Source organism: Methylobacterium nonmethylotrophicum (assembly GCF_004745635.1).
Taxonomy (GTDB): domain Bacteria; phylum Pseudomonadota; class Alphaproteobacteria; order Rhizobiales; family Beijerinckiaceae; genus Methylobacterium; species Methylobacterium nonmethylotrophicum.
Map to the genome: position 1 here is coordinate 56,935 of NZ_SRLB01000021.1, position 55,871 is coordinate 112,805.

Genomic DNA, 55,871 nt, shown 5'->3' on the forward strand with positions numbered 1-55,871 from the left:
CCTTCGAGGCTCACTGGCGTGGGCACCTCAGGATGAGGCCGCGCGCGGGGAGAATGTGACCCAGTCAATACTGACAAATCGAACGATCGCCGACACGGCGACCGGACGACAACAATACGGGAGGAGAACCATGCTCAAGACCAGCACCCGCCTCGCCGCCCGCCTGCTCGCGGGCGCCGCCCTGCTCCTCGCCGCCGGCATCGCCCGTGCCGAGGTGACGACCGTCAAGCTCGGGGTGCTCACCGATCTCAGCGGCTTCGCGGCCGATTCCACCGGCGAGGGCTCGGTGGTGGCGGCGCGGCTGGCGGTGGAGGACTTCCGCAAGGAGCGGCCGGCGATCAGGGTCGAGGTGATCCAGTCCGACCACCAGAACAAGCCCGATATCGGCTCGGCCACCGCCCGGCGCTGGATCGCCGAGGGGCAGGTCGACGCGATCCTCGACGTGCCGTTCTCCTCCGTCGCCCTCGCGGTGCAGGAGGTGGTGCGCGACTCGAAGGCCGCCTTCATCGCCTCCGGCCCCGGCACCTCGGACCTGACCGGGCCGAAATGCTCGGCCAACACCGTGCACTGGACCTACGACACCTGGGCGCTCGCCCACGGCACCGCGCTCGCCCTGGTGCGGGCCGGCAAGACCAGGTGGTTCTTTCTCACCGCCGACTACGCCTTCGGCCACGCGCTGGAGGCGGACGCGGCGAGCGTCGTGAAGCAGGAGGGCGGCACGGTGGTGGGCGGCGTGCGCCACCCGACCGCGGCGGCGGATTTCTCCTCGTTCCTGCTCCAGGCGCAAGCGAGCCGCGCCCAGGTGATCGCGCTCGCCAACGCGGTCGGGGACACGGTCAACTCGGTCAAGCAGGCGGCGGAGTTCGGCATCACCGGCGGCGGGCAGGACCTCGCGGCGCTCCTGATGCAGCTCTCCGACGTGCACGCGATCGGCCTCAAGGACGCGCAGGGACTCTACCTGACGGAGGGCTTCTACTGGGACGCCAATCCGGGCACCCGCGCCTTCGCCGACCGCTTCGCCGCCCAGATGAAGGGCCGCCGGCCGACCGCCAACCAGGCCGGCGTCTATGCCGGGGCCCTGGCCTATCTGCGCGCCACGGCCGCCGCCGGCAGCACCGACGGGCGCACGGTCGTCCGGCAGATGAAGGCGGGGCCGACGAACGACCCGCTCTTCGGCGAGGGCAGCGTCCGCCAGGACGGACGGCACGTCCACCCGATGTACCTGTTCCAGGTGAAGACCCCGGCCGAGTCGAAGGGCCCGTTCGACTATTACAAGCTGGTCCAGACGATCCCGGCCGCCGAGGCGTTCCGGCCGCTCGCCGACGGGCGCTGCCCGCTGGTGAAGGCGCCGTGACCCTCCCCCGCCGCGTCCGGATCGTCGAGGTCGGGCCCCGGGACGGGCTGCAGAACGTGCCCGTCACCGTCCCGACCGACGTGAAGGTCGGGCTGATCGAGCGCCTGCTGGCCGCCGGCCTGACCGCGATCGAGGTCGGCAGCTTCGTGTCGCCGGCCTGGGTGCCGCAGATGGCCGACACCGCCGCGGTCCTGGCCCGGCTGCCGCCGAACCCGGCCGGGCGCTACGCCGTGCTGGTGCCGAACCTCAAGGGGTTCGAGGCCGCGCGGGCGGCGGGGGCTGGCGAGGTCGCGATCTTCGCCTCGGCCTCCGAGGCGTTCTCGCGGGCCAACATCAACGGCTCGATCGCCGAGAGCCTGGAGCGGTTCGCGCCCGTCGCCGCCGCGTCGCGCGCGGCGGGGATCCCGCTGCGGGGCTACGTCTCCTGCGTCCTCGGCTGCCCCTACGAGGGGGAGGTCGCGCCGGAGGCCGTGGCCCGGGTCGCCCGCCGCCTCGTCGATCTCGGCTGCCACGAGGTCTCGCTCGGCGACACGATCGGGGCCGGCACGCCGGACCGGGCCCGGGCCTGCCTCGCCGCGGTGGCCGGCGTCGTCCCGCCCGAGCGGCTCGCGCTCCATTTCCACGACACGCGGGGGCAGGCGCTCGCCAACATCCGGGCCTGCCTCGATCTCGGGGTGAGCGTGATCGACGCCGCCGTCGCGGGCCTCGGCGGCTGCCCCTACGCGAGAGGCGCCACCGGCAACGTCGCCACCGAGGCGGTGGTGGAGGCCCTCGCGGCGCTGGGCATCGCGACCGGGGTCGATCCCGCCCGCCTCGCCGAGGCCGGCCGCTTCATCACCGGGGCGCTCGCCCGGGCCGGGGCCGGTTGAACGCCTCCTCCCTCACGCCGCCGCCTCGCCGCTCGCCTCCCGCATCGAGGCCAGCGAGGCCTCGAAGCGGCACACGAGGCCGGTCGGCGCGTAGGTGAGCTTCACCTCGCCGTCGGCCTCGGCCGCGAAGCTGCGCTCGATCAGGCGCGAGCCGAAGCCGCGATGCGCGGGCGGCGAGAGGATCGGCGGACCGCCCTGCTCGGACCAGGTCAGGCAGAATCGTGGGGCCGCGTCCGCGTGGACGACGTGCCAGCGCAGGTCGACGCTGCCGGTCTCGGTCGAGAGCGCGCCGTACTTGGCCGCGTTGGTGGCGAGTTCATGGAGCGCCAGCGCGAGCGCCAGGGCCGGCTTGGCGGCGAGCCGCACGTCCGGACCGCTCGCGCGGATGCGCGGGGTGCCCCCGCCGCGATGGACCGCCAGGGCGCCCTCCACCACCTCGGCGATAGGCGCCTCGGTCCAGCTCGAGCGGGTCAGGATGTCGTGGGCGCGCCCGAGCGAGATCAGGCGCGCGGAGAACGCCTCGCGGGCCGCGTCGGGGTCGGCGGTGGTGCGGAAGGTCTGCGCGGCGATCGCCTGGACCATCGCCAGGGTGTTCTTGATCCGGTGCTGCAGCTCGGTCGTGAGCAGGCGCTGGTGCTCCTCGGCGCGCTTGCGCGCGCTGATGTCGAGCATCGCCCCGATCATCCGCACCGCCCTCCCCTGCGGGTCGCGCAGGACGTAGCCGCGGTCGAGGATGGCGGCGTAGGAGCCGTCCGCCCGCAGGAAGCGGTACTCGTCGCTCCAGGCGGTGCCGGTCCCGTCGATGACCGCGTGGATCGAGGCGTCGATCCGGGCCCGGTCGTCGGGATGGATGTGGGCGAGCCACCAGGCGCCGGTCGGCTCCACCGTCGTGGGGGCGTGGCCGTAGGCGGCCCGGAGCGCGTCGTTCCACAGGATGTGGTTCGTGGCGAGGTTCCAGTCCCAGATCGCGTCGTTGGTGGCCCGGGCCGCCAGGCGGTAGCGCTCCTCGGTCTCGCGCAGGGCCCGCTCGGCGCGCCGGCTCTCGGTGACGTCGCGCACCGTCCCGATGAAGCGGACCATCCGCCCGTCGGCCGCGAAGGCCCGGCCCTTGGCGGCCACCCAGCGCTCGACGCCGTCGGCGAGGCCCACGGTGCGGAAGGCGATGTCGTAGGACCCGTTTCCGCCCGGATCGAGGGCGGCCTGGACCTCCGCGTCGACCCAGGAGCGGTCGTCGGGATGCAGGCCGGCCAGGAAGGTGTCGTAGCTCACGGGCGCGTCGGGCGGCAGCCCGAACAGGGCGCGGGTGCGCGCGTCCCAGGTCAGCGTGTCGGTCAGGAGGTCGTAGTCGAAGATGCCGGTGCCGGTCGCCTCGACGGCGAGCTGCAGCTGCTCGCGGGCCTCGCGCAGGTCCCCCTCGGCCCGGCGCCGATCGTGGATGTCGCTGTTGCTGCCGAGCCAGCCGACCACCGCCCCGGCGGCGTCCCGCAGCGGCTCGGCCCGGATCTGGAACCAGCGATAGGTCCCGTCGCGGCGGCGCAGGCGGGCCTCGGTGTCGTAGACGACCTCGCGCCGGCGCGCCGCCTCCCAGGCCCGGAGCAGGCCCGGCAGGTCGTCCGGGTGGACCGGCGCCTCCCACCCCATCGGCAGCGCCTCCTCGGGCGTCTGGCCGGTATAGGCGTACCAGCGATCATTGAGGTAGCTGAGGCTGCCGTCCGGGTTGCCGAACCAGATGATCGCCGGCGCGAGCGCGGTGAGCGCCGCGAACCGCTCCTCGGCGACCTTGCGCTCGTGGATGTCGAGGGAGGTGCCGATCCAGCTGCGGATCGTTCCGTCGGATCCGCGGACCGGGTGGGCCCGCGACAGGAACCAGCGATACGCCCCGTCGGCCCGGCGCAGCGGGAACTCGGCCTCGTAGGTCCGCCCGGTCTGCGATGCGGCGCGCCAGGCCGCGCGCGTCGCCTCGCGGTGGTCGGGATGGATGGCGCCGAGCCAGCTCGCCTCGCCGGTCTCGGCCGCTGGCAGGCCGGTATAGTCGTACCAATAGGCGTTGCAGTCGATGACGCGGCCCTGCGCATCCCCGAACCAGACCACCTGCGGGCTGACCTCCAGGAGCGAGCGGTAGCGCAGCTCGCTCGCCGCGAGGGCCGCGCCCGCGTCGAGCCCGGCGCCGTCCGTCTCGCGAAGCCGCCGCTCCTCCTCCTCGCGCCGCAGGCGCCGCAGCTCCATCTGCGCCATCGCCTGGCGGGCCAGGCGCCCCAGGCCCCGGCGCCGGCGCTCGCCGAGATCGCGCGGCCGCGCGTCGAGGACGCAGACGGTCCCGACGGGCTGCCCCTCCGGGGTCCTGAGCATGGCCCCGGCATAGAAGCGCAGGCCCGACGCCCCGCCGACGAGGGGATGGCCCGCCAGGCGGGGGTCGCGGGCGGTGTCGCGAATCTCGAGGAGGTCCTCCCGCAGCAGGGCGTCCCGGCAGCTCTCGCTCAGGGCCGTCTCCCGCACCCCGAGGCCGATCTCGGCCTTGAGGAAGAGGCGCCCGTCGCCGATCAGGCCGACGGCGGCGGCGGGGGCCTCGCACAGCTCGGCCGCGGCCTGCGCGATCTCGTCGAAATCCGGGTCGCGCGGGGTGTCCAGCAGGCGGTAGCGATCGAGGGCGCGGAGGCGTGCGGCCTCGCTACCGCGGGTACAGGCGCGATCCATGGGGAAGACAGGCTCGAGACGTGCGGATGGTTCCACCAAATGTTTAAACTGGCGGCGGAAATATGGCTTTTGGGCCGCCGGGTGGGACGGATGCCGCGCGGCGCCACCCCCTCCTCTCCCCAGCCCCGCACGACCGGATCGCCGCACGAGCGGGAAACCGGCCGCGCGCAGCCCTAGTTAAGGGGGCGATGCCACGATGCGCCGTGCCCGCACGCCTGCGCCGAACCTGGGACGGACCGAGACCGCCATGCCTGCCTTCCGTTGCTCGATGCGTCCGCCCAGGGCAGGCCGTGCGGAGACCCCCGGATCCCCTTCCCACGGACGGACCCGGAGGCGCCGGGGCGCCGCGTCCCGGGTGCCGCGCTCGTGGACGCCATGACGGACGCCTTCGCGTTCCTGCCGCCCGAAAGCCCGATGAGCGGGGAAATCCGGGCGCTCGACTGGTCGGCCACCCCGCTGGGGCCTCCCGAAAGCTGGCCTTCCACCCTGCGCGGCACGCTCTCCCTGATGCTGGCCTGCCCGACGGCGATGTTCCTCGCCTGGGGGCCGGACCTGCTCTGCTTCTACAACGACGCCTACCGGCCGCTCCTCGGCTACCGGGCCGAGACCGCACTGGGCCGCCCCTTCCGCCAAGTCTGGGCCAGCATCTGGGACGAGATCGGCCCGCTCGTCGACGCCACCCTCGCGGGGCAGAGCCAGACGCTCACCGACGTCATGCTCGACCTCTCGCGCCAGGGCGTGCCGGAGGAGAGCTGGTGGTCCTTCACCTACTCGCCCGTGCGGGACGAGGCCGGGGCGATCAACGGCCTGTTCTGCGTCACCGCCGAGACCACGTCCCGCGTCGTCAACGAGGCGCGCCTGCGCGAGAGCGAGGACCATTTCCGGCACACGGTCGAGCTCAACCCGCAGGTGCCCTGGACCTGCGACCCGGAGGGCAACATCACCTCGTACTCGAACCGCTGGCTCGCGCTCACCGGGCAGGCGCCGGGTGAGCCGGACGGCAGCGGCTGGGCCAAGGCGCTGCATCCCGACGACGTGCCTTGGACCATGACGGTGTTCTCGCAGAACCTCGCCTCGGGCGAGCCGGTCGACATCGACTACCGCATCCGCGTCGCCGCCACCGGCGAGTACCGGTGGATGCGGGCCCGGGCCTTGCCGCGGCGCAACGAGGCCGGCGCCATCATCCGCTGGTACGGCGTCGTCGAGGACGTGCACGACCGCAAGCTCGCCGAGGAGCGGCTGCGCGAGAGCAACGAGACGCTGGAGCGCCGCGTCTCCGCGGCGCTCGCCCAGCGCAAGCTCTGGGCCGACGTGTTCGAGACCACCGACGCCCTCGTCGCCGCCCTCGACCTCGACTACCGGGTGCTCGCGGTCAACCGCGCCTACGCGGACGAGTTCGAGAGCCTCTACGGCCTGCGCCCGCGGGTGGGCGACCGCCTCCTCGACCTCCTCGACGCCCATCCGGCGCAGCGGGAGGCGGCGCGGGCGGTCTGGTCCCGGGCGCTGGCCGGCGAGGAATTCACCCTCGTGGAGGAGTTCGGCGACCCGGAGCACCGGCGGCCCATCTTTGAGCTGAAGTTCACCACCCTGCGGGATTCGGCCGGGCGCCGGATCGGCGCCTTCCAGTACGCCCTCGACGTGACCCCGCGCCTGCGCAGCCAGGAGCAGCTGGCGCGGGCCGAGGAGGCCTTGCGCCACGCCCAGAAGATGGAGGCGGTCGGGCAGCTGACCGGCGGGGTGGCGCACGACTTCAACAACATGCTGACCATCATCCGCTCGTCGGTCGAGTTCCTGCGCCGGCCGAGCCTGCCGGAGGCGCGCCGCACCCGCTACCTCGAGGCCGTGTCCGACACGGTCGACCGCGCCGCCCGGCTGACGAGCCAGCTCCTCTCCTTCGCGCGGCGCCAGCCGCTCAAGCCGGAGGTGTTCGACCTCGGCGAGCGCCTGCGCGCGGTGGCCGACATGCTGAACGCCGTGACCGGCGCCCGAATCCGCATCGTCACCGAGATCCCGCACGCCCCCTGCCACGTGCGGGTCGACCCGAGCCAGTTCGAGACGGCGCTGGTCAACCTGGCGGTGAACGCCCGCGACGCCATGACGGGTGAAGGGACGCTGGCCCTCGGGCTCGCCTGCGACCGGCCGCTGCCCTCGATCCGCGGGCATGCCGGCGCGCCCGGCCCCTTCGCGGCCCTGTCGGTCAGCGACGAGGGCGCCGGCATCGCGCCGGAGTTCCTGGCACGGATCTTCGAGCCGTTCTTCACCACCAAGGAGGTGGGCAAGGGCACGGGTCTCGGCCTCTCCCAGGTCATCGGCTTCGCCAAGCAGTCGGGCGGCGACGTCGACGTGGCGAGCGACGTCGGCCGCGGCACGGTCTTCACGCTGTACCTGCCCCAGGTCGATCCGCCGGCGCCGGAGGACGCGACCGGGACCGACGCCCCCGAGCCGGAGGCCGGCGAGCGCGGGCTGCGGGTCCTCGTGGTCGAGGACAACCTCGAGGTCGGGCGCTTCTGCACCCAGATCCTCGAGGATCTCGGCCACGCGACCGTCTGGGCGCACAACGCGGAGGCGGCCCTGTCCGAGCTGGAGCAGGCGCCCGTCCGGTTCGACGCGGTGTTCTCCGACGTGGTCATGCCGGGCATGGGCGGGGTCGCGCTCGCCCGCCGGCTGCGGGTCGAGCATCCGGACCTCCCGGTGATCCTGACGACCGGTTACAGCGACGTGCTGGCCCGCGACGACGCCCACGGCTTCGAGCTGGTGCGCAAGCCCTACGCGGCCGACCAGGTGGCCCGGGCGCTCCGGCGCGTCCTGGCGCGGCGGCGGCCCGCCTCGTCGTGAGGGTGCGGCCGGGCGCGGGATCCGGCCCGTCCGCGGCGCCGGGTGGCCGACGATGCCGGCGGAGGGCTCCCGGCGAACGCGAAGCCGCGGGCGGCCGGCGCCGGCCGCCGCACGCAGGTTCGCGCTCGCGGGCGCCCCGGTTCAGGCTCCCTGCAGGCTGTAGACCGCCGCCATGGCGCCGGCCGGATAACGCAATCCGGACGCCGCGCCCGCCGGAACGGCGGCCGAGATGCGGGCGACGTCGTCCGGCGTCAGCGCGACCCGGAAGGCACCGAGGTTCTCCTCCATCCTGGCGGCGTAGCGCGTGCCCGGGATGGCCACCACGTCGTCGCCCTGCGCCAGCAGCCAGGCGAGGGTCAGCTGCGCCGGGGTGCAGCCCTTCTCGCGGGCGATCGCCTCCACCCTCGCGACGAGGCTGCGGTTGGCGGCGAAGTTCTCCTCCTGGAAGCGCGGATGCGCGGCACGCCGGCCGTCGACCTGCGAGAGGTCCTGGATGGCCCCGGTGAGGAAGCCGCGTCCCAGCGGGCTGTAGGCGACGAAGCCGATCCCGAGCGCGCGGGTGGTCGCCCGGGTCTCGTCCGCCTCCCGGCGGTAGAGCAGCGAGAACTCGGTCTGCACGGCGGTGATCGGGTGCACGGCGTGCGCCCGGCGGATCGTGTCGGGCGAGGCCTCGCTCAACCCGAGGAAGCGCACCTTTCCCTGTTCGACCAGCCGCTTCATCGCCCCGACCGTGTCCTCGATCGGCACGTTCGGGTCCACCCGATGCTGATAGTAGAGGTCGATCACCTCGACCCCGAGGCGCCGCAGCGAGGCCTCGCAGGCCTGCTGCACGTAGGCCGGCGTCCCGTTCACCCCGTTCGGCCCGGCCGGATTGCGGGTCTGGCCGAACTTGGTCGCGAGGACGACCTTGTCGCGAAGGCCCGTCAGCGCGCGGCCGAGCACCTCTTCGTTCTGCCCCCAGCCATACATGTCGGCGCTGTCGAGCAGGGTGATGCCGCGTTCGACGGATCTCCGGACGAGGTCGATCGACGCCGCCTCGTCCGCCTCCCCGTAGACGCCCGAGAGCGACATGCACCCGAGGCCGATGGCGGAGACGGAGGGGCCGGCAGTGCCGAGGCGGCGATGTGGCAGGGCAGTCATGGGCGTCTCCGGTGGCTGGTCCGGTTCAGATAGGGCATCCGCGACGCCGCCGGTGCGACATGAGCCGGGGTTCTCTCGCCGCATCCTCTCCGTCGGAGACCGGCCTCCCCTCTACGAGCGCGTCTGCCGGATGGCGTCCGCCACCTGGATCGGCCGCGGGAGCAGCCCGAGGCGCAGGAACGTGTCGGCGATGCGCTGCTGCCCGGCGACGACCTCCGGCCCGAGCGGAACGACGCCCCAGCTCTGGCGGGCGAGCGCTTTGGCCAGGATCGGCACCGGCATGCCGACCGCGGGGCTGAGCTCGCGCGCCGCCGCCTCGGTCACCCCGTTGGTCTCGCGGTCGACGACGGCGATCGCCGCCAGCACGGCGTCGATGGCCTGGGGCTGCGACTCGGTGAACGCGCGCTCGCCGACGTAGAACTGGTGGTTGGCCGCGAGCCCCGTCGCGTCCTGGAGGATGCGGGCGCCGCTCGACACCTCGACGGCCGCCAGGAACGGATCCCAGATCACCCAGGCATCGACCGAGCCGCCGTCGAACGCCGCCCGTCCGTCGGCCGGCGCCAGGAAGACCGTCTGGACGTCGGCATAGGCGAGACCGGCCTCCTCCAGGGCGCGCACGAGGAGGTAATGGACGTTCGAGCCCTTGTTGAGCGCGACCTTCCTGCCCTTCAGGTCGGCGACCGTGCGGATCGGGCTGTCCTTCTGGACGACGATCGCCTCGCTCTTCGGTGCGGGCGGCTCGTGGGCGAGATAGACCAGGGGCGCGCCCGCGCCCTGCGCGAAGATCGGCGGCGTCTCGCCGACGACGCCGACATCGACGGCCTTGGCGTTGAGCGCCTCGAGCAGCTGCGGCCCGCCCGGGAATTCCCGCCACTCGGCCCGGAACCCGAGAGGCTTGAGCGCCGCGTCGAGGCTGCCGCGCGCCTTCAGCAGCAGCATGGTGCCGTATTTCTGGTAGCCGACCCGCAGCACGCGGTCGGCCCGCGCCGGGCCGCTCGCCGCGAGCGCAGCGAGGGACGCCGTCGTGCCGGCGGCGAAGGAACGCCTGGTGAGCGTCATGACAGGAAGCCTGCGATCTCTGGAGGGAAAGGGACGATGGCAGCCATCGGCCCCAGGGCGCCGGCGCCCCGGATCCGCGGCGAGGCGATGGTCGTGATGCCGGGGCTCGCGATGCGGCGGCGGTGGGGCGTGATCCGCCAGCGGCTCACGCCGAGCGAGAAGGGACGCGCTCAGCCGATCTGGCCGTCGATGTCGAACTGCTTGGCGGCCACCAGGCTCTGCGAGGTCTGCCGATCCTCCCCGCCGGCCGCCGCGGGACATGCGGTCTCCCGACCGGCGTCGCTCCGGCTGCCGGCCGCTCCGCGCGGGGCGGCATCGCCGAGTCCGCGCCCGCCGATGCTCCTGCCCGGTGCCGCCGGATCCGGGCGTCCGGAAGCCTGGCGGGACGGCTGACGTGGCCACAGTCTCATCGTTGGTATCCCCTGCCGAGATCAGGACATTCAGAACAGCGCCTGGTTTCGAGCGCCATATCAATGATAAGATCAATATAATACGCAAGTCGATAGCTATTTATTGCTGCAAGAGGGCGAATCCGGAGGACGATCTTGTTGCCGTGCCAGCCTTCCGGGCATTGGCTTTCCGCAACGGCGCCGGCGCCCGCCGGACGCGCCGCGCTGCCCCGGCCCCGCCGTCGCGGCCGCCCCCCGCCCCGATCCGAACCGGAACCGGGAGAGCCCGCCCCGGTGAATGCTTCCGCATGCGCGTCTAGGGGACGCGCCTGGCGGGCGGGCCGAGCGGGCGCGTCGCGGAAATTCTTCTCGGTCCGCCCACCGGCGCAGTCCGCTCGTCTCCGCCGCTTCGTTCTTTAAAAAGAACAATCTCGTTGACTTGGCGAACGGCTCCAGACACCCTTGGGCCATCGGATGCGGCCCCCGACGCGCCCGTCCGATCCCCACAACCAGGAGGCTCCACCGATGGCCTTTCGGCCCCTGCATGACCGCGTGCTGCTGCGCCGCCTCGACGGCGAGGAGAAGACCAAGGGCGGCATCATCATTCCCGACACCGCCAAGGAGAAGCCGCAGGAGGGCGAGGTCGTCGCCGTCGGCCCGGGCGCCCGCGACGACCAGGGCGCGCCGACGCCCCTCGACGTGAAGGCCGGCGACCGGGTGCTGTTCGGCAAGTGGTCCGGCACCGAGGTCAAGATCGACGGCGAGGACCTGCTGATCCTCAAGGAAGCCGACATCCTCGGCGTGATCGCGGCCTGACGAAAGACCACAATCAAGAGGACGAAACTCATGGCTGCCAAGGACGTGAAATTCTCCGCCGATGCCCGCGAGCGCCTGTTGCGCGGCGTCGACATCCTGGCCGACGCGGTGAAGGTCACGCTCGGCCCCAAGGGCCGCAACGTCGTGATCGAGAAGAGCTTCGGCGCGCCCCGGATCACCAAGGACGGCGTCACCGTCGCCAAGGAGATCGAGCTGGAGGACCGCTTCGAGAATCTCGGCGCCCAGCTCCTGCGCGAGGTCGCCGCGAAGACCAACGATCTCGCGGGCGACGGCACCACCACCGCGACGGTGCTGGCCCAGGCCATCGTCAAGGAGGGCGCGAAGGCCGTCGCGGCGAACTTCAATCCCCTCGATCTCAAGCGCGGCATCGACCTCGCGGTCGCGGCGGCGGTGAAGGACGTGGCGGGGCGCGCCCGCAAGGTGACGGCATCGGATGCCATCGCGCAGGTCGGCACCATCTCGGCCAACGGCGACGCCGAAATCGGCCGGTTGATCGCCCAGGCCGTCGAGAAGGTCGGCAAGGAGGGCGTCATCACGGTCGAGGAGGCGAAGACCGCCGAGACCGAGCTCGACGTGGTCGAGGGCCTGCAATTCGACCGCGGCTACCTCTCGCCGTACTTCGTGACCAATGCCGAGAAGCTGACCGTCGAGCTCGACGACCCCTACATCCTGATCCACGAGAAGAAGCTCTCCTCGCTCCAGCCGCTGCTGCCGGTGCTCGAAGCCGTGGTGCAGTCAAGCCGGCCGCTCCTGATCATCGCGGAGGACATCGAGGGCGAGGCGCTTGCCACCCTCGTCGTCAACAAGCTGCGCGGTGGCCTGAAGGTCGCGGCCGTGAAGGCGCCGGGCTTCGGCGACCGGCGCAAGGCGATCCTCGAGGACATCGCGATCCTGACCAAGGGCCAGACGATCTCGGAGGAGCTCGGCATCAAGCTCGAGAGCGTGACGCTCGCCGAGCTCGGCCGCGCCAAGCGGGTGCGGATCGACAAGGAGAACACCACGATCGTCGACGGCGCCGGCGAGGCGTCCGAGATCGCGTCCCGCGTCGCCCAGATCAAGGCGCAGATCGAGGAGACCACCTCCGACTACGACCGCGAGAAGCTGCAGGAGCGCCTGGCGAAGCTCGCCGGCGGCGTCGCGGTGCTGCGGGTCGGCGGCGCCACCGAGGTCGAGGTGAAGGAGAGAAAGGACCGGGTCGACGATGCCCTGAACGCCACCCGCGCGGCGATCGAGGAGGGCATCGTGCCGGGGGGCGGCACGGCGCTCCTGCGGGCCCGCGGCGCCGTCGCGGCGCTCCAGGGCGGCAACCCGGACGTGACCGCCGGGATCAAGATCGTGCTCAAGGCCCTCGAGGCGCCGATCCGGCAGATCGCCGCCAATGCGGGGATCGAGGGCTCGATCGTGGTGGCGAAGGTGGGCGAGAGCGATTCCGACACCTACGGCTTCGACGCGCAAGCCGAGACCTACCTCGACCTGATCGAGGCCGGCATCGTCGACCCGGTGAAGGTGGTGCGCACCGCGCTCCAGGACGCGGCCTCGGTGGCGGGCCTCCTCGTCACCACGGAAGCCCTCGTGGCCGACCGGCCGAAGGACAAGCCCGCCCTGCCGGCGCCCGCCGGTCCGGACTTCTGACCGCCGACCCCGCGCCCCCCGGGGGGCTCCGACCCCGGGGTGCCCCGGAGGCTCCGACCCCGGGGCGCGTCCCTCCGTCCCATGCTCCAGGATCGCCATGCCGAGGCAACAGGACCCGACCGTGCCGTTCCATCCCTCCGAGCCGAGCCCCGGGCTCGTCACGGTGGCCCTCTGCGTCACGCTGATCCTCGCCGCGTTCACGTTCCTCATGCGCGCGGCCTGACGGGGTCGTGGCGATGAACCCCGTCATCGCGGTCGTCGGCGCCGGCTTCAGCGGCAGCATGGCGGCGCTCCACCTGCTGTCCGCCCTGCCCCGGCCCTGGTCGGTGCTGCTGTGCGAGAGGGCCGGGAGCTTCGGGCGCGGGCTCGCCTACGGCACCGACGCCCCCGCCCACCTGCTCAACCTGCGCGCCGCCAACATGAGCGCCTATCCGGACCAGCCGGAGCATTTCTCCGCCTGGCTCGCGGCGCTGCCGGAGGACGACCGCTCAGGAATCGTGGCGATGCCGGCCGGCACCTTCGCGCCGCGCGCGCTCTACGGCCGCTACCTCGCCGAACTCCTCACGCAAGGGGTCGTGGCCGAGGGCGCGCCGCGGCTCCACCTCGTCCACGACGCCGTCACCGACCTCGTCCCGGTGGCGGACGGCTACTCCTTGCGCACCGAGGGCGGTGCGGCCTATTCGGTCGCCGGCGCGGTGCTCGCCATGGGCAACCTCACGGGCCCGGGTGCGCCGCCCAGCCGCCACCGCCTCGACCCGTGGCGGCCGGAGGCGTTCGGCCGGCTGCACCCGGATCGGCCGGTGCTGGTCGTCGGCACCGGGCTCACCATGGTGGACGCGGTCGCGTCCTTACGCGGCCGGGGTTTTTCCGGCCGGATCGTCGCCCTGTCGCGCCGCGGCCTGGTGCCGAGCGTCCACGCGCCGACGCGGCCCTGGCCGGTGCCCGATCTCAGGGCGGACGACCTCGCCTCCCTCACCCGGCTGACCCGGCGGATCCGGGCCGAGATCGCAACGGCGCGACGAGCGGGCCGTGACTGGCGCGACGTGATCGACGCGCTTCGCCCGATCATCGGCTATCTCTGGCGCAGCCTGCCGGGGCCTGAGCGGGCGCGCTTCCTGCGCCACCTGCGGCCGTTCTGGGACGTGCACCGCCACCGAGCCGCCCCGCCCGCGGCGGCGGCGATCGCCGCCGAGATCGCGGCGGGCCGCCTCTCCGTGCGGGCCGGGCGCATCCTCGCCATCGCGGACGGGCCTGGCGGGGCTGCGGTGACGATCCGGCCCCGCCATGGCGGCGCGGACGAGACACTCGCCGCGCAGGGCATCGTCGACGCCACCGGGATCGGCCGCATCGACGAGACCGGGGACCCGCTGCTGCGCCGCCTCGTCCTGCGCGGCCTCGCGCGACCCGACGCGTTCGGTCTCGGCCTTGCGGCGGGCGACGACTACCGCCTGCGCGCCACCCGGCCGGGACGGCTCTGGACCCTTGGCCCGCTCCTGCGCGGCACGCTGTGGGAATGCGTCGCGGTGCCGGACATCCGCAGCCAGGCCGCCGAGGTCGCCGCCCTCGTCGCCACCGAGGTCGACGGCCTGCCGGCGGCCCGCCGGCAGGCGGTCTGATCCGAGTTCCGCCTGATCTGTTCGAATAAAGATAAAGCGCGTCTCCCCTCTCCCACACCTTGCAGCGATCCCGGGCTTGCCCGGGATCGCCTGGAGAGGGGATCCCGCGCTCTACTTTCACCGGATCAGATCAAGCGGACACGTGTGATCCGCCGCCGCCGATCGCCGCGACGCCCAGCCCCGCCTCTGCGCGAGGCGCGCCACCGCCGCCATCGCGCCCTCCGGACAGCGGCCCTTCCACGCGCAGCGGTACCGACGGCCCATTCGTTCTTCGAACCGGCCGCAAAAGAGAGATCGGTTTTATTGACGCGATCCACGATTCCGGTCGACTATCTGACTGAAATCGCATCGCGGGTGCAGATACAGATCAGGCATGATCGTGTCGTGGAGAGGTGACATTCGCCTCGATGCACCATGACGATCATCCAGATCGACCTGGCGCGGGCTGAATCCTTGCGGATAGCCGTGATCGTCGACGCCATCTTTCCGCCCTTCACCGTGGAGACATGCCTTGGCTGACGTCATCGTCCGATCGTCTCCCCTCGAGCCCGCCGCGCAAGTCCTCCTCGACGGGCTGGTGGCCGAGTATGACGGTCGATACGGCGCGGCGAGCCGTCCGGGCGGAGCCCGGGCCGAGATCCTGCGCTATCCCGCCGAGGCCTACCGCCCGCCCCTCGGCGACTTCCTGCTCGTGCTGCGCGACCGCGAGACCATCGCCGGCGGCGCGTTCATGAGCCACGACGACGCGACGGTGGAGCTCAAGCGCATCTGGACCCGGCCCGACCTGCGCCGACAGGGGCTCGCGAAGCGCGTCGTCCAGGCACTTGAGGAGAGCGCGGCCCGGCTCGGCTACACGCGGGCCTACCTGACGACGGGCTTTCGCCAGCCTGAGGCGACGGCGCTCTACGCCTCCCTCGGCTACCGGCCGCTCTTCGACGTCGCGGCCGACCCGCTCCTGTACCGCTCCCTGCCGTTCGAGAAAGGGCTGGCTTCGGCCGTTCATCCTGCCACGCCGGCCTATCCGCCCGCCGCGTCCTTCGAGGCGGCGACCGCCCGGGTGAACGCCGTGAAGGCGGAGCAGGAGCGGACGCTCCTCGCCCGCATCGCGGCGCACCGGGCACGCGCCGCCTGAAACCGACCCGCCGTCGCGACGCCCCGCGGGACCGCGCGCGCCGGCGGGTGCCGCCTGGAACCCATCATGACCTCCTCCCGTCCCCGCCGCCTCAAGACCCTGGTCGGTGCGCCCCCTCTCGTCGCCGCCGCGAACGACGCGGATCCGGGCGTCGGCCTGCGCCGCGCGGTCGCGCTCGCCCGCAAGGCCGAGGCCGAGCGGATCACCGGCCTGTTCACCGCCGACCTGCTGCAGATCGACCCGGCGGGCCTCGCCGGGACGGCGGGCGTGCAGGAGCCGCTGATCGCGCTGGCCGCGCTCAGCCAGGCGACCGAGCGGATCGGGCTGGTGGCGACGGTCTCGACCACCTTCCACCACCCCTTCAACCTCGCCCGGCAGCTCGCCACCCTCGACCACGTCAGCGGCGGCCGCGCGGCCTGGAACGCCGTGACCTCCTCGGTCGGCGAGGAGAATTTCGGCGAGGCGACATCCGACGGGGTCCTGCCGAGCCCCGAGGCGCGCTACGCCCGGGCTGCGGAGTTCATCGCGGTCGTCAACGCCCTGTTCGACGCGAATGCGCGCGACGCGGTCATCCGCAAGGCGTCCGGCGCGCTCGCGCTCGATCCGGCGAAGTTCCACCGCATCGACCATCGCGGCCGGCACTTCACGGTCGCAGGTCCCCTCAACGTGCCGCCGCTGGCGCAGGGCCGCCCGGTCCAGTTCCAGGCCGGGCAGTCGGAGGCGGGCGTCGCCGTCGGCGCGGCCCATGCCGAGGTGGTCTACACCTCGCAGCCGAGCTTCGAAGGCGCGGTCGCCTTCGCGGCGGACCTGCGCCGGCGCGCCGCCGCCCTCGGGCGCGGGCCCGGCCTGCCCTTCGTGATGAACTCCTTCCACTGCCTGATCGGCGAGTCCGAGGCCGATGTCGGCCGCCGGCTCGCCGAGAAGCACGCCCGCATCGACTACGACCAGGGCCGGCTCAAGCTTGCCGACATGCTGGGCGGGGATATTGACCTCTCGGGACTTCCCCTCGACGCGCCCCTGCCCGAGGCGCTGCTGCCCGAGGTGACGCGCATCAACCGCCGACGCGGTCGGGTCGAGATCTTCCGGCGCTACGCGAAGCAGGGACTGCCTCTGCGCCGGCTCATCATCGAGGCCCAGGAGACCGGGCACTGGTCGGTTGCCGGCACGCCCGATCAGCTCGCCGACGCCCTGGAGGAGCGCTACCGCGCCGGGATCCTCGACGTCGTCACCCTGCACGGCCTCGGCAACCCCGACCAGGAGGACCTGCTCGTGAACGGCCTCCTGCCGGAGCTGCGGCGGCGCGCCCTGATCGACACCGACTATGTCGGCGACGATTTCCGCTCCAACCTCGAATTGCCGCCGCTCGCGGACGCGACCGCGCGGGCGCGGATCGCCTGAGCGGCGCCCGGGAGAAGATCCTCCCGGCTGCAGCCGCCCTCGGCACAGCGCCCTGCCCTCTGGTCGATAATATTTGGAAGCGCGTTTCATTGACGAAAGGCGCCCACACGCGGAAATATCGATCTCGCAGCGCAAGACATCTCGCGTGATGGCGTGGCCATCTACTGATTATTTCCTCGGCCTGTGCCGAGACTACGTGGCGCGTCACGACACGATCGTGGCTCGGGAGAGCGAAAAGCCGACCATGATCACGCGTCACCCGTCGATCGCCGGGCTGCACCGCCCCGACCGTCCGAGTTCCCGATGACCTATCGCCTGAGCCTCCTCGACAAGAGCCCCCTCCTGCCCGGCGAGCCGGCGACCGCCGCCTTGCAGCGCACGATCGTCCTGGCGCAGGCCGCCGAGCGCCTCGGCTACGCGCGCTTCTGGGTGGCGGAGCACCACGCCAATCCGGGGCTGGCCGGCACCGCCCCCGAGGTCCTGATCGCGCATCTCGCCGCCCGCACGCAGCGCATCCGGCTCGGCTCCGGCGGCGTGCTGCTGCCGCATTACAGTCCCTACAAGGTCGCCGAGACCTTCAACCTGCTGGCCGCCCTGGCACCAAACCGGATCGACCTCGGCATCGGCAAGGCCCCGGGCGGCCTGCCCGACGCGACCCGCGCCCTGCGGCGCCGGCACGATCCGGCCGACCACGCGACCTTCGACGACCTCCTGGCCGAACTCGACCGCTATCTCGCGCCGCACGAGAGCGGATTGCGCGAAGGCACTCTGCGCGCCTTGCCGACGCCGCCCGCGGCCCCGGAGCGCTTCCTGCTGGGCGCCAGCCCCGACAGCGCCCGCACGGCCGCGGCGCTCGGCTGGCGCTTCGTCTTCGCCGGCCAGCTCAACGGCGACCCGCGGGCGATCGAGGCGAGCCTGGAGGCCTGCGCGCAGGCCGGCGCCAAGGACTCTCCCCTCCTCGCCGTGACGGCCCTCGCGGCGTTGAGCCACGAGGAGGCGCGGGCGCTCACCGATCCGCTCCAGGTGGTGCGGGTCACGCTACCCGACGGCCAGAGCGTCAATCTCGGCAGCGAGGCGCAGGCGTCGGAGTTCGCCCGGCAGGCCGGCGCCGCTTCCTACCGGACCGAGATCCGCCGGCCGCACGTGCTGTCGGGCACTGCCGACGAGATCCGGGCCGAGCTCGACCGGCTCCACGCCCGCTTCGGGGTCGAGGAGTTCGTCGTCGACACACCCCCCTCCGCGACAGGCAGGCGCCTCGCCTCCGTGACCCTGATCGCAGGCGGCGCCCCGGCGCTGGCGGCCTGATCGTTGAGAGTCCCACGATGACCCAGACCCGTCTCACCTTCGGCCTGATGCTCCAGGGCGGCGGCAGCCACATGAATGCGTGGCGCCACCCGAGCAACCCGGCCGACGCCAGCGTCAACCTCGACTTCTTCGTCGGCAACGCCCGCAAGGCGGAACAGAACGGCATCGCCTTCGCGTTCGTGGCCGACGGCCTCTACATCAACGAGAAGTCGATCCCGCACTTCCTCAATCGCTTCGAGCCGCTCACCATCCTGTCGGCATTGGCGGTGAGCACCGAAAAACTCGGCCTCGTCGGCACGGTCTCGACCTCCTACAGCGACCCCTTCACCATCGCCCGGCAATTCGCCTCGCTCGACCTGATCAGCGGCGGCCGGGCCGGCTGGAACGCCGTGACCTCGCCGCTCGAGGGCTCCGGGCGCAACTACAGCCGGCCCCATCCCGAGCACGCGCTCCGCTACGAGATCGCGCAGGAATACCTCGACGTCGTGAAGGGCCTGTGGGATTCCTGGGACGACGACGCCTTCCCGCGCGACCGGGAGACCGGCCGGTTCTTCGATCGGGACAAGCTCCACCGGCTCGACCACAAGGGGCGCTTCTTCCAGGTCGAGGGCCCGCTCAACATCCAGCGGTCGGCACAGGGCCAGCCGGTGGTCTTCCAGGCCGGCGCGTCCGAGGCCGGCATCGGGCTCGCCGGCCGGCACGCCGACGCGGTCTTCGCCAACCACCTGCCGCTGGCTGAGGCGCAGAGCCTCTACCGCAACCTCAAGGCGAGCGCCGTCGCCCATGGCCGCCGGGCCGACGACCTGAAGGTCTTCCCCGGCGCCGGCCCGATCGTCGGCCGCACCAGGGGCGAGGCTGAGGAGAAGTACCGGGCGATCCGCGACCTGATCTCGATCGACGACGCGCTCGCCTATCTCGGCCGCTTCTTCGACCATCACGACTTCTCGGCCTACCCGCTCGACGCGCCCTTCCCGGATCTCGGCGCGATCGGCCAGAACAGCTTCCGCTCGACCACCGACCGCATCAAGCGCAACGCCGCCGAGAAGCGCCAGACCCTGCGCGAGGCGGCGCTCGAGGCCGCGACCCCGCGCACCGACCTGATCGGCTCGGCCGAGGAGGTCGCCGAGACCTTGATTACCCGGGTCGAGCAGGGCGCCGCGGACGGCTTCGTGCTCGGCTTCCCCGTCATCGGCCAGGGGCTCGACGACTTCGTCGACCTCGTGATCCCGGTGCTGGAGGCGCGCGGCGTCTACGACCGCACGCTGCCGGGTGCGACCTTGCGCGACCATCTCGGCCTGCCCCGCCGCGAGAGCCGCTACGCCGCCGAGGCGGCGCCCGCGCGCCGGGTGGCCGCGCGATGACGCGTCCCTCGTCGCCAGCCCCCGCCGATCGGAGCCGCCGCATGCCAGACCTGTTCGTCTCGACCACGCCCCTCGATCCCCGGGCACAGCCCCTCTTCGACCAGCTCACCTGGGAATACGTCACCCGCTACGGGACCTATTTCGGGGGGCCGCCGGGCGCCGAGATGACCCGCTACCCGGCCGACCTGTTCGCACCTCCGCACGGCCACTTCCTGCTCCTCCTGCGCGACGGCGTGGCGATTGCCGGCGGCGCGTTCAAGCGCTTCGACGAGCGCACCGCCGAGCTGAAGCGGGTCTGGACCGACCCGTCGTTGCGTCGCCAGGGCCTGGCGCGCCGGGTCGTCGCCGAGCTCGAGGCGCAGGCGGTGCGGCAGGGCTACGCGCGCGTCTACCTGACGACGGGCTTTCGCCAGCCCGAGGCCAAGGGGCTCTATCTCAGCCTCGGCTACACGCCCCTGTTCGACCTCACCGTCGACCCCGAGACCTACGGCATCCTGCCCTTCGAGAAGGCGCTGCCGACGGCCGCGCGGGCGGGCTCCGAGCGCGACGCCGCCTGACGCGGTCCCGACCTCCTCATCCCGAGACAGCCATGCCCCTCGCCAGCAACGTCGCGGACCTGCCCGCGCCGGCCCGCGCCGCCTCCCCCGTCCGCGACTTCAGCCGCCTCAGGATCGTCCCGGCCCGGTATCCGGCCCGCACCGCCGGCACGGTCTTCGCCGGGCTCGTCATCGCGGGCGTCCTCCACTCGGTCCTGTCCAACCCGCGCTGGGGCTGGGACGTGTTCGCCGCGTGGTTCTTCGCCGAGCCGGTGCTGGTCGGGCTCGGGCGCACCCTGCTGCTGACGGCGCTGGGCACGGTCCTCGGCTTCCTGTTCGGCACGCTGCTCGCGCTCGCCCGGGTCTCCGGCTCGCCGCTGCTCTCGGGCCTGGCCTGGGGCTACGTCTGGCTCTTCCGCTCGATCCCCTTGATCGTGCTGCTCCTGATCCTCAACAACCTCGGGTACCTCTACGACACGATCTGGCTCGGGGTGCCCTTCACCGGCATCACCCTCGCCTCCTGGCAGACGACGCAACTCATCACGCCGTTCCTCGCCGCCGTGCTCGGGCTGACCCTCAACGCCTCGGCCTTCTCCTGCGAGATCGTGCGCGGCGGCATCCTGGCGGTCGACCAGGGCCAGCACGAGGCGGCCGCGGCGCTCGGGCTGCCGCGGCGCCGGCAGGTCTCGCGCATCGTCCTGCCGCAGGCGATGCGGACCATCCTGCCGACCGCCTTCAACGAGGTCATCAGCATCGCCAAGGGCACCTCGCAGGTCTACATCCTGGCCCTGCCCGAGCTGTTCTACACGATCCAGGTCATCTACCGGCGCAACCTCGAGGTCATCCCGCTCCTGATGGTGGCGACCGTCTGGTACCTGGTGATCCTGAGCGTCCTGTCCTTCGTCCAGCGCCACGTCGAGCGCTACTACGCCCGCGGCGCGCTGCGGAACCCGCCGCCCTCGCTGATCGGCACGGCCCTCACGCGGTGGCGCGGGGCGGGCGCCCGCGCCCCGTCGGCGGTCCCGGCTATCTCCGCGCCCGCCGTCCTGCCGGTGCGCAGCGGCGGCGAGATCCGCATCGCGAACGTCTCGAAGAGCTTCGGCCCGCTCACGGTGCTCGACGACGTCAGCCTTTCCTTACGCGCAGGCAGCGTGACCGCGATCATCGGCCAGTCCGGCTCCGGCAAGTCGACCCTCCTGCGGGCGATCAACCATCTCGAGCGGGTCGATGCCGGCTTCATCGCCATCGACGGCGAGCTGATCGGCTACCGCCAGGACGGCGACACGCTCTACGAGCTGAAGGAGACCGACATCCTCGCCCGCCGCGTCGACGTCGGCATGGTGTTTCAGAGCTTCAACCTGTTTCCGCACCTCACGGTCATCGAGAACATCGTCGAGGCGCCGATGACCGTGCGCGGCCTGCCCAGGGCGCAGGCCCTGGCCGAGGCGCGGGAGCTGCTCGCCCGGGTCGGCCTCGCCGACAAGGCCGAATCCTATCCGCGCCAGCTCTCCGGCGGGCAGCAGCAGCGCGTCGCCATCGCCCGGGCGCTGGCCTTGCGGCCCAAGGTGCTGCTGTTCGACGAGCCGACCTCCGCCCTCGACCCCGAGCTCGTCGGCGAGGTGCTCGACGTGATCAAGGAGCTTAGCCTCTCCGGCACCACCCTGGTGATCGTCACCCACGAGATCGGCTTTGCCCGCGAGGTCGCCGACCAAGTGGTGTTCATGGAGGGCGGCCGGATCCTTGAGCAGGGCCCGCCCGCCCGCGTGCTCGCCGCGCCCGACCATCCCCGCACCCGCGAATTCCTCGCCAAGGTGCTCTGATCCCCCACCCTGCAAGCCCCCCAATCTGCAAGGACCTCGTCCCGTGCCGACCCGTCGCGATTCGCTCGCCCTCCTGGCCGCCGCCTCGACCGCCCTCTTCTCCGGCCGCGCGCTCTCGCAAGGAATCGACCTCTCCCCCGAGCAGCCCGGCCGCGTCCGCGCGGCGCGCGACGAGGAGGCGATCCGGCTGATCGCCAAGGACGCGCGGTTCGCCCGGGAGGGCGTGTTCACGGTGGCCAACAATGCCGGGCGCTTTCCCTTCGGGGGCTACGCCAGCGACACCAAGACGGTGATCGGGGCCGAGCCCGACATCGCCCAGCTCGTCGCCGACGCGCTCGGCCGCCGCCTCGAGATCGTCCCGACCTCCTGGGCCGACTGGCCCCTCGGGGTCACCTCGGGCAAGTTCGACGCGGTGATCTCGAACGTCACGGTCACCGAGCAGCGCAAGGAGAAGTTCGACTTCTCGACCTACCGCAAGGACCTGCTCGGCTTCTACGTCAAGAAGACCAACCCGCTCGTCATCCGCGAGCCGAAGGACGTGGCCGGGCTCAAGATCATCGTCTCCTCCGGCACCAACCAGGAGCAGATCCTGCTGCGCTGGAACGACCAGTACGTGAAGGCCGGCCTGAAACCCATCGAGGTGCAGTATTACGACGACGACGTGGTGCTCTACCTCGCCCTCGAGTCAGGCCGCGCCGACGCCTATCTCGGCCCGAACGCGCTGCTGAGCTTCAAGGCGGCGCAGGAAGGCAAGACCCGGCTCGCCGGCAACTTCAGCGGCGGCTGGCCGGTCCTGGCCGAGATCGCCGTGACGACCCGCAAGGGCGCGGGACTGGCCGACGCCATCACCCGGGCGATCAACACCCAGATCCGCAACGGCAACTACGCCAAGGCGCTGGCGCGCTGGAACCTCTCGGCCGAGGCGATCGAGGAGTCGCGCACCAACCCGCCCGGCCTGCCGCGGGCGTGAGACGAGCTCGCCACAAGAATTGAAGATGCCGCGTGAATAATCGGAAACAAGACATGGCGCGGGATCCCCTCTCCCGTGTGGGAGAGGGGTAGGGGTGAGGAGGGTGGCTCGGTTGCCGCAATGACCCTGAACCGTCGATCTGCGCAGCTCAGCGTTCACAGTTCAATCCTGAAGCCGAGCCACCCTCACCCCCAGCCCCTCTCCCACACGGGAGAGGGGGGACTCCCACCTTAATCTTTCCCTCTTTGAGGCTGCGGCAACGCGAGACTTGTGATGATCGATCGACGACTGATCCTCTCATTCCTCGTTGGCGCGCTCTGCGCCGGCCAGGCCCTGCCCGCCTCGGCGCAGAGCACCCCCTTCGACCTCGGCCCCGAGCAGCCCGGCCGGGTCCGCGCCGAGGCCGACCCGGCGGCGATCGCCCGGATTCCGAAGGGGTTCCGGTTCGTCGAACCGGGAACCCTCACGGTGGCGATCACCCCGGGCGGGCCGCCGCTCGGCACCTACGCGACAGATGCGAAAACCGTCGTCGGCGCCGATCCCGACTTCGCCCAGCTCGTCGCCGACAGCCTCGGCCTCAAGCTCGCCCTCGTGCCGGTCGCCTGGGCCGACTGGCCGCTCGGCCTCGCCTCGGGCCGCTACGACGCGGTGATCTCGAATGTCGGCGTGACCGAGCAGCGCAAGGAGAAGTTCGACTTCTCGACCTACCGGCAGGGTCTGCACGGCTTCTTCGTGCGCGCCGACAGCAGGATCGACCATATCCGCGAGCCCAAGGACGCGGCGGGGCTGACGATCAGCGTCGGCGGCGGCACCAACCAGGAGCGCATCCTGGTGGAGTGGAGCCGGCAGAACGTCGCGGCGGGCCTCAAGCCCATCGACCTGCAGCTCTTCGACGACGAGGCCGCGCGCCTCGTCTCCTTACGCTCCGGCCGCGCCGACGCGGTCGTGCAGCCCCACGCCCAGCTGGTCTTCGTGGCGGCGCGCGACCGCGACATCAGGCGGGTCGGCACGCTCAGCGCCGGCTGGCCGCTCACATCCGACGTGGCGATCGCGACGCGCAAAGGCAGCGGCCTCGTCGACGCGCTGACGCAGGCGACCAACGACCTGATCGCCGACGGCCGGTACCGCCGGATGCTCGCGCGCTGGGGCCTGGAGGAGGAGGCGCTGCCGCGCTCCGAGACCAACCCGCCCGGCCTGCCGAAGTTTTGAGGCGATGGCGCCCCTCGCGATCCCGCGCCTCGCCTTCCTGGTCCCGGGCAACTACGACGACGCGGACCCGCGCGCCGGGCTCGACGAGACCCTCGCCCTCTTCGCCGAGGGCGAGGCCCTCGGCTACGACGGCGCCTGGGTGCGCCAGCGCCACCTCGAGCCCGGGATCTCCTCGGCGGCGACGTTCCTGGCCGCCGCCACGCAGCGCACGCGGCGCATCGGGCTCGGCGTCGCGGTGATCCAGATGGGCTACGAGAATCCGTTCCGGCTGGCCGAGGACCTCTCCCTCGTCGACGTGCTGTCCGGGGGCCGGCTCGAGGTCGGCCTCAGCGCCGGACCGCCGCCGCACGGGCGCCTCCTCGGCGCGCGCTTCCACGACGGCGATCCGGACGCGGTCGACACCTCGCACGACCGGGTCGGGCGGCTTGCCGCCAACCTCGACGGCGGCTGGATCGGCGCGCCGGACGCCCGCATCACCTCGGCCGCCGGCAGCCACCGGCCCCGCCTGCGCCCTTACGCGCCGGGCCTGCGCCGGCGGCTGTGGTACGGCGCCGGATCCCTGCGCTCGGTGCGCTGGGCGGCCGAGAACGGCGTCCACCTCCTCGTCGGCAACATCAACACGGCCGAGGAATCGGACGACTTCCTGGAGGTGCAGGCGCGCCACGTCGCGGCCTTCCGGGCGCATTGGCGCGGCGAAGGCACGCCCCGGATCGCGGTCGGCCGGGTGATTTTGCCCCTCGACGGGGCCGATCCCGCGACGCGCGAGCGCTACCGGGCCTTCGCCGCAGGCCGCCATGCCCGCACCCTCGCCCCGCAGGGCGAGCGCCGCACCCTGTTCGCGCCCGACCTCGTCGGCACCGCGGCCGAGCTGGTCGAGCGGCTGCGGGCGGACCCGATCCTGCCCTTCGCCGACACCCTGCGGCTGGAGCTGCCCTACAACTTCGCCGCCGCCGAGTACCGCCAGATCCTCGCGGACGTCGCGGCCCGCGTCGCGCCCGCGCTCGGCTGGAGGGCGGCGTGACCCTGACGGCGGCGGGGTGCATCGCCGTCACGATGACCGGGTGACCGCAGGAAGACGACCATGGACGCACAGGACCGTTTCGGCGCCCTGATCGGCGACATGCCGCTCCTCGAACTCAGGCGCTTCGGCGAGCGGCGGAACCTGCGGGCCCGCATCTTCGCCAAGGTCGAGGCCCTGAACCCGGCCGGCAGCATCAAGGACCGCACCGCCTGGGGCATCGTCCGCGCCGCCGAGGCCGAGGGACGTCTGGTGCCGGGGCAGCTCCTCGTCGACCTCACCAGCGGCAATACGGGCATCGGCCTCGCGGCGCTCGCCGCCGCCCGGGGCTACCGGGCGAAGTTCTACCTGCGCGCCTCGACCAGCACCGAGAAGGTCGCGCTGATCCACCGCTACGGCGCCGAGACCGTGCCGATCGACGATGCGGAGTTCCTGGCGCCCGGCGGCGTCGACGCGATCATCGCCCGCGTGCGGTCGGAGAACCCGGACGCATTCTACACCGACCAGCGCGCCGACCCGGCCAATCCCCGCATCCACCACGACACGACCGGCCCCGAGATCTGGCGCGACACCGACGGCGCGGTCGACGTCCTGGTCGCGGCGGTCGGCACCGGCGGCACGATCTCGGGCACCGGCCGCTTCCTCAAGGCGCGCAAGCCGGGCCTGCGGGTCGCGGCGGTCGAGCCGGGGCCCGATTCGGTCCCGACGCCCGAGCGGCCGCAGGTCGACACCGTCGAGGGCGTGCACCGGGTCACCGGCGTGGAGCCCCGCCTGCTGCCGGCGAACTTCGACGCCGGCGTCGTCGACGCGTTCATCCCCTGCGAGACCCGCGAGGCGCGGGCGGTGGCCCGGGCGCTCGCGCGCGAGGAGGGCCTGTTCGCGGGGCCGTCCTCCGGCGCGGTCCTGCACGCCGCCGCCGTGCTCGCCGGGCGACCGGAGCATGCCGGCCAGACGATCGTGGCGATCGTCGCCGACAGCGGCGAGCGCTATCTCTCGCAGGACGACGCGATCGCGCGGCCAAGGGGCGGCCCGGGCCCGGCCTGAGCGGGGCGGACCGCCTGATCCGCCACCGCAGGATATCCCCGGGCCTCGGACCGCGTGTCCCCCTTACTCGTTGTCGCCCTGGATCGCCGCGATGACCGCGTCGGTGACCTGGCGGGTCGTCGCCTTGCCGCCGAGGTCGGGGGTGTGCAGGCCCGGATCCGCGGTCACCCGCTCCACGGCGCGCATCAGCCGGTCCGCCGCCGGCGTCTCGCCGAGGTGCTCCAGCATCTGGCAGGCGGTCCAGAACGTCGCGACCGGGTTGGCGATGCCCTTGCCCGCGATGTCGAAGGCCGAGCCGTGGATCGGCTCGAACATCGACGGGAACTTGCGCTCGGGGTTGATGTTCGCGGTCGGCGCGATGCCGAGCGAGCCGGCGAGCGCCGCGGCCAGGTCCGACAGGATGTCGGCGTGGAGGTTCGTCGCCACGATGGTGTCGAGGGTCTCGGGCTTGATCACCATGCGCATCGTCATGGCGTCGACCAGCATCTTGTCCCAGGTCACGTCCGGGAATTCCTGAGCCACCTCGGCGGCGATCTCGTCCCACATCACCATGGCGTGGCGCTGGGCGTTCGACTTCGTCACGACGGTGAGCAGCTTGCGCGGGCGGCCCTGCGCCAGCCGGAACGCGTAGCGGATGATGCGGGCGACGCCGGTGCGGGTCATCATCGAGACGTCGGTGGCGACCTCCTCCGGGTGGCCCTGGTGGACGCGGCCCCCGACGCCCGCGTACTCGCCCTCCGAGTTCTCGCGCACGATCACCCAGTCGAGCTCGGGGCCCGAGACGTGGCGCAGCGGGCTGGTGATGCCCGGCAGGATCCGGGTCGGGCGGACATTGGCGTACTGGTCGAAGGGCTGGCAGATCGCGAGCCGCAGGCCCCACAGGCTGATGTGGTCCGGCACGTCCGGCGCGCCGACCGCCCCGAAGAAGATCGCGTCGTGGTGCCGGATCTGCTCGCGGCCATCCGCCGGCATCATCACGCCGTGCGTCTTGTAGTAGTCCGAGCCCCAGTCGAAGTGGTCGAACCGGAACCGGAACGTGCCCGTCTTCTCGGCGAGCGCGTTCAGCACCTCGATGCCGGCGGCGATGACCTCGATGCCGATGCCGTCGGCCGGAATGGCGGCGATCCTGTAGGTCTTGGTCATGACGGGTCTCCGGATGCGATGAGGGAGAGCAAAGGACCGGGAGGTCAGTGGGCGGCGACGCCGGCCGTCCCGGTGCGCCGCCCGGCGCGGGCGACGATCAGCGTGACGACCGCCGAGAGGAGGAGCAGCCCGGCGACGAAGACGAGACCGCCGGTGAAGCTGCCGGTCCGGTCCTTGATCCAGCCGATCGCCCAGGGCCCGACGAAGCCGCCGAGATTGCCGATCGCGTTGATGGTGGCGATGCCCACCGCCGCGGCCGAGCCGGACAGGAACATCGTCGGCATCGCCCAGAGCGGCGGCTTCGCCGCGCTGATGCCGATATTGACCAGGCTGAGCGCGGCGACCACCGCCACGGTCGAGGCCGCGCCGCCGGCGAGCAGCAGGCCCAGGGAGGCGACGAGGCAGGCGATCGCGACGTGCCAGGTGCGCTCGCCGGTCCCGTCCGAGTGCCGCGCCCACAGGATCATCGCGACGACGGCGAGCGTCGGCGGCACGCCGTTGAGGAAGCCGACCGCCATCGTGGAGAGGCCGAAGCCCTTGATGATCTGGGGCGCCCAGATGCCCAGGGTGTAGAGGCCGGCCGAGGTGCCGAAATAGACCAGAGCCAGCGCCAGGACGCGCAGGTCCGACAGGCCCGCCACGATGCCGTGCCGGGCGGTCGCCGTCCTGCCGGCGCGCTCCCGGGTCATCTCGGCGACGAGCCAGGCGCGCTGGTCGTCGGCGAGCCACTGCGCCATCTCGGGCCGGTCGGTCATGTAGACCAGCACGACGAGGCCGAGCACGACGGCCGGGGCCGCCTCGATGAGGAACATCCACTGCCAGCCGTGCAGGCCGAGGATGCCGTCCATCCCGAGCAGCGCGCTCGAGATCGGCGAGCCGAGCACCACCGAGATCGGGGCCGCCGCCATGAACAGCGAGACGACGCCGGCGCGGTAGCGGGCCGGGAACCAGTAGCCCAGGTAGAGGATGATGCCCGGGAAGAAGCCGGCCTCCGCCGCGCCGAGCAGGAAGCGCAGGGCATAGAAGCTGTACTCGCCCTTCACGAAGGCGAAGGCGCCCGAGATGATGCCCCAGGTGATCATCACCCGGGCGATCCACAGCCGGGCGCCGACCTTGTCGAGGATGATGTTCGACGGCACCTCGAACAGGAAGTAGCCGAAGAAGAAGATGCCGGCGCCGAAGCCGAAGACGGCCGAGGAGAAGCCGAGATCCTTGTTCATCGTCAGCGCCGCGAAGCCGATGTTCACGCGGTCGATGAAGGCGATGAAGTAGAGCAGGCAGATGAAGGGGACCAGGCGCCATGCGACGCGGCGCATGGTGGCCTGCTCGAGCGAGCGGTCCATCGTTTCCTCCTGGTGAGCCGCCTGCACCGCGCGCCAGCTATCGTGCCAACTTCCATGCAAGCTCGCATGCGGTATGTCATCACGGCGGAGGGCCGTCAACCGTTCCGTTGCAACTTGCATGGAAGCTGGTAATCCGGATGCGGATGGGAGGCGGGGGCGAGAGAGATGGCGCGGGCGAAACCGGCACGACCAGACGCCGGCGAGCGGCGTCCCTCGCTCGTCGACGACGCCTACGCGGCCATGAAGCTGGCGATCCGGAACTCGGATTTCGCGCCCGGCTACCAGGCCTCCGAGCAGGAGATCGCGCTCCGGCTCGGCATGAGCCGCACGCCGGTGCACGAGGCGGCGATCCGGCTGCAGGAGGATGGGCTGGTGCGGGTGCTGCCGCGGCGCGGCATCCTGATCTGTGCGATCGCGCCGGAGGACATGCGCGAGATCTACGACGTGATCATCGCGCTGGAGGGGCAGGCGGCCGAGCGGGTCGCCGGGCTGCCGGAGCCGGAGCGGCTGCGGGCCGCCGACGCGCTCGCGGCGCATGCCGAAGCGATGGCCGCCGCGCAGGCCGCCGGCGACCTCCCGGCCTGGGGGCTCGCCGACGAGGGCTTCCACCGGACCCTGGTGGAAGAAGCCGGCAACGGGCGCCTGATCCGGATCATGCAGACCATCAACGACCAGTCGCACCGCGCCAGGATGCTGACGCTGAGGCTGCGCCGGGAACTCGACGCCTCCGTGACCGAGCACCGCCGCATCATCGACGCCATCCGGGAGGCGGACGGGCCCGGCGCACACCGGCACGCCCGCGAGCACCGGATCCGTGCGCGCGACACCCTGCTGCCGCTGCTGAACGATTTCGGCCTCAGGCACCTGTAGGGGCGGGGCGCACGCGGCCGGTCGGTCCAGGCCGGCACGCCGCGGCGACCCGGTCGAGGGCGTGCGCGGCATGGCCGAGGCGCCGCTGCGGGACGGAGGGCCGGGCGCGTGGCCGCGGATCCGCCCTCGCAGGCGCATGCCGGTCCCGATCGCCGGCGAGGAAGCCCACCCGGACGGGTTCCCTCGCCGGGCCTTCCCTTTCTCAGTCGATGACCTCGACGATCCGCCGGGTGCGGGGCTCGACCAGGACGGGACGCTCGTTGACCACGGTGTACCGGTAGCCCGGCCTCACCTGGTACTCGCTCGGGACGTCGTAGTAGGTGACGCCGTCTTCCGGCAGGGTCGCGCCGACGGCCAGGCGGCCATCATAGGTGTAGGACCGGACGCCCCGCTCGCGGACGTAGCTGCGGAAGCGCGGGCGGTCGTCGACGCCCAGGATGCCGCCGACGGTGCCGGTCGCGGCGCCGACGGCGCCGCCGACGACCGCACCGACCGGTCCGGCCGCGGCCGCACCCGTCTCGGCCCCCTCCTGGGCGCCGCGGATCGTGCCCTGGGCCTGCGCGGCCAGCGGCAGACCGAGCAGCGCGGCGGTCAGGCTCGCGAGAAGAAGCTTGCTCGTCATCGAATCCATCCTTCCGTCAGGCTGCCGGCGATGATCGCCCGGCGCTCAGTTGCAACCTTCCTTGTGGACGGTCTTGGAGTTGCCCATGCCGTCCTCCTTGTGGACGGTCTTGGAGCCGCAATCGACGCTGCCGGTCGTGACCTCGCGGTGCTCGACGACCCCTTCGCGGCGCTCGACCGAGACGGCAGGACCGCTGTCGCGGCGGATCACCGTCGTGTCCTGGGCCATCGCGCCTCCCGAGAGACCCGAGAGGGCGGCGGCGGCGATAGCGATTGCCAGGATGGTACGCATGTCGTGATGCCTCCAGATGGAAGTTTCATGTGCAGTTCGGAGATTGAAATGCACATCATCGCGCCCGGTTCCACATAATTTTTTCAGTACCGAAGAACATGTCTGAGGTAATGCGGAAATATATATGTAAGATCTTGTGGTCGGTCGCGCACCCGGATCGCTCCGGCGCGCGGACACGCCCGGACCATCGGATTCATCAGTCCGGCACGCCGGATGCGCAGGAACGATGATCCCCGCGAAACGGTTGCACATCGGGCTTCCTACGCGGGAGCGTCAGGCTCCCGACACGGGAGACACGCGCTCGGGCGTGCGGTCGCGGGCCCGTGACGGCCGCCCGGCGGGTTCGCGGACGAAGTGACACCGGATATCCGGGACGGGCCGCCTGTGCTGGCGGCCACCACCGAACGCGAGGCCGCGGTGATGGCGGACTCCGTGATGAGACGCCTCATGATATCCTGGCGCCTTCGCATCCGGGCGCCGGCTTATGCCGAGGTGTGCAGGCTGTGAATTGCGAGAGTCTTGCGAGCCTTGCAGGGGTAGATCTTGTCGCGCATTTTTCGTTAACAGGCCGCACTGACTGGTGGAATTATTTCTTATTATCAAATGATCGCATGCTCATGCGAGTGTCATGATCGACAACGCGCAACAAATTTGCTCGTTCAAAGAATCGTCCCAATAAGACCCGTAATTTCACTGGCGTAATCGTCGCCCATTTGTTCGAGTTCGTGAGGCCGCTGCCTGGAATCATCGCTCCGACCCGCCGCGAGAGCCAAACGCCAGCAGACTTCAGCCATTGATCGAATAAACTCATCGAAACAAAGACGAAAACGTCTTTCTCTCTGCGTAAATGCAATAAGAAACTCAGCGTAAGCGCATTCAAAAAGGTTTGGGAGAAACAGGCGCTCGGAAATGCGAAATGAGAGGCGGGGAAGATCGGGCCAAGACGGGAGCGAGGCTTTGCGACGTTGATCCGGAGCCGCGTTATAACCACGCGTTACCCTGAGGTGAGCTTGCTTGTTGCGGTGTGCCCCCTTACCAGCACGGGTCGCCGCCCGCCGAAGGGCTACGATCGGCACCGGACCCGTCGGATTTCGGCGAGGCCCATGGACCGATGTGCCCGCCGGCGCGGCAGGCTTTCGTCGCCCGCAAGGTTGTCCGTATGACGCCCGTCTCCTCGCAGCTCGAGCCGAAGCTTCTCCTCAAGAGCCTCCGCGCCTTCAGGAGGGGGGACTTCTCGACCCGCCTTCCCCTCGACCTGACGGGGATCGACGGCGAGATCGCCGAGGCGTTCAACGACATCGTCGAGCTGAACCAGGGGCTCGCGCGCGAGCTCGACCGCGTGGCGCGCACCGTCGGCAAGGACGGGAGGATCGGCGAGCGCGGCAAGCTGCCGGCGGCGACGGGCGGCTGGGTCGAATGCGTCGATTCGGTCAACGCGATGATCGGCGACCTCGTCCAGCCGACCACGGAGGTCGCCCGGGTGATCGGCGCGGTGGCCAAGGGCGATCTCGGCCAGACCATGCAGCTCGAGATCGAGGGCCGCCCGCTCCGGGGCGAGTTCCTGCGGATCGGCAAGGTCGTCAACACGATGGTGGACCAGCTGAACTCCTTCGCGTCGGAGGTGACGCGCGTGGCCCGCGAGGTCGGCTCGGAGGGCAAGCTCGGCGGCCAGGCGCAGGTGAAGGGCGTCGGCGGGACCTGGAAAGACCTGACCGACAACGTGAACCTGATGGCGGCGAACCTGACCGGGCAGGTGCGCAACATCGCCGACGTCACCACGGCGGTGGCGCGCGGCGATCTCTCGAAGAAGATCACGGTCGACGTCAAGGGCGAGATCCTGGAGCTGAAGAACACCATCAACACCATGGTGGACCAGCTCAACTCCTTCGCCTCGGAGGTGACCCGCGTCGCCAAGGAGGTCGGCACGGAAGGCAAGCTCGGCGGCCAGGCGCAGGTGAAGGGCGTCGGCGGCGTCTGGGCGGATCTCACCGACAACGTGAACATGATGGCCGAGAACCTGACCGGCCAGGTGCGCAACATCGCCGAGGTCACGACCGCGGTCGCCCGCGGCGACCTGTCGAAGAAGATCACCGTCGACGTCAAGGGCGAGATCCTGGCGCTCAAGCTGACCATCAACACGATGGTGGACCAGCTCAACTCCTTCGCCTCGGAAGTCACGCGCGTGGCCCGCGAGGTCGGCACGGAGGGCAAGCTCGGCGGTCAGGCGCAGGTCGAGGGCGTCGGCGGGACCTGGAAGGACCTGACCGACAACGTCAACATGATGGCGGCGAACCTGACCGGCCAGGTGCGCAACATCGCCGACGTCACCACGGCGGTGGCGAACGGCGACCTCTCGAAGAAGATCACCGTCGACGTCAAGGGCGAGATCCTGGAGCTGAAGAACACCATCAACACCATGGTGGACCAGCTCAACTCCTTCGCCTCGGAGGTGACCCGCGTCGCCAAGGAGGTCGGCTCGGAGGGCAAGCTCGGCGGCCAAGCCCGGGTCGAGGGCGTCGCCGGCACCTGGGCCGACCTCACCAACAACGTGAACCTGATGGCCGAGAACCTGACCGGCCAGGTGCGCAACATCGCCGACGTGACCACGGCGGTCGCCAACGGCGATTTGTCGAAGAAGATCACCGTCGACGTGCGCGGCGAGATCCTGGAGCTGAAATCCACCATCAACACCATGGTGGACCAGCTCAACTCCTTCGCCTCGGAGGTGACGCGCGTCGCCCGCGAGGTCGGCACGGAAGGCAAGCTCGGCGGCCAGGCCGAGGTGAAGGGCGTCGGCGGCGTCTGGAAGGGCCTCACCGACAACGTGAACATGATGGCGGCGAACCTGACGGGTCAGGTGCGCAACATCGCCGAGGTCACGACTGCGGTGGCCAACGGCGACCTGTCGAAGAAGATCACCGTCGCGGTCGAGGGCGAGATCCTGGAGCTGAAATCCACCATCAACACCATGGTGGACCAGCTCAACTCCTTCGCTTCGGAGGTGACGCGCGTCGCCCGCGAGGTCGGCATCGAAGGCAAGCTCGGCGGCCAGGCCCAGGTGCGCGGGGTCGGCGGAACCTGGAAGGATCTGACCGACAACGTGAACATGATGGCCGCCAACCTCACCGGCCAGGTCCGCAACATCGCCGAGGTCACGACCGCGGTGGCCAACGGCGACCTGTCGAAGAAGATCACCGTCGACGTGCGCGGCGAGATCCTGGAGCTGAAATCCACCATCAACACCATGGTGGACCAGCTCAACTCCTTCGCCTCGGAGGTGACGCGCGTCGCCCGCGAGGTCGGCACGGAAGGCAAGCTCGGCGGCCAGGCCCAGGTCAAGGGCGTCGGCGGCACCTGGAAGGACCTCACCGACAACGTGAACATGATGGCCGCCAACCTGACGGGTCAGGTGCGCGGCATCGCCAGCGTCGTGACGGCGGTGGCGCAGGGCGACCTCAAGCGCAAGCTCTCAGTCGACGCCAAGGGCGAGATCGCGGCGCTCGCCAACACCGTCAACGAGATGATCGAGACGCTCGCGACCTTCGCCGATCAGGTCACGAACGTCGCCCGCGAGGTGGGCGTCGAAGGCAAGCTCGGCGGCCAGGCGCGGGTGCCGGGCGCCGCCGGCCTGTGGCGCGACCTCACCGACAACGTCAACCAGCTGGCGGCGAACCTGACCACCCAGGTGCGCGCCATCGCGGAGGTGGCGACCGCGGTGACGAAGGGCGACCTCGCGCGCTCGATCGCCGTCGAGGCCTCGGGCGAGGTCGCGGCGCTCAAGGACACGATCAATGAGATGATCCGCAACCTGCGGGACACGACGTTGAAGAACGCCGAGCAGGACTGGCTCAAGACCAACCTCGCCAAGTTCACCCGCATGCTGCAGGGCGAGCGCGACCTCGCCACCGTCTCGAACCTGATCCTGTCCGAGATCGCGCCGCTGGTGAACGCCCAGCGCGGCGTGTTCTACATGGTCGAGGAGGACGCCGGCGAGCCGATCCTCGACCTCGTGGCGAGCTACGCCTTCACCGAGCGCAAGAACCTCTCCAACCGCTACCGCCTGCGCCAGGGCCTCGTCGGGCAATGCGCCTACGAGAAGAAGCGCATCCTGCTCACCAACGTACCGGGCGACTACGTCACCATCGGCTCGGCGCTCGGCGAGGCGACGCCGCTCAACATCATCGTGCTGCCGGTCTTGTTCGAGCAGGAGGTGCGCGCGGTGATCGAGCTCGCCTCGTTCAACCGGTTCAGCGAGACGCACCAGTCCTTCCTCGACCAGCTCACCGAGTCGATCGGGATCGTGCTGAACACGATCGCGGCGAACATGCGCACCGAAGGCCTCCTCAAGCAGTCGCAGCTGCTCACGGGCGAGCTGCAGAGCCGCCAGGAGGAGCTGAAGAAGACCAACGACCGCCTGGAGCTCCAGGCCGCCTCGCTCCAGCAATCCGAGGACCTGCTCAAGAGTCAGCGCGAGCGCCTGCAGCAGACCAACGAGGAGCTTGAGGAGAAGGCGCGGCTGCTCGAGATCCAGAAGCGCGAGGTCGAGGGCAAGAACCGCGAGGTCTCGGTCGCCAAGACGGCGCTCGAGGAGAAGGCCGAGCAGCTGAGCCTGACCTCGCGCTACAAGTCGCAGTTCCTGGCCAACATGAGCCACGAGCTGCGCACACCGCTCAACAGCCTCCTGATCCTCTCCAAGCTCCTGTCGGAGAACCGCGACGGCAACCTGACCGACAAGCAGCGCGAATTCGCCAAGACCATCAACGCGGCCGGCACCGACCTCCTGTCGCTCATCAACGACATCCTCGACCTGTCGAAGATCGAATCCGGCACGGTGTCGCTCGAGATCGGCGATATCGCGCTGCAGGAACTCGTCGAGAACCTCGACCGGACCTTCCGCCAGGTCGCCGAGGAGCGCCACCTCGCCTTCGCGATCGAGGTCGCGCCGGGCCTGCCGCGCTCCGTCCGCACCGATTCGAAGCGGCTGCAGCAGGTGCTGCGCAACCTCCTCTCGAATGCCTTCAAGTTCACCGAGAAGGGCAGCGTCTCCCTGAGGATCGGCTCGGCGGAGGGCACGCCGCTGCGCGCCGGGAGCCGCTGGATGGCGATGTCGGTCATCGATACCGGAATCGGCATCGCCGAGGACAAGCAGCGCATCATCTTCGAGGCGTTCCAGCAGGCCGACGGGACCACGAGCCGCAAGTACGGCGGCACGGGCCTCGGCCTCGCGATCAGCCGCGAGATCGCGCGCCTGCTCGGCGGCGAGATCGTGGTGGAGAGCCGCGTCGGCGCCGGCAGCACCTTCACGCTGTTCCTGCCCTGCGAGCCGCCGGTCCAGGCGGCGACGGGCCGCGCGCCGGACGGAGCGGAGGCGAACGGGACCTCGGGGCCGATGGGACGCCAGCCCAACGCCGCGATGGCGCTCTCGTCCTCGGCCGACGACCGCCACGCGATCCATGCGGGCGATCACATCGTGCTCATCGTCGAGGACGACGCGATGTTCGCCTCGGTGCTGCTGGAGCTCGCCCGCGAGCGCGGGTTCAAGGGCCTGATCGCGCAGGACGGCGCCGGCGCGCTGAGCCTCGCCCACCGCTTCAAGCCGCACGCCATCACCCTCGATATCGGCCTGCCCGACATGGACGGCTGGGCGCTGCTCGACCTGCTCAAGAACGATCCCCGCACCCGGCACATCCCGATCCACGTGATCTCCGTCAACGACGAGAAGAAGCGCGGGCTGCGCGCCGGCGCCTTCGGCTTCCTGGAGAAGCCGGTCGACCGGGAGGGCCTGATGCGGGCGCTGGAGCGGTCGAAGGACTTCATCACCCGGCCGGTGCGCAACCTCCTGCTCGTCGAGGACGACGAGAACCAGCGCGCGAGCATCGCGGCGCTGCTGGGCGAGGAGGACGTCAAGATTTTCGCGGTCGGCACCGCAGCCGCCGCCCTGGAGGCGGTGACGGGCGGGCGCTTCGACTGCGCGATCGTCGATCTCGGCCTGCCCGATCTCGGCGGGGCCGAGCTGATCGAGCAGATCCGCGCCTCCCAGGACGGGGAGGAGCTGCCGATCATCGTCTATACCGGCCGGGAGCTGACGGCGGCCGAGGAGCAGCAGCTCCGGCACACCGCCTCGACCATCATCCTCAAGGACACCCGCTCGTCCGAGCGGCTCCTCGACGAGACCGCCCTGTTCCTGCACCGGGCGATCGGCAATGTGCGGCCGGAGGACCAGATCATCGTCGAGGGCCAGGACACCGCGACCCTGCAGGGCTGCCAGATCATCCTGGTCGACGACGATCTGCGCAACATCTTCTCGCTGACGAGTGCGCTCGAGCAGCACGGGCTCGCGGTGCTGTTCGCCGAGAACGGGCAGGCCGGCATCGACCTCCTCACCGCCAACCCGACGGTCGACGCGATGCTGATCGACATCATGATGCCGGGGATGGACGGCTACGAGACGATCCGGGCGATCCGGGCGATGCCCGCCTTCCGCCGCCTGCCGCTCATCGCCGTCACCGCGAAGGCGATGAAGGGCGATCGCGAGAAGTGCATCGAGGCCGGCGCCTCCGACTACGTCTCGAAGCCGGTCGACGTCGACCAGCTCCTCGCCGCGCTCCGGGTCCAGCTGGAGCGGCGCGGCACGGTGCAGAACGGCGCGGCCGTGATCAGGGAGGGCGCGCGGGCACCGGCGCAGGAGACGCTGTGACGGCGCGGTCCGACATCCTGGTCCCGACGGGTGACGAGGCCGGGGCTTGCCCGGCGACCGCGTCGCCCGACGCGCTCCCGATCCGCGCCAAGATCCTGATCGTCGACGACGACCGGCGCAACCTGCTCGCCGCGTCCGAGATCCTCGCCGATCCGGCGGTCGACCTGGTCCTGGCGGATTCGCCCGAGGAGGCCCTGCGCCGGACCCTGCGGGAGGAATTCGCCCTGATCCTGCTCGACGTGCAGATGCCGCGCATGGACGGCTACGAGGTCGCCGCCCTGATCCGCAGCCGCCCACGCACCTCCCGCGTCCCGATTCTGTTCCTCACCGCCCACAACAAGGACGACATGCACATCTTCCGCGGCTACTCCGCCGGCGCGGTCGATTACGTGTTCAAGCCGATCCAGCCCCTGGTGCTGAAATCGAAGGTCGACGTCTTCGTCGACCTCTTCCGCAAGACCGAGGAGATCACGCGCAAGGCGGCGGCCGAGAAGCAGCTGCTGCTCGAGAACCTGCGCGTGCGCGGCGAGAAGCTGGAGGCAGAGCAGGCCCTGCGCCGGCGCGAGGAGCATCAGGCCGCCGTCCTGCGGGGCTTGCCGATCGCGCTCTACACCTCGCCCGTCGGGGGCGAGGACCGGCGGCTCCACTTCACCAACGACAGCATCGAGCGCATCACCGGCTTCTCGCGCAGCACCTTCGCGACCTCCGGTCTCTGGGAGTCGCGCCTCGACCCCGAGGACAGCGAGCGCGTGCTGCGGGAGCTGAGCAGCGTGGCGGAGGCCGGCGCGGTCGCTCTCGAATATCGCTGGCGCAACGCCGACGGCGCGGAGCGGCACATCCTCGACCAGGTCGTGGTCAAGAGCGGCGAGGACGGGGCTCCGGCCGAGCTGTTCGGGATGTGGTTCGACGTGACCGAGCGCAAGGAGCTGGAGCTCAGCCTGCAGCACGCCTCGAAGCTGGAGGCGGTCGGCCGCCTGACCGGGGGCATCGCCCACGATTTCAACAACATGCTGAGCATCGTGATCGGCAACCTCGACCTCGCGAAAAACTCGCTCAAGGGCAACGAGACGGCGCTTCGCCGGGTCGAGAACGCCATCGAGGGCGCGCATCGCTGCGCCGAACTGACCGGCCGCCTGCTCGCCTTCTCCCGGCGCTCGCCGCTGCAGCCCCGGGCCCTGGATTTCGCCGTCTTCATGCCGGGCCTGGTCAAGCTCCTGGCGCGCACGCTCGGCGAGCGGATCGCGATCTCGGCCGAATTCGAGGGCGAACTGCCCGAGATCTGCGTCGACCACGCCCAGTTCGAGGCGGCCCTCATTAACCTCGCGGTCAATGCGCGGGACGCGATGCCGGAGGGCGGCACGCTCTGCATCCGGGTCCAGGGTCGCGACGCCCCGGCCCGGGACGGGGCCGAGGGCACGCGCTGCGTCGACGTCATCGTCACCGATACCGGCACCGGAATGCCGCCGGCGGTCCTCGCGCGGGTGTTCGAGCCGTTCTTCACCACGAAGGAGGCCGGCAAGGGCACCGGCCTCGGGCTGAGCATGGTGTACGGCTTCGTGCAGCAGAGCGGCGGGACCATCACGGTCGACAGCAATCCGGGCCAGGGCACGCGCTTCGTCGTCACGCTGCCCGCCCTCGACCGGACGAGCGTCGTCCCGGAGGCCGCCGAGCGACCCGCCTCCGCCGAGGCGGCAGACGCCGTGAACGGGGCCGGCAAGGTCGTCCTCGTCGTCGAGGACGACGCCGACGTCCGTTCCACCATCACGGCGACCCTCGAGGCGCTCGCCTTCACGGTGCTGAGCGCACAGGACGGCCACGAGGCCCTGCGCATCCTGGAGCGCGAGCGCAACATCGCTCTCGTCTTCAGCGACGTGAACATGCCGGGCACGATGACCGGCATCGATCTCGGACGCGTCATCCGCCGGCAATGGCCGCAGATGCCGATCCTGCTGACCTCGGGCTATCTTCAGGAGAACCAGGATGCGAGCGAATTCGACCTGCTGTTCAAGCCCTACCGGACGGACGAGCTGATCGACGTCCTGAGAACGTCGCTGGACAGCGTCCGGGCGGCGTGACGCCGCTCGGACGCCGCCTCGGTCGCGGATTGCGGGCGGCCCGGCCGCGCCGTCGCGCCCCGGCTCGCCGCGCCGGACCGGTTTCCTGCGACGCCGATGCCCAAGAAGAACGGCATGGCGCAATCCTGCTTGGGCTCTTGTTTTTGCATCATGTTCGCCGCCGGACCGGTGACCGCTTCGGCACCGGTCGTTCGCGACCGGCGGAATGATGCCTGGATCCGCCCCTACCCCTCCACCACCAGCTCCACCCGGTCCGCCGCGAACAGGCTGCGGGTCGCCTGGATCGGCACGCCGGCCGCGTCGACGTTGACGCTGGTGATCACGATCAGGACGCGACCCGGTGCGAGGTCGAGGCGGGCGCCCTCGTCGGCGGAGGCGGGGCGGGCGCCGATGCGGGTCGACAGACGGGTGTAGTCGGCGACGCCGTACTCGGCATAGGCGCCGGTGAGGGAGCCGAGCGCCGCATAGGCCTGGTCCAGCCCGGCAAAGCGCGGCAGCGGCAGGCAGGTGCGGGCGGTCGAGAGCGGCGTGCCGTCGGCGCGGTGGACGGTCTGGAGCTCGAGCATCGGGTCCCCGGGCGCGATCCCCAGGGCCTCCGCGGTGGCCGGATCGGCCGGCACGGTCTCGGTGCCGATGAGGTCGCCCCAGGCCTCGCGGCCGGCCCGGCTGACGATCTCCGAGAAGCGGGTGCGCCGGCCGATCGGATAGGCGAGCCGCGGCGTCTCCACGAAGGTGCCGCGCCCCTGCGTCGCCCGCACCAGCCCGCGCTCGGCGAGCGCCGCCAGCGCCCGGCGCACGGTGTGGCGATTGACCCCGTACCTTGCCGCGAGCGCCGCCTCCGTCGGCAGCTGGCTGCCGGCCGCGAGGCGCCCGGCCTCGATGTCGGCGGAAAGCCCGTCCGCGATCTGCCGCCAGGCCGCCAGGCCCTCGCCCCGTGCCAGGATCGTCACCGCACCGTCCGTCACCGTGCCGTCGCCCCACGCGCCCATACCGTCATCCAAACTTCATTTGCCCGAGGATGGCTGGTTGTCTATACCATTAGACAACCGAGATGCCAGCGGATCCCGCGATGCCCGATCCTAGACCAGACGCAAGCGGCCCCGACGCGCCCGACCTCGCCGCCCGCCGCGCCGTGATGGGGCTCTGCGGCGAGGCCCGCCCCGAGGAGCTGCGCCGGGCGCTGACGCAGGTCGGTGCCGGCGAGGAGCCCGAGGACCTGCGCCCGCCGGAGACCGGCCTGGTGATGACCCGCGGCCGCATCGGCGGCGACGGACGACCGTTCAATCTCGGCGAGGCGACGGTGACCCGGGCCGCGGTGCGCCTGAGCGGCGGCGAGACAGGCTTCGCCTACCATCTCGGCCGCGACCGGGCGAAGGCGCGGCTCGCCGCGACCCTCGACGCGCTCTGGCAGCGGCCGGCGCTCCGTCGCGAGATCGAGGCGGCGCTCCTCCCCGTCGCCGCCCGCCGCGCCGCAGAGCGCGAGGCCGAGGTGCGCCGGATCGCGGCGACGCGGGTGAACTTCTTCACCATGGCCCGGGGAGAGGATTGATGCTGGCGCGCGGCTTCCACGATCCCGTCCACGAGGCCCAGGGCGTCTTCCGCGCGGTGATGGACGCGCTGGCGCGCCCGGGCACGATCCAGGCCCTCGCCACCGACCTCGCGCCCCCGGCGCCGCTGACGCCCGAGCTCGCCGCCATTGCTCTGGCGCTGGCGGATTCCGACGCGCCGCTCTGGCTCGATGCTGCGCTCGGCGAGAACACGGCCGTGCCGGACTTCCTGCGCTTCCACACCGGCGCGCGCATCGCCGCGGTCCCGTCCGAGGCCGCCTTCGCGCTGATCGCCGATCCCGCCGCCTGCCCGGATTTCGGCGCCTTCGCGCAGGGCATGCCGGCCTATCCGGACCGCTCCGCGACCCTGGTTCTCGCCGTCTCCGGCCTCGCGGACGACGAGGGCTGGCATCTCGACGGCCCCGGCATCAAGGGCAGCGCCCGCCTGACCGCGGCGCCCCTGCCGGCCGACTTCCTCGGCCGCCTCGGGCGCAACCACGCGGCCTTCCCGCAGGGGATCGACCTGATCCTCGCCGCACCCGGCCGCCTCGCCGCGCTGCCGCGCTCCACCCGCGTCACGACCGGAGGCTGACCATGTACGTGGCCGTGAAGGGCGGCGAGGCCGCCATCGCCAACGCGCACCGGCTGCTCGCCGAGACCCGCCGGGGCGACACGACCGTGCCCGAGCTCTCGGTGGCGCAGATCCGCGAGCAGATGGCCCTCCTCGTCGACCGGGTGATGACCGAGGGCTCGCTGCACGATCCCGACCTCGCGGCGCTCGCGCTCAAGCAGGCGCGCGGCGACCTGATCGAGGCGGTCTTCCTGGTGCGGGCCTACCGCACCACCCTGCCCCGGTTCGGCGCCTCCGAGCCGGTCGAGACCGGCGCCATGTCCTTACGCCGGCGCATCTCCGCCACCTACAAGGACCTGCCCGGCGGCCAGGTGCTCGGCCCCACCTTCGACTACACCCACCGCCTGATCGACTTCGCGCTCGCCGCCGAGGGCGAGGCGCCGGCCGCCGAAGAGGCCGAGCCCCTGGCGGATGCCGCCCACGCCCCGCGGGTGACCGACCTGCTCGGCCAGGACGGCCTGATCGAGCCATCCGCCCCCGACGACGGCACGCCGCCCGGCGATCTCACCCGCGAACCGCTCGACTTCCCGGCGGACCGGGCCTTGCGGCTCCAGGCGCTGGCGCGGGGCGACGAGGGTTTCGTCCTGGCGCTCGGCTACTCGACGCAGCGCGGTTACGGCCGCACCCACCCCTTCGTGGGCGAGATCCGGGTCGGCACGGTGGCGGTCGAGTTCGTGCCGGAGGAGCTGGGCTTTGCCGTCCCCCTCGGCGAGGTGGCGCTCACCGAGTGCCAGATGGTCAACCAGTTCCATGGCAGCGCCGAGGTGCCGCCCCAGTTCACCCGCGGCTACGGCCTCGCCTTCGGCCAGAGCGAGCGCAAGGCGATGGCGATGGCCCTCGTCGATCGCGCCCTGCGGGCCGAAGAGCTGGGCGAGCCGGTCGGCGCCCCGGCCCAGGACCAGGAATTCGTGCTGGCGCATTGCGACGCGCTCCAGGCCACCGGTTTCGTCGAGCACCTGAAGCTGCCGCACTACGTCGACTTCCAGGCCGAGCTGGAGCTGGTGCGGCGGCTGCGCGCCGAGCACGCCGCCCGGCGCAGCAGGGTCGAGGCAGACACGTCCGAGACCGAGAGGAAGGAGGCCGCCGAATGAGCGCCGCCGTCGCCGCGCCGGGGACCGGCTACAACTTCGCCTATCTCGACGAGGGCACCAAGCGGATGATCCGCCGGGCGATCCTCAAGGCGATCGCGATCCCCGGCTACCAGGTGCCCTTCGCCTCCCGCGAGATGCCGATGCCCTATGGCTGGGGCACCGGCGGCGTCCAGGTCACCGCCGCGATCCTCGGGGCGAACGACGTGCTCAAGGTCATCGACCAGGGCTCGGACGACACCACCAACGCGGTCTCGATCCGCGCCTTCTTCGCCCGCACCGCCAACGTCGCGGTGACCACCCGCACCCGGGAGGCCACCGTGATCCAGACCCGCCACCGCATCCCGGAGGCGCCGCTCCACGAGGGCCAGGTCCTGGTCTACCAGGTGCCGATCCCCGAGCCCCTGCGCTTCCTCGAGCCGCGCGAGACCGAGACGCGCCAGCTCCACGCGCTCGCCGAGTACGGGCTGATGCACGTCAAGCTCTACGAGGACATCGCCCGCCACGGCCACATCGCCACCACCTACGCCTATCCGGTCGAGGTCGCGGGCCGCTACGTCATGGACCCGTCGCCGACGCCGAAATTCGACAACCCGAAGATGGACGACTGCCCGGCTTTGCAGCTCTTCGGCGCGGGGCGCGAGAAGCGGATCTACGCCGTGCCGCCCTACACCCGCGTGCGCAGCCTCGACTTCGAGGACCACCCGTTCCGGGTCCAGCGTTTCGACCGCCCCTGCGCGCTGTGCGGCGCCGAGGGCGTCTACCTCGACGAGGTGCTGCTCGACGATGCCGGCGGGCGGATGTTCGTCTGCTCGGACACCGACCATTGCGAGGAGCGCCGGGCCGACGGGCATGTCGGGACGGAGGCGGCGCGTGTCTGACCTGACCGTCCGCCGGGCGCGAAAACCCGACCTCCCGGCCGTGCTCGGCCTCTACGCCGACCTGAACCACGGCCGGGTCGCGACCCTGGATCAGGCCGAGGCGCTGCTCGCACGCCTCGACGCCTATCCCGATTACGGGCTCTACGTGGCGGAGGCCGAGGGCCGGATCGTCGGCACCTTCTGCCTCGTGATCCTCGACAACATCGCCCATTGGGGCACGCCGTCGGCGCTGGTCGAGAGCGTGGTGGTGACGCAGACCCAGCGCGGCACCGGCCTCGGCCGGCGGATGATGCGGGAGGCCGCGCGGCTCGCGGGCGAGAAGGGCTGCTACAAGCTCGCCCTGTCCTCGAACGTCGACGCCAAGCCCGCCCACCGCTTCTACGAGAGCCTCGGCTTCGAGCGTTACGGCTACAGCTTCCGGCTCGATCCCCCCTTCACGACCGACGCGGAGGAGACCGCATGAGCGACGCCCTGCTGCAGGCCCGCGGCCTGACCAAGCATTACGGCGCCCGCACAGCTTGCGCCGACGTGTCCTTCGACCTCGATCCCGGCGAGGTGCTGGCGATCGTCGGCGAGTCGGGCTCCGGCAAGTCGACGCTCCTGTCTCTGATCGCCACCGAACTGGCGCCCGATGCCGGCAGCGTCTCCTACCGCATGCGCGACGGCGTGATGCGCGACCTCGCAGCCCTCTCGGAAGCCGAGCGCCGGGCGCTGATGCGCACCGACTGGGGCTTCGTGCGCCAGGATGCGCGGCAGGGCCTGCGCATGGCGGTCTCGGCCGGCGGCAATGTCGGCGAGCGGCTGATGGGCGCGGGCGCGCGCCACTACGGCACCATCCGCGGCACGGCGCTCGACTGGCTCGCCAAGGTCGAGATCGCCGCCGACCGGGTCGACGACCCGCCGACGCGGTTCTCCGGCGGCATGCGCCAGCGGCTCCAGATCGCCCGCAACCTCGTCACCGGCCCGCGCCTCGTGCTGATGGACGAGCCGACCTCCGGCCTGGACGTCTCGGTCCAGGCGCGCCTCCTCGACCTGATCCGCGGCCTCGTCGCGGAACTGGGCCTCGCCGTCATCATCGTCACCCACGACCTCGCGGTCGCCCGGCTCCTGTCGCACCGGGTGATGGTGATGCGCGCCGGCCGGGTGATCGAGACCGGCCTCACCGACCAGGTGCTCGACGATCCCCACGAGCCCTACACCCAGCTCCTCGTCTCCTCGGTGCTCGCCGCATGATGCCCGATCGAACCACCCCCGCGCAGCGTTCTCCGGCCCTTGAGTTCCGCGACGTGGCCAAGACCTTCACCCTGCACCTGCGCGGCGGCGTGCAGCTGCCGGTGATGGCGGGGGCCGATCTCGCCGTGTATCCCGGCGAATGCGTGGTGCTCGGCGGTCCGTCGGGCGCCGGCAAGTCCTCGCTCCTCAAGATGGCCTACGGCAATTACCGCTGCGACGACGGGAAGATCCTGGTGCGCGACGGCGAGCGGACCGTCGACGTGGCCGCCGCCTCGCCGCGGGAGGTGCTGTCCCTGCGCCGCCGCACGATCTCCTACGTGTCGCAGTTCCTGCGGGTGATCCCCCGGGTCGGCGCCCGCGAGGTGGTGGCCTCCGCCGGCCGCGAAGCAGGCCTCCCGGCCGACGCGGCGATGGCCCGGGCCGAGGAGCTACTGTCCCGCCTCAATCTCCCCGAGCGCCTGTGGGACCTGCCGCCCGCGACCTTCTCGGGCGGCGAGCAGCAGCGGGTCAACATCGCCCGCGGGCTGATCGCCGAGCGGCCGATCCTGCTCCTCGACGAGCCGACCGCCTCCCTCGACGCGCAGAACCGCGCCGTGGTGGTGGAGCTGATCCGCGCCCGCCAGGCCGCCGGGGCCGCCCTGCTCGGCATCTTCCACGACACCGACGTGCGCGAGGCGGTGGCGACCCGGGTGGTCGACGTCACGGCGTTCCGCCAATCCTCCCTCGCTGTTGCGAGGGAGGTCACGTCAACACACTGAGCGGAATTGCTGCAGCAATTCCGCCAGCGCGCGGCATAACAAGGGGACCTCCATGCAAGACCGGATCCTCGACAACGCCACCCTGGTGCTGCCCGACAGGGTCCAGCGCGGCTGGCTCGCGATCACCGACGGCCGCATCGCCGAGATCGGCGAGGGCCGCGCACCCGAGCGCGGCCTCGACCTCGACGGCGACTACCTGGTCCCGGGCCTCGTCGAGCTGCACACCGACCACCTCGAGAGCCACTACGCCCCCCGCCCCAAGGTGCGCTGGCACCCCCTCGGCGCGGTGCTCGCCTACGACGCGCAGATCGCGGCGTCGGGCATCACCACGGTGTTCGATTCGCTGCGCGCCGGCAGCGACCCGGACGGCAGCGGCCTCGGCCCCGAGCTGATGCAGCTCGCCGGCGCCATCGAGACCGCCAAGGGCGCCGACCTCTTCCGGGCCGACCACCTGACCCACCTGCGCTGCGAGATCCCCTCCGCCGACGTGATCGACACGGTGCGGGACTTCACCGATCGCTACCCCGTCGGGCTGATCTCGCTGATGGACCACACGCCGGGCCAGCGCCAGTTCCGCGACATCGAGAAGTACTACACCTACGCCGCCCGCGGCGGCCGCTCGATCACCGAGATCCAGGCCAACACCGCGATGAAGATCCGCGACGGGAAGGCCTTCAACGCGATCAACCGCCCGGCCCTCGTCGACCTCGCCCACCAGCACGGCATCGCGCTCGCCAGCCACGACGACACCACGCTCGCCGACGTCGATCTCGCCCGGGGCGAGGGCGTGCGGCTTGCCGAGTTCCCGACCACGCTCGAGGCGGCGCAGGCGGCGCGGGAGGCCGGCATCACCGTGATGATGGGCGCGCCGAACCTGATCCGCGGCGGCTCGCATTCCGGCAACGTCGCGGCCGAGGCCCTGGCGCGGGAGGGCCTGCTCGACGTGCTCTCCTCCGACTACGTGCCGGGCAGCCTGGTGATGGCCGCCTTCGGCCTGGCCGAGCGCGTCTCCTCCATCACCCTGCCGGAGGCGATCGCCACCGTCACCGCCAACCCGGCCCGCGCCACGGGCCTGACCGACCGCGGCGCCCTGGCCTCGGGCCTTCGCGCCGATTGCGTGCGGGTGCGCCTTGCCGCGGGCGTGCCGGTGGTGCGCCAGGTCTGGCGCCAGGGGCAGCGGGTGGCCTGATGGGCGCCGGCGGCTTCGTCCTCGTCGTCGGCCCGAGCGGGGCCGGCAAGGACACGCTCCTGCGGCTCGCCCGCGAGGCGCTGGCGGGGGATCCCCGCTACGTCTTCCCGCGCCGCCTCGTCACCCGCCCGCCCTCCATCCACGAGGACAACGAGGCGATCACCGAGGAGGAGTTTTCCCGCGGCGAGGCGGAGGGGCGCTTCACCCTGTCCTGGCGCGCCCACGGCCTCGGCTACGCCCTGCCGGGGACGAGCGCGGCGCTCGCCCGCGAGGGCTGCGTCGTCGTCTGCAACGTCTCGCGGCGGGTGGTGGGCGAGGCGCGCCGGCGCCTGCCCGCCGTCACGGTGGTCGAGGTGACCGCGCCGCCCGAGGTGCTGGCCGCCCGCCTCGCCGCCCGCGGCCGGCGCGAGGACGGGGACCTGGCGGCGCGCCTCTCCCGCTCGGCCTCCGTCGCCGCCGACTGCGTGGTGATGAATGACGGCCCGCCGGAGGCCGGGGCCGACAGGCTCCTCGCCCACCTGCGGGGACGCTGAGGGCCGCTTCCCTTCAGGGAGGGCTTTGCGAAACTTTTCCGCCTCGTCCATGATTTCCGATCCGCCCGCGGCACGTGGGCCGTCCGCCCGTCGGCGGACCGACCGGGAGATCAGGACCACCGTGATGAGCGAACCGCGCGAGACCGAGCTGAAGCTGGATGTCGAGGCCTCCGACCTCGCACGCCTGCGGGAGCACCCGCTGCTCGCCGGGGACTGGACCGAGACGGAGCTGACCTCGGTCTATTTCGACACGCCGGACGGCCGCCTGCACGAGGCGGGCTACACGCTGCGGGTGCGCCGGGACGGCGACCGCCACATCCAGACCGTGAAGGCCCGCGGCGAGGCGGCCGCCGGCCTGTTCGACCGGCCGGAATGGGAGAGCGCCGTGGCCGGGCCGGCTCCTGAGCCCGCCGCCTTCGCCGGCACGCCCATCGCCAAGCTCCTCGACGGCGCCGAGGACCTGCGCCCGCTCTACACCTCCACCGTGACCCGCAGCGTGCGCCGCCTCGCCGCGGACGGCGACGGGGGATCGATCGAGGTCGCCCTCGACCGCGGCCGGGTCTGGGGGCCGGACGACCGGGTCTCCCCGATCAGCGAGATCGAGTTCGAGCTGACCGGCGGCTCGCCGGCCTCCCTGTTCGATCTCGCCCGCTCCCTCGGGGCCGACGTGCCGCTGCGGCTGGGCGTGCTGAGCAAGTTCGAGCGCGGCGACGCCCTGCTGAAGAACCGCCTCGGCCGCGCCGTGAAAGCCGAGCCCGTGGCCCTCGAGCCGGACATGACCGCCGCGCAGGCGTTCCAGGCCGTGACGCTCGCCTGCCTGCGCCAGATGCGCCTCAACGAGACCGTGCTGCTGGCCCACCGCGACGTCGAGGCCCTGCACCAGCTGCGGGTGTCGCTGCGCCGCCTGCGCTCGGCCTTCTCGCTGTTCGGCGGGGTGATCGAGGACCGCCGCATGCCGGCGATCAAGGCCGAGCTGAAGCGATTGAGCGAGCCCTTCGGCCATGCCCGCAACCTCGACGTCTATCTCGGCAAGACCCTGCCCCTCGAGCGCGAGCGGCGCCCGGACGAGGCCGGCCTCCTGATCCTCGAACGCCACCTCGAGACCGAGCGGACGGCCGCCCACGACGCGGTGCGGGGGGTGCTGGAGAGCCGGGAGTGGCGCGACTTCCTCCTCGACCTCGTCGCCTGGATCGAGGCCGGTCCCTGGCTCGGCCCCGACAACCCGGACGCCGCCCGCCGCGACGGCCCGGCCCGGGTCTTCGCCACCGCGGAGCTGGAGCGCCGCCGCCGCCAGGTGAAGAAGCGCGGGCGCCGCCTCGCCGAGCTCGACCCGGAGGCGCGCCACCGGGTCCGCATCGCCGCCAAGAAGCTGCGCTACGGCGCCGAGTTCTTCGCGGCCCTCTACGAGGGCAAGGAGTCGGGCAAGAAGGCCGCCAAGCGCCACAAGGCCTTCGTGGAGGCGCTCGCCGACCTGCAGGACCACCTCGGCGACCTCAACGACATCGCCACCGCCCATTCGCTGGCGGCCGATCTCGCCCGGGGCGCCCCCGAGGGCGCGGTCTTCGCCGCCGGCCTCGCCACCGCCGACGCCGAGGCGCGCACCGCGCACCTGCTGGCGAAGGCCGAGACGGCGCACGAGGCCCTGATCGACCTGCGCCCGTTCTGGCGCTGAAGCGCGCGCCCCGCGCGTCAGGCGCGGGGCATCAGGGCGTAGAGGGTGATCGCGGCGGCGTTCGAGACGTTGAGGCTCTGGATCGCGCCGCGGAACGGGATGCGGGCCATCACGTCGCAGCACTCGCGGGTGCGCTGGCGCAGGCCCTTGCCCTCGGCCCCGAGGACGACCACCAGCGGCGCCCGCGGGCCCACCGCGTCGAGGGTCTCGGGCGCTTCGGAATCGAGCCCGACCCGGGTGAAGCCGCGCTCGCCGAGCTCGATCAGGGCCTCGGCGAGGTTGCGCACCACCACGAAGGGCACGTGCTCGAGCCCGCCCGAGGCGGATTTGGCGAGCACGCCGGTGGCGGCCGGCGAGTGCCGCGCCGTCGTGACGATGGCGGTGACGCCGAACGCCGCCGCGGTGCGCACGATGGCGCCGACATTGTGCGGGTCGGTGATCTGGTCGAGGGCGAGCAGCACCGCGTCGTCGGGCAGCCGGTCGAAGGCCGGACCCTCCAGTGGCTCGGCCTCGAGATAGAGCCCCTGATGCACCGCGTCCGGCCCGAGGAGCCCCGTGATGGTCCCGGGCCGCACGATCTCGGGGGCGATGCGGAGCGCCCCGACTTCCTCCGCAAGGCGCAACGCCGCGTTCTCGGTGGCGAGAAGCCGCCGCAGCTCCCGGTTCGGGTTGCGCAACGCCTCGGCGACCGGGTGCCAGCCATACAGCACCGCCGGTCCCTCCCGCTCGCCCCGCGCGTCCCCCCGTGCCTCGCCGGGCCGCCGCCCCGCGCCGGCCTTGCCCTGCCCGCCACCCCGTCCGCCCGCACGCGGCGCCTGCCTCGTCATCATCCTGTCGTCCCGCCCGCGTTCCAGGCCCCTGCCGGCGCCGACAAGACCCGCCGGCCCGGTCCCGTCAACCCCATCAATCCGGTTGCCCTCCCGGAAGAACCCCACTATAGCTCCCCTCGCCCCGCGCCAGCGCCCTTCGTCTAGCGGTCCAGGACGTCGCCCTTTCACGGCGAAAACACGGGTTCGAGTCCCGTAGGGCGCGCCAACAAAATCAAGCACTTAGCTTGGTCGGCGCGGTTTTCATGTCCAACGGTTGTCCCATATGTCGGTGTGGACAGCGGTAGACTCAGCCGTCTTCGGGAGCTTTGCCGTCCATGTCCGGAGCGGCGTGCGTCAGCGCGATGCGTTCGTCCTCAAGGATGGCGCCGGCCACGTCGAGGCGGGCACGGGCGCGCACCATGTAGGCTTCGGCGAGCTGCCACTGCCGCTCGGCTCGGCGATGGTCCGCGCAGGCGCCACGGGTGAGCCACCGGGCGCGGATGATGCGGAACAGCTTCATCCGATCGGCCCTCCCCACAGGTCATCGGCGTGGGCATCCGTCAACGGCACGCCAGCCGCCGAGAGGATCACCGGTGCCCGTCGTTGCGCCTCAGCCTGGGCGCGCGTCCAGTTGCCGAAGTCGTGCCACTGCGCGCCAGGGTTCGCGCACGGATGGAAGACGCCCTTGGCGTCCTCCCACCCCATCGCGTACCGGACGGCGCGAGCTTCGTGGTGGAGCCATGCCGCATAGGTCGCCATCATGCCGCCGGTGAGCGGCACCGCCGCCGCCGTGGGGCTGCCGATGAGCGTCACGCCGCCGCCGATGAGCGGGAGCGTGGTCAGGCCACGCAGGAAGCCGCGGCGGGAGGACGGGCCGGTCATGCCGCGCCTCCATCCCGCAGACAGTCGCGCACCAGGCTCTCAACGAGCCGATCCGTCCGGTCCATGGTCTTGTGGAAGTTGTCGAGTTCCCTGGCGACGACCCTGGCCTTGGCTGCCCGGCCGGCGGCGCTGAGCGGTGTCGCGGCGATCACCGTCTCCAGCATGTCGTTCAGCCGGTCGCAGTGCGCGTTCAGGGTGTCGTCGTCCCAGTTTTCGACGATGCACTGAGTGTCGATCCAATCCCAGTACCTGACGGCCTCGGTGCAGAGCCGCACGAGTGCGCCGTCCGCTCCGCGGCTGGCGATCGCCGGCACTGGCGCGGCGAATGGCAGGACCGCGAGGGTCGCGAACGCAGCCCGGCGGGAGGTGAGGCGCTCAACCATGGCGCGCCTCCTCGCCCCGGAGCGCGCGGCAGAGGTGCTCGTAGCGCCGGACCTGCTCAACCATGCCGAGATCGTCGCCGAGCCCGTTGTCGTCGCCGGCCTCGCGATCGTCCGGGCTCGGCCAGCCGAACCCTGTCCCGCACAGGTTCAGCTCAGCGTCGCCGCCGTCCTCGAGGTCTGCATCGCCGTCGATCGCATCCAGCAAGGCGATGTCCGCCTCAACGCGGTTGGCGATGGCCGCTCGGATCTCGCCGACGCGCGCCAACTCCACATCCATCTGCGCCGAGAGGTCGACGGCCCTGCCGGACGCCGCGAAGTAGGCCTCAAGCCCCTGGCGCAGAGCGACCAGGGCGGGAGCCTCGGGCTCGGCCTGCCGCATGGCGCGGAGCGCGACCGTGACGGGGCCGACCTGTGCGGAGGGCGAGCGTGAGCGTTCACCGGCACGGGCCGGTGCTGTAGAATGACGGGTAGCCATGGAACGTCCTCTTACGACGTGCGTGGTTAGGGCCGCGGCGAGGGGTAGGATCCTTGCTGCGGCCCGTATTTTGTGCCATCATAAAAGCAACATGTCAATTCGTGACGCCACAAATAAGCGCGGACGCCCTGCTACCGGGAAAGGTGAGCCTGTGACGGTGCGCCTACAGCCGGAGCAGCTTGCGCCCCTCGACGCCTGGATTGCCGACCAGCCCGACCCAAAACCCTCCCGCCCGGAAGCCATTCGTGAGGCGGTTGCCGAGCACCTCAAGGCGAAGGGCTATCTGAAGTGAGACGTTCCCTCATCGTAGCCGCGCTCGTCGCGTTCTGCGTCAGCTTTGCCGGACAGGCGGTCGCCCAGGTGAACCGTGAGTACTTCAGCTATCCGGTCGGGCTTGATCCCCGCGGAGATAACTGGGTCGCCTTGCGCACCCTCCCGAGCTTGAACGAAGGATCAAGGGTCGCGCGTCTCGGACCCGATACCCTGTTCAGGGAACTCGATCGGCAGGGCGCCTGGGTCCGGGTTCGCCTGATCAGCGGTGAGACCGGCTGGGTCCATGGTCGGTACGTCGGTTGCTGCCGCACCGTTGCAGTCGCCGGTCAGAGAAGCGAACCTAATGGCGTCATCTCTTGCGATGACCTCTGGTACGAGCGGAACGCGATTTTCAAGGCCGCGGGCTACTGCTTCCGCTCAGCGCGAGGGATCCAAATTTTCGGGAACGCAGGCTGTCGGTTCGACGACGAGGCCGACGTGCCGCTCTCAGCAAGGCAGCGCGCACGGGTCGCCGAGTCGCTGGCGTCTGAAAGACGACTCGGCTGCGGCCCATAACCCAAAGCCCTCGCGGCCGGAGGCGATCCGGGAGCCACTGGCGGAGCACCTTAAGGCAAAGGGATATCTCAAGTGATGATGCGGATGCGCGCTGGGTTCGTGGTTTTGATCACCGCCCTCATGGCCCCTTTCTCACTTTCCGCGCAACCAGCGCTAGATCGCACTCCCGTGTCTGAGGTTTATACTGGACCGAAGCGTCTACCCGATTTTTCCGGCAGCGACCGCGAATATCGCAGCTACCGGTCCCGGATTGTGGAAGGCATCAAGGCTGGGCCAAACTTCGCAGGCCAGTATAGTTTAATTGTGTTCGGCTGCGGCACTGGGTGCCGCCTTGTCATGCTCGCGGATGTCAAGACTGGTCAGCAATATAAATTTCCGCTGGGTGGCGAAGACGACATGTACCTTGATCTAAAGTTCAATATCAGCAGCAGAACGGTATTTGCTCAATGGGAAAACAGAGAACGCTGCATGCGTGAACTATTAACTTGGACAGGCTCATCCTTCGCGCGAACGGGCGCGAAAGACATTGGCGCTAGCGAAAAGTGCTCTCTGTAATACTGCTGCAATCAACATCACATCGAGGTGATGCACATACTGGCTGGTAATCGTGCCGCCAGCCTGCCCGAGCATCGCCCCGATGGTGCTGTCGCTGTAGCCGAAAACTCGCGGCCGCCGCGGCCGTCCTGGCGAACGCCTACAGCACGGAGGTGCTGGCGTGGGAGGATGGCTCACCCGGGCAGCGGCGGAACGCGGTGAGGACTGAGATCCTGCCGGCGCCGGACGAATGACCAACAACCCAGTCACCGGGGTCTACACTTGGCCTGAGCACGGCCCGGACTTTGTCGCGGTGTTCAGCCTCAAAGGAGCAGGATACGTCACGACTTGACTATCCTACCCACCGTTCTCGAATGATCCCGTGTCGATCTGCCGAGCGCAAAATTGCAACACTCAGGCGAGTCGATGCTCGCCCAGAGCACACATGGTTGCACGCACCATGCTACTTGGTATCTATGACTCGGTAGCGGAGTGTTTGAGCTGTGGCAAACGTCTACACTTATAGCTTCAATGGAACCCTTCCTAGGACATTGACATCAGGCGGAGGGGTGCAGTCTCTATCCATTAACGGAATATTTACTGTGGATTATACTGATACTAACCCGCGGATTTACAATGTTACTGCGAGGGTAAATAATTCTATTACTTCAAACGGGCAAATTGATCAGTCGACAAATACTGACGGCTCGACCACTTACTTTGCGCGTTTCGATTTATTTAATTCTATAGCTAGCACACAGATACTTGACGTTTCATATATTGGCCGAGAACCAGAAATTTTCTTGAATGCCAGGTATCAGAACGTTGGTCTATGATCTTTCGCTTATACGTACTCTTCCCAGAATGTACCGGTCGCAAACCAGCCAATAAATAATCCGCCTTGCTTTGCTGAGGGTACAGGTATTCGCGTAGTGCGCGACGGACGCGTAATAGACGTGGCCGTCGAGCAGTTAGGCATCGGGGACGTTGTTATCACGGCACCCGGCGAGCAGCGCCCAATCGTCTGGCTTGGGCACCGGACTATAGACTGCACGCGCCACCCGCGACCTGAAGCGGTATGGCCCATCCGCGTCTTGCCTAACGCCTTCGGTGAAGGGCTACCCGATCGCGACCTGTTCCTCTCCCCCGACCATGCCGTGCGCGTCACCGTGCTCGACGACGTCCTGATCCCGGTCAAGCACCTGCTGAACGACGCCACCGTCGCTCAGGTGCCGGTGGATCAAGTCACCTACTGGCACGTCGAACTCGACAGCCACGATATCCTGCTCGCCGAGGGGCTGCCCGCCGAGAGCTTCCTCGATACCGGCGTGCGCGCCGGCTTCGAGAACGGGCCCGCGCACATGGTGCTGCACCCCGACTTCAGCCCGCTCTCCCTTGACGATTTCTGCCTGCCGCTGGTGCAGGACGGTCCGATCGTCGACGCCGTGCGCACCCGGCTCATCGCCCGCGCCATGGCTCTGGGCTGGCGCCTGACGAGCGAGGACGACCTGCACGTCCTGGCCGACGGCGTCGCGATCCGGCCGGAGCGGGACGGGGCGCTCGCCCGGTTCCGCCTGCCGGCCGGCGCGCGCGACGTGCGGCTTGTGTCGCGCTCGTTCGTGCCGGAGCGGGTGCGGGTGGGAGCGGGCGACGGCCGGCGCCTCGGCGTGCCGGTGCGGGGCGTGGCGGTGATCGACGGCCACGGCGTGACGCGCGCGCTGCCGATCGATAGCGGTCTCCTGGAAGCCGGCTTCTCGTTCGTGCAGGACGGCGAGTGGCGCTGGACGACAGGCGACGCGATTTTGCCGGCGGTCCTGTGGGCCGGCTGCACGGGCAGTGTGACGCTGACCGTCGAGACCGCGCCTGACCGCGGCACTCTGCACGCCTGGCTGGCACCGCCGGCTCAAGCCGAGATCGCGGCCGCGCTGGCTGCATAGGCCAGACAACAAAACGCCCCGCTCGGCGGCTGCCGGCGGGGCTGAAGATGGTAGACACCTTGGAAGTGATCGGCCAACGGGTCGCTGCTAGTGCGGTTCCTGTACGCGCCCCGCGATGATCTTACCCGGCCACCACCGCGTGTCCTGGGTGAGCACCTACCGCACCGCTCCCTGTGCGTTCCGCATGTTAAACTCTTGGAACCGGGTCAGGCCTCGAACAGCAGCATCCGCCGTGTCCGTGGCGCTCGCGCCGCCCTGGACGTTCATGGTCACGTTCATGGGCATGTTCATCGTCTTGGTCCGGTCCTTGAGCCTGCCGATGAAGCCGCGACGGAACGGCTCCAGCGCGCCCTTGCCCGTCGCGCCGGGCGAGACGCCACCCGCACCACCTCCGCCGCCGGTCCAGTCCGGCATGGCGCCAGCGCCGGACCAGTCCTCCATCCGGAAGCCGCCCTTGATGCCCGCGCCGAGTGCAGCCGCGACCTTGTCGATCCCGACGAGCTGGATCAGCTTGACGATCCACTCATAGGCGCGCTTCACCATGTCGCCGAGGTCGGAGAAGAGCTGCTTCAGCTCCTTCAGCAGCCCAGACAGGCCACCGGCCGCGTCGAAGTCGTCGCCGAGCTTTTTGCTAATCAGGGAGACGAACGGCTCGACGACCTCATAGGCGCTCTTTGCCGCTCGCTCGACGACTTCGATGCCTTTGCCGACCTGGGTCCAGAAAGCGTTGATCTGCGGGCCATGGGCGACGACCCATTCCCGCATGTAATCCAGCAGCTTCGTGATGATCGGGAAGAAGGTCGCGGCGATGCGCTCGCTCAGCGCCTCCATCACCGACAGGAACGAGCGCCACGACTGCGACAGGGCCTTGCCCTGCTCGGTCATCTCCTTCGTATTGGTGCCGAGCGCCTTGGTGGTGCGCTCGTACTCGTCCCGGTATCGCCTCAGTGCGTCGGGCTGGTCGCGGAGAAGCTGGAAAGTCTTCTCGTCCAACCCGAGGGCCGAGGCGTACTGGTACGCGATCTCGTACCGCTGGCCTTTGAAGACCTTGCCAAGGTCGGTGAGGATGTCGACCGTGTCGCGAAGCCGGCCGTTCTCCCGGGTCGCCACCCCGAGCTTCCGCGCCATGCTCTCATAGCCGGGGTTCGTCCGGATGTTCTTGGCGAAGGCCTCGAGGCTGCCCACGGCGGCGCCGTAGGAGCCACCGAGCTGCGAGACGGCATAGGCCAGCC

The 55,871-nt window shown here is 70.9% G+C and carries 49 protein-coding genes, 1 tRNA gene and 1 pseudogene (1 of these 51 running past the window's edge); 36 read left to right on the plus strand and 15 right to left on the minus strand.

The features are described 5' to 3' along the window. Window positions 1–130 precede the first annotated feature (130 nt). Complete coding sequence (locus tag EU555_RS36330; protein ID WP_167858651.1) at window positions 131–1,354, plus strand: ABC transporter substrate-binding protein; 1,224 nt, start codon at window positions 131–133, stop codon at window positions 1,352–1,354. After that, window positions 1,351–2,223, plus strand: coding sequence for a hydroxymethylglutaryl-CoA lyase (locus EU555_RS36335; protein ID WP_167858652.1), 873 nt, complete (start codon window positions 1,351–1,353; stop codon window positions 2,221–2,223). The genes EU555_RS36330 and EU555_RS36335 overlap by 4 nt, the downstream gene beginning before the upstream one ends. A gap of 12 nt (window positions 2,224–2,235) precedes the next feature. On the opposite strand, the gene EU555_RS24715 is transcribed toward EU555_RS36335, so the two are convergent. After that, entirely contained in the window at window positions 2,236–4,917 is a 2,682-nt protein-coding gene (locus EU555_RS24715) for a PAS domain-containing protein (RefSeq protein ID WP_135417878.1), read from the minus strand. A gap of 375 nt (window positions 4,918–5,292) precedes the next feature. Between EU555_RS24715 and EU555_RS24720 the strand changes: the two genes are divergently transcribed. Next, window positions 5,293–7,752, plus strand: coding sequence for a PAS domain-containing protein (locus EU555_RS24720; protein ID WP_135417929.1), 2,460 nt, complete (start codon window positions 5,293–5,295; stop codon window positions 7,750–7,752). A gap of 141 nt (window positions 7,753–7,893) precedes the next feature. Here EU555_RS24720 and EU555_RS24725 read toward each other — a convergent pair whose 3' ends face one another. The 3 genes from EU555_RS24725 to EU555_RS24735 form a co-directional block, all read right to left on the minus strand. Next, window positions 7,894–8,883, minus strand: a complete 990-nt coding sequence (locus EU555_RS24725; RefSeq protein WP_135417930.1) for an aldo/keto reductase — start codon at window positions 8,881–8,883, stop codon at window positions 7,894–7,896. Between the two features lie 120 nt (window positions 8,884–9,003). After that, a complete protein-coding gene (locus EU555_RS24730; RefSeq protein WP_135417879.1) occupies window positions 9,004–9,951 on the minus strand; it encodes a sulfonate ABC transporter substrate-binding protein in 948 nt (315 codons plus the stop codon). A 170-nt stretch (window positions 9,952–10,121) separates the two neighbouring features. Beyond that, window positions 10,122–10,361: a hypothetical protein gene (locus EU555_RS24735; protein WP_135417880.1), complete on the minus strand. Its 240-nt coding sequence runs from the start codon at window positions 10,359–10,361 to the stop codon at window positions 10,122–10,124. A gap of 504 nt (window positions 10,362–10,865) precedes the next feature. Here EU555_RS24735 and groES point away from each other — a divergent pair. From groES to EU555_RS24800, 14 genes are all read left to right on the plus strand, one after another. Next, window positions 10,866–11,156: a co-chaperone GroES gene (gene groES, locus EU555_RS24740; RefSeq protein ID WP_135417881.1), complete on the plus strand. Its 291-nt coding sequence runs from the start codon at window positions 10,866–10,868 to the stop codon at window positions 11,154–11,156. A 30-nt stretch (window positions 11,157–11,186) separates the two neighbouring features. Next, window positions 11,187–12,809 (plus strand): chaperonin GroEL, encoded by a 1,623-nt coding sequence (gene groL / locus EU555_RS24745; RefSeq protein ID WP_135417882.1) that lies wholly within the window; start codon window positions 11,187–11,189, stop codon window positions 12,807–12,809. Window positions 12,810–12,906: 97 nt separating this feature from the next. Continuing rightward, the gene (locus EU555_RS37510) at window positions 12,907–13,032 is read left to right on the plus strand and encodes a hypothetical protein (RefSeq protein ID WP_281041307.1); all 126 of its coding nucleotides are present in this window, start codon (window positions 12,907–12,909) and stop codon (window positions 13,030–13,032) included. A 13-nt stretch (window positions 13,033–13,045) separates the two neighbouring features. Next, entirely contained in the window at window positions 13,046–14,425 is a 1,380-nt protein-coding gene (locus tag EU555_RS24750; protein WP_135417883.1) for an FAD/NAD(P)-binding protein, read from the plus strand. A gap of 511 nt (window positions 14,426–14,936) precedes the next feature. Continuing rightward, a complete protein-coding gene (locus EU555_RS24755) occupies window positions 14,937–15,557 on the plus strand; it encodes a GNAT family N-acetyltransferase (RefSeq protein WP_135417884.1) in 621 nt (206 codons plus the stop codon). A 66-nt stretch (window positions 15,558–15,623) separates the two neighbouring features. Next, window positions 15,624–16,955: an NtaA/DmoA family FMN-dependent monooxygenase gene (locus EU555_RS24760; protein WP_135417885.1), complete on the plus strand. Its 1,332-nt coding sequence runs from the start codon at window positions 15,624–15,626 to the stop codon at window positions 16,953–16,955. 303 nt (window positions 16,956–17,258) lie between these two features. After that, on the plus strand, window positions 17,259–18,260 hold the full coding sequence (locus tag EU555_RS24765; protein ID WP_135417886.1) for an MsnO8 family LLM class oxidoreductase: 1,002 nt from the start codon (window positions 17,259–17,261) through the stop codon (window positions 18,258–18,260). Window positions 18,261–18,277: 17 nt separating this feature from the next. Next, window positions 18,278–19,621, plus strand: coding sequence for an LLM class flavin-dependent oxidoreductase (locus EU555_RS24770; RefSeq protein WP_135417887.1), 1,344 nt, complete (start codon window positions 18,278–18,280; stop codon window positions 19,619–19,621). Between the two features lie 41 nt (window positions 19,622–19,662). Then, window positions 19,663–20,178, plus strand: coding sequence for a GNAT family N-acetyltransferase (locus tag EU555_RS24775; RefSeq protein WP_135417888.1), 516 nt, complete (start codon window positions 19,663–19,665; stop codon window positions 20,176–20,178). Between the two features lie 32 nt (window positions 20,179–20,210). Beyond that, entirely contained in the window at window positions 20,211–21,977 is a 1,767-nt protein-coding gene (locus EU555_RS37515) for an amino acid ABC transporter permease/ATP-binding protein (protein WP_135417889.1), read from the plus strand. Between the two features lie 43 nt (window positions 21,978–22,020). Then, complete coding sequence (locus EU555_RS24785; RefSeq protein ID WP_135417890.1) at window positions 22,021–22,947, plus strand: ABC transporter substrate-binding protein; 927 nt, start codon at window positions 22,021–22,023, stop codon at window positions 22,945–22,947. Between the two features lie 273 nt (window positions 22,948–23,220). After that, window positions 23,221–24,156 (plus strand): ABC transporter substrate-binding protein, encoded by a 936-nt coding sequence (locus EU555_RS24790; RefSeq protein ID WP_135417891.1) that lies wholly within the window; start codon window positions 23,221–23,223, stop codon window positions 24,154–24,156. A gap of 4 nt (window positions 24,157–24,160) precedes the next feature. Then, entirely contained in the window at window positions 24,161–25,177 is a 1,017-nt protein-coding gene (locus EU555_RS24795) for an LLM class flavin-dependent oxidoreductase (RefSeq protein ID WP_135417892.1), read from the plus strand. Window positions 25,178–25,237: 60 nt separating this feature from the next. After that, the gene (locus EU555_RS24800; RefSeq protein ID WP_135417893.1) at window positions 25,238–26,218 is read left to right on the plus strand and encodes a PLP-dependent cysteine synthase family protein; all 981 of its coding nucleotides are present in this window, start codon (window positions 25,238–25,240) and stop codon (window positions 26,216–26,218) included. A 63-nt stretch (window positions 26,219–26,281) separates the two neighbouring features. Here the strand turns inward: EU555_RS24800 and EU555_RS24805 are convergent, their stop codons facing one another. Beyond that, on the minus strand, window positions 26,282–27,361 hold the full coding sequence (locus EU555_RS24805) for a tartrate dehydrogenase (RefSeq protein WP_135417894.1): 1,080 nt from the start codon (window positions 27,359–27,361) through the stop codon (window positions 26,282–26,284). Between the two features lie 44 nt (window positions 27,362–27,405). Beyond that, a complete protein-coding gene (locus EU555_RS24810) occupies window positions 27,406–28,704 on the minus strand; it encodes an MFS transporter (protein ID WP_135417895.1) in 1,299 nt (432 codons plus the stop codon). Window positions 28,705–28,869: 165 nt separating this feature from the next. Between EU555_RS24810 and EU555_RS24815 the strand changes: the two genes are divergently transcribed. Beyond that, the gene (locus EU555_RS24815) at window positions 28,870–29,574 is read left to right on the plus strand and encodes a GntR family transcriptional regulator (RefSeq protein ID WP_135417896.1); all 705 of its coding nucleotides are present in this window, start codon (window positions 28,870–28,872) and stop codon (window positions 29,572–29,574) included. Window positions 29,575–29,776: 202 nt separating this feature from the next. On the opposite strand, the gene EU555_RS24820 is transcribed toward EU555_RS24815, so the two are convergent. Beyond that, a complete protein-coding gene (locus EU555_RS24820; protein ID WP_135417897.1) occupies window positions 29,777–30,196 on the minus strand; it encodes a DUF1236 domain-containing protein in 420 nt (139 codons plus the stop codon). Window positions 30,197–30,241: 45 nt separating this feature from the next. Then, on the minus strand, window positions 30,242–30,487 hold the full coding sequence (locus EU555_RS24825; RefSeq protein WP_135417898.1) for a hypothetical protein: 246 nt from the start codon (window positions 30,485–30,487) through the stop codon (window positions 30,242–30,244). A 1,159-nt stretch (window positions 30,488–31,646) separates the two neighbouring features. On the opposite strand from EU555_RS24825, the gene EU555_RS24830 reads away from it, so the two are divergent. Together EU555_RS24830 and EU555_RS24835 are read left to right on the plus strand one after the other, a co-directional pair. Beyond that, complete coding sequence (locus tag EU555_RS24830; protein ID WP_135417899.1) at window positions 31,647–37,184, plus strand: HAMP domain-containing protein; 5,538 nt, start codon at window positions 31,647–31,649, stop codon at window positions 37,182–37,184. Continuing rightward, window positions 37,181–39,259, plus strand: coding sequence for a response regulator (locus tag EU555_RS24835; protein ID WP_245524469.1), 2,079 nt, complete (start codon window positions 37,181–37,183; stop codon window positions 39,257–39,259). Before EU555_RS24830 ends, EU555_RS24835 begins: the two co-directional genes overlap by 4 nt. Window positions 39,260–39,483: 224 nt before the next feature. Here EU555_RS24835 and phnF read toward each other — a convergent pair whose 3' ends face one another. Beyond that, a complete protein-coding gene (gene phnF, locus EU555_RS24840) occupies window positions 39,484–40,248 on the minus strand; it encodes a phosphonate metabolism transcriptional regulator PhnF (RefSeq protein ID WP_135417900.1) in 765 nt (254 codons plus the stop codon). Between the two features lie 146 nt (window positions 40,249–40,394). On the opposite strand from phnF, the gene phnG reads away from it, so the two are divergent. The 10 genes from phnG to EU555_RS24890 all read left to right on the plus strand — a co-directional run bounded on the left by phnG (window position 40,395) and on the right by EU555_RS24890 (window position 48,791). Continuing rightward, window positions 40,395–40,808: a phosphonate C-P lyase system protein PhnG gene (gene phnG, locus EU555_RS24845; protein ID WP_245524477.1), complete on the plus strand. Its 414-nt coding sequence runs from the start codon at window positions 40,395–40,397 to the stop codon at window positions 40,806–40,808. Beyond that, entirely contained in the window at window positions 40,808–41,398 is a 591-nt protein-coding gene (gene phnH, locus EU555_RS24850; protein WP_135417902.1) for a phosphonate C-P lyase system protein PhnH, read from the plus strand. Before phnG ends, phnH begins: the two co-directional genes overlap by 1 nt. 2 nt (window positions 41,399–41,400) lie before the next feature. Then, entirely contained in the window at window positions 41,401–42,528 is a 1,128-nt protein-coding gene (locus EU555_RS24855) for a carbon-phosphorus lyase complex subunit (protein WP_135417903.1), read from the plus strand. After that, window positions 42,525–43,406 carry an alpha-D-ribose 1-methylphosphonate 5-phosphate C-P-lyase PhnJ gene (locus tag EU555_RS24860; protein ID WP_135417904.1) on the plus strand — a complete coding sequence of 294 codons (882 nt, stop codon included), beginning with the start codon at window positions 42,525–42,527 and terminating at the stop codon, window positions 43,404–43,406. The genes EU555_RS24855 and EU555_RS24860 overlap by 4 nt, the downstream gene beginning before the upstream one ends. Then, window positions 43,399–43,869, plus strand: coding sequence for a GNAT family N-acetyltransferase (locus EU555_RS24865; protein ID WP_135417905.1), 471 nt, complete (start codon window positions 43,399–43,401; stop codon window positions 43,867–43,869). The genes EU555_RS24860 and EU555_RS24865 overlap by 8 nt, the downstream gene beginning before the upstream one ends. Then, on the plus strand, window positions 43,866–44,639 hold the full coding sequence (phnK, locus tag EU555_RS24870) for a phosphonate C-P lyase system protein PhnK (RefSeq protein ID WP_135417906.1): 774 nt from the start codon (window positions 43,866–43,868) through the stop codon (window positions 44,637–44,639). Before EU555_RS24865 ends, phnK begins: the two co-directional genes overlap by 4 nt. Next, window positions 44,636–45,397: a phosphonate C-P lyase system protein PhnL gene (gene phnL, locus EU555_RS24875; protein WP_245524470.1), complete on the plus strand. Its 762-nt coding sequence runs from the start codon at window positions 44,636–44,638 to the stop codon at window positions 45,395–45,397. Before phnK ends, phnL begins: the two co-directional genes overlap by 4 nt. Before the next feature lie 52 nt (window positions 45,398–45,449). Next, window positions 45,450–46,586, plus strand: a complete 1,137-nt coding sequence (locus tag EU555_RS24880; RefSeq protein ID WP_135417907.1) for an alpha-D-ribose 1-methylphosphonate 5-triphosphate diphosphatase — start codon at window positions 45,450–45,452, stop codon at window positions 46,584–46,586. Then, a complete protein-coding gene (phnN, locus tag EU555_RS24885) occupies window positions 46,586–47,119 on the plus strand; it encodes a phosphonate metabolism protein/1,5-bisphosphokinase (PRPP-forming) PhnN (RefSeq protein ID WP_135417908.1) in 534 nt (177 codons plus the stop codon). The genes EU555_RS24880 and phnN overlap by 1 nt, the downstream gene beginning before the upstream one ends. A 124-nt stretch (window positions 47,120–47,243) precedes the next feature. Continuing rightward, the gene (locus EU555_RS24890; RefSeq protein ID WP_135417909.1) at window positions 47,244–48,791 is read left to right on the plus strand and encodes a CYTH and CHAD domain-containing protein; all 1,548 of its coding nucleotides are present in this window, start codon (window positions 47,244–47,246) and stop codon (window positions 48,789–48,791) included. 17 nt (window positions 48,792–48,808) lie between these two features. Here EU555_RS24890 and rlmB read toward each other — a convergent pair whose 3' ends face one another. Beyond that, window positions 48,809–49,621 carry a 23S rRNA (guanosine(2251)-2'-O)-methyltransferase RlmB gene (gene rlmB / locus EU555_RS24895; protein ID WP_245524471.1) on the minus strand — a complete coding sequence of 271 codons (813 nt, stop codon included), beginning with the start codon at window positions 49,619–49,621 and terminating at the stop codon, window positions 48,809–48,811. Between the two features lie 129 nt (window positions 49,622–49,750). Between rlmB and EU555_RS24900 the strand changes: the two genes are divergently transcribed. Further along, a tRNA-Glu gene (locus EU555_RS24900) sits at window positions 49,751–49,826 on the plus strand. Between the two features lie 81 nt (window positions 49,827–49,907). Here EU555_RS24900 and EU555_RS24905 read toward each other — a convergent pair. The 4 genes from EU555_RS24905 to EU555_RS24920 are packed head-to-tail and all read right to left on the minus strand — an operon-like array spanning window position 49,908 to window position 51,244. After that, window positions 49,908–50,120 (minus strand): hypothetical protein, encoded by a 213-nt coding sequence (locus EU555_RS24905; protein WP_135417910.1) that lies wholly within the window; start codon window positions 50,118–50,120, stop codon window positions 49,908–49,910. Further along, window positions 50,117–50,482, minus strand: coding sequence for a hypothetical protein (locus EU555_RS24910; protein WP_135417911.1), 366 nt, complete (start codon window positions 50,480–50,482; stop codon window positions 50,117–50,119). The genes EU555_RS24905 and EU555_RS24910 overlap by 4 nt, the downstream gene beginning before the upstream one ends. Further along, on the minus strand, window positions 50,479–50,865 hold the full coding sequence (locus tag EU555_RS24915; RefSeq protein WP_135417912.1) for a hypothetical protein: 387 nt from the start codon (window positions 50,863–50,865) through the stop codon (window positions 50,479–50,481). Before EU555_RS24915 ends, EU555_RS24910 begins: the two co-directional genes overlap by 4 nt. After that, window positions 50,858–51,244 carry a hypothetical protein gene (locus EU555_RS24920; protein ID WP_167858653.1) on the minus strand — a complete coding sequence of 129 codons (387 nt, stop codon included), beginning with the start codon at window positions 51,242–51,244 and terminating at the stop codon, window positions 50,858–50,860. The genes EU555_RS24915 and EU555_RS24920 overlap by 8 nt, the downstream gene beginning before the upstream one ends. A gap of 247 nt (window positions 51,245–51,491) precedes the next feature. Between EU555_RS24920 and EU555_RS24925 the strand changes: the two genes are divergently transcribed. The 5 genes and pseudogenes from EU555_RS24925 (at window position 51,492) to EU555_RS24945 (ending at window position 54,639) form a co-directional block, all read left to right on the plus strand. Then, the gene (locus tag EU555_RS24925) at window positions 51,492–51,632 is read left to right on the plus strand and encodes a ribbon-helix-helix domain-containing protein (protein WP_245524472.1); all 141 of its coding nucleotides are present in this window, start codon (window positions 51,492–51,494) and stop codon (window positions 51,630–51,632) included. Window positions 51,633–51,700: 68 nt separating this feature from the next. Next, a pseudogene (locus EU555_RS37175) lies at window positions 51,701–51,898 on the plus strand (SH3 domain-containing protein); the annotation flags it as partial. Between the two features lie 66 nt (window positions 51,899–51,964). Then, the gene (locus EU555_RS24935) at window positions 51,965–52,168 is read left to right on the plus strand and encodes a YARHG domain-containing protein (RefSeq protein ID WP_135417934.1); all 204 of its coding nucleotides are present in this window, start codon (window positions 51,965–51,967) and stop codon (window positions 52,166–52,168) included. A gap of 75 nt (window positions 52,169–52,243) precedes the next feature. Beyond that, window positions 52,244–52,723 (plus strand): hypothetical protein, encoded by a 480-nt coding sequence (locus tag EU555_RS24940; RefSeq protein ID WP_135417915.1) that lies wholly within the window; start codon window positions 52,244–52,246, stop codon window positions 52,721–52,723. A gap of 866 nt (window positions 52,724–53,589) precedes the next feature. Continuing rightward, a complete protein-coding gene (locus EU555_RS24945; protein WP_281041312.1) occupies window positions 53,590–54,639 on the plus strand; it encodes a Hint domain-containing protein in 1,050 nt (349 codons plus the stop codon). Between the two features lie 156 nt (window positions 54,640–54,795). On the opposite strand, the gene EU555_RS24950 is transcribed toward EU555_RS24945, so the two are convergent. After that, window positions 54,796–55,871, minus strand: the 3' portion of a protein-coding gene (locus tag EU555_RS24950) for a hypothetical protein (RefSeq protein WP_135417917.1). 238 nt of this gene lie beyond the right edge of the window; the window shows 1,076 of its 1,314 coding nt (coding positions 239–1,314); the start codon falls outside the window, past its right edge — the gene reads right to left on this strand; its stop codon occupies window positions 54,796–54,798.

Excerpts from the sequence above, each read along its gene's own strand:
- EU555_RS36330 (WP_167858651.1), top strand. The coding sequence starts at position 131 with ATGCTCAAGACCAGCACCCGCCTCGCCGCCCGCCTGCTCGCGGGCGCC.
- EU555_RS24715 (WP_135417878.1), bottom strand. The coding sequence starts at position 4,917 with ATGGATCGCGCCTGTACCCGCGGTAGCGAGGCCGCACGCCTCCGCGCC.
- EU555_RS24720 (WP_135417929.1), top strand. The coding sequence starts at position 5,293 with ATGACGGACGCCTTCGCGTTCCTGCCGCCCGAAAGCCCGATGAGCGGG.
- EU555_RS24730 (WP_135417879.1), bottom strand. The coding sequence starts at position 9,951 with ATGACGCTCACCAGGCGTTCCTTCGCCGCCGGCACGACGGCGTCCCTC.
- EU555_RS24735 (WP_135417880.1), bottom strand. The coding sequence starts at position 10,361 with ATGAGACTGTGGCCACGTCAGCCGTCCCGCCAGGCTTCCGGACGCCCG.
- groES (WP_135417881.1), top strand. The coding sequence starts at position 10,866 with ATGGCCTTTCGGCCCCTGCATGACCGCGTGCTGCTGCGCCGCCTCGAC.
- groL (WP_135417882.1), top strand. The coding sequence starts at position 11,187 with ATGGCTGCCAAGGACGTGAAATTCTCCGCCGATGCCCGCGAGCGCCTG.
- EU555_RS37510 (WP_281041307.1), top strand. The coding sequence starts at position 12,907 with ATGCCGAGGCAACAGGACCCGACCGTGCCGTTCCATCCCTCCGAGCCG.
- EU555_RS24750 (WP_135417883.1), top strand. The coding sequence starts at position 13,046 with ATGAACCCCGTCATCGCGGTCGTCGGCGCCGGCTTCAGCGGCAGCATG.
- EU555_RS24760 (WP_135417885.1), top strand. The coding sequence starts at position 15,624 with ATGACCTCCTCCCGTCCCCGCCGCCTCAAGACCCTGGTCGGTGCGCCC.
- EU555_RS24765 (WP_135417886.1), top strand. The coding sequence starts at position 17,259 with ATGACCTATCGCCTGAGCCTCCTCGACAAGAGCCCCCTCCTGCCCGGC.
- EU555_RS24770 (WP_135417887.1), top strand. The coding sequence starts at position 18,278 with ATGACCCAGACCCGTCTCACCTTCGGCCTGATGCTCCAGGGCGGCGGC.
- EU555_RS24775 (WP_135417888.1), top strand. The coding sequence starts at position 19,663 with ATGCCAGACCTGTTCGTCTCGACCACGCCCCTCGATCCCCGGGCACAG.
- EU555_RS37515 (WP_135417889.1), top strand. The coding sequence starts at position 20,211 with ATGCCCCTCGCCAGCAACGTCGCGGACCTGCCCGCGCCGGCCCGCGCC.
- EU555_RS24790 (WP_135417891.1), top strand. The coding sequence starts at position 23,221 with ATGATCGATCGACGACTGATCCTCTCATTCCTCGTTGGCGCGCTCTGC.
- EU555_RS24795 (WP_135417892.1), top strand. The coding sequence starts at position 24,161 with ATGGCGCCCCTCGCGATCCCGCGCCTCGCCTTCCTGGTCCCGGGCAAC.
- EU555_RS24800 (WP_135417893.1), top strand. The coding sequence starts at position 25,238 with ATGGACGCACAGGACCGTTTCGGCGCCCTGATCGGCGACATGCCGCTC.
- EU555_RS24805 (WP_135417894.1), bottom strand. The coding sequence starts at position 27,361 with ATGACCAAGACCTACAGGATCGCCGCCATTCCGGCCGACGGCATCGGC.
- EU555_RS24810 (WP_135417895.1), bottom strand. The coding sequence starts at position 28,704 with ATGGACCGCTCGCTCGAGCAGGCCACCATGCGCCGCGTCGCATGGCGC.
- EU555_RS24815 (WP_135417896.1), top strand. The coding sequence starts at position 28,870 with ATGGCGCGGGCGAAACCGGCACGACCAGACGCCGGCGAGCGGCGTCCC.
- EU555_RS24820 (WP_135417897.1), bottom strand. The coding sequence starts at position 30,196 with ATGACGAGCAAGCTTCTTCTCGCGAGCCTGACCGCCGCGCTGCTCGGT.
- EU555_RS24825 (WP_135417898.1), bottom strand. The coding sequence starts at position 30,487 with ATGCGTACCATCCTGGCAATCGCTATCGCCGCCGCCGCCCTCTCGGGT.
- EU555_RS24830 (WP_135417899.1), top strand. The coding sequence starts at position 31,647 with ATGACGCCCGTCTCCTCGCAGCTCGAGCCGAAGCTTCTCCTCAAGAGC.
- phnF (WP_135417900.1), bottom strand. The coding sequence starts at position 40,248 with ATGGGCGCGTGGGGCGACGGCACGGTGACGGACGGTGCGGTGACGATC.
- phnG (WP_245524477.1), top strand. The coding sequence starts at position 40,395 with ATGGGGCTCTGCGGCGAGGCCCGCCCCGAGGAGCTGCGCCGGGCGCTG.
- phnH (WP_135417902.1), top strand. The coding sequence starts at position 40,808 with ATGCTGGCGCGCGGCTTCCACGATCCCGTCCACGAGGCCCAGGGCGTC.
- EU555_RS24855 (WP_135417903.1), top strand. The coding sequence starts at position 41,401 with ATGTACGTGGCCGTGAAGGGCGGCGAGGCCGCCATCGCCAACGCGCAC.
- EU555_RS24860 (WP_135417904.1), top strand. The coding sequence starts at position 42,525 with ATGAGCGCCGCCGTCGCCGCGCCGGGGACCGGCTACAACTTCGCCTAT.
- phnK (WP_135417906.1), top strand. The coding sequence starts at position 43,866 with ATGAGCGACGCCCTGCTGCAGGCCCGCGGCCTGACCAAGCATTACGGC.
- phnL (WP_245524470.1), top strand. The coding sequence starts at position 44,636 with ATGATGCCCGATCGAACCACCCCCGCGCAGCGTTCTCCGGCCCTTGAG.
- EU555_RS24880 (WP_135417907.1), top strand. The coding sequence starts at position 45,450 with ATGCAAGACCGGATCCTCGACAACGCCACCCTGGTGCTGCCCGACAGG.
- phnN (WP_135417908.1), top strand. The coding sequence starts at position 46,586 with ATGGGCGCCGGCGGCTTCGTCCTCGTCGTCGGCCCGAGCGGGGCCGGC.
- EU555_RS24890 (WP_135417909.1), top strand. The coding sequence starts at position 47,244 with ATGAGCGAACCGCGCGAGACCGAGCTGAAGCTGGATGTCGAGGCCTCC.
- rlmB (WP_245524471.1), bottom strand. The coding sequence starts at position 49,621 with ATGATGACGAGGCAGGCGCCGCGTGCGGGCGGACGGGGTGGCGGGCAG.
- EU555_RS24905 (WP_135417910.1), bottom strand. The coding sequence starts at position 50,120 with ATGAAGCTGTTCCGCATCATCCGCGCCCGGTGGCTCACCCGTGGCGCC.
- EU555_RS24910 (WP_135417911.1), bottom strand. The coding sequence starts at position 50,482 with ATGACCGGCCCGTCCTCCCGCCGCGGCTTCCTGCGTGGCCTGACCACG.
- EU555_RS24915 (WP_135417912.1), bottom strand. The coding sequence starts at position 50,865 with ATGGTTGAGCGCCTCACCTCCCGCCGGGCTGCGTTCGCGACCCTCGCG.
- EU555_RS24920 (WP_167858653.1), bottom strand. The coding sequence starts at position 51,244 with ATGCGGCAGGCCGAGCCCGAGGCTCCCGCCCTGGTCGCTCTGCGCCAG.
- EU555_RS24940 (WP_135417915.1), top strand. The coding sequence starts at position 52,244 with ATGATGCGGATGCGCGCTGGGTTCGTGGTTTTGATCACCGCCCTCATG.